The 48412-nt window shown below is 41.8% G+C and carries 48 protein-coding genes (1 of these 48 running past the window's edge); 30 read left to right on the top strand and 18 right to left on the bottom strand.

What is annotated here, in order from left to right:
* The 8 genes from PY092_RS15870 to PY092_RS15905 all read left to right on the top strand — a co-directional run.
* Positions 1-1417: the 3' portion of a DUF1800 domain-containing protein gene (locus PY092_RS15870; protein WP_275616791.1), read on the top strand. Its footprint begins 80 nt before the window's first position; only the last 1417 of its 1497 coding nucleotides appear in the window; the start codon falls outside the window, past its left edge; its stop codon occupies positions 1415-1417.
* 10 nt (positions 1418-1427) lie between these two features.
* Complete coding sequence (locus tag PY092_RS15875; RefSeq protein ID WP_275616792.1) at positions 1428-3146, top strand: DUF1501 domain-containing protein; 1719 nt, start codon at positions 1428-1430, stop codon at positions 3144-3146.
* 143 nt (positions 3147-3289) lie between these two features.
* On the top strand, positions 3290-5389 hold the full coding sequence (metG, locus tag PY092_RS15880) for a methionine--tRNA ligase (protein ID WP_275616793.1): 2100 nt from the start codon (positions 3290-3292) through the stop codon (positions 5387-5389).
* Between the two features lie 107 nt (positions 5390-5496).
* The gene (locus PY092_RS15885) at positions 5497-7629 is read left to right on the top strand and encodes a Tex family protein (protein ID WP_275616794.1); all 2133 of its coding nucleotides are present in this window, start codon (positions 5497-5499) and stop codon (positions 7627-7629) included.
* A complete protein-coding gene (locus PY092_RS15890) occupies positions 7630-8532 on the top strand; it encodes a histone deacetylase family protein (RefSeq protein ID WP_275616795.1) in 903 nt (300 codons plus the stop codon).
* A 30-nt stretch (positions 8533-8562) separates the two neighbouring features.
* Entirely contained in the window at positions 8563-9405 is an 843-nt protein-coding gene (locus tag PY092_RS15895; RefSeq protein WP_275616796.1) for a phosphatase PAP2 family protein, read from the top strand.
* Between the two features lie 81 nt (positions 9406-9486).
* On the top strand, positions 9487-9648 hold the full coding sequence (locus tag PY092_RS15900; RefSeq protein WP_275616797.1) for a hypothetical protein: 162 nt from the start codon (positions 9487-9489) through the stop codon (positions 9646-9648).
* A gap of 63 nt (positions 9649-9711) precedes the next feature.
* Positions 9712-11265 carry a M20/M25/M40 family metallo-hydrolase gene (locus tag PY092_RS15905; RefSeq protein ID WP_275616798.1) on the top strand — a complete coding sequence of 518 codons (1554 nt, stop codon included), beginning with the start codon at positions 9712-9714 and terminating at the stop codon, positions 11263-11265.
* A gap of 77 nt (positions 11266-11342) precedes the next feature.
* Here the strand turns inward: PY092_RS15905 and PY092_RS15910 are convergent, their stop codons facing one another.
* Together PY092_RS15910 and PY092_RS15915 are read right to left on the bottom strand one after the other, a co-directional pair.
* Positions 11343-11744: a hypothetical protein gene (locus PY092_RS15910; protein ID WP_275616799.1), complete on the bottom strand. Its 402-nt coding sequence runs from the start codon at positions 11742-11744 to the stop codon at positions 11343-11345.
* Positions 11745-11886: 142 nt separating this feature from the next.
* Positions 11887-12219, bottom strand: coding sequence for a single-stranded DNA-binding protein (locus PY092_RS15915; protein ID WP_275616800.1), 333 nt, complete (start codon positions 12217-12219; stop codon positions 11887-11889).
* A gap of 199 nt (positions 12220-12418) precedes the next feature.
* Here PY092_RS15915 and PY092_RS15920 point away from each other — a divergent pair, with 199 nt between their 5' ends.
* The 4 genes from PY092_RS15920 to PY092_RS15935 all read left to right on the top strand — a co-directional run bounded on the left by PY092_RS15920 (position 12419) and on the right by PY092_RS15935 (position 14621).
* Positions 12419-12661, top strand: coding sequence for a hypothetical protein (locus tag PY092_RS15920; RefSeq protein WP_275616801.1), 243 nt, complete (start codon positions 12419-12421; stop codon positions 12659-12661).
* Between the two features lie 230 nt (positions 12662-12891).
* Positions 12892-13386, top strand: a complete 495-nt coding sequence (locus tag PY092_RS15925) for a Dps family protein (RefSeq protein ID WP_275616802.1) — start codon at positions 12892-12894, stop codon at positions 13384-13386.
* Positions 13387-13519: 133 nt separating this feature from the next.
* Complete coding sequence (locus PY092_RS15930) at positions 13520-13909, top strand: hypothetical protein (protein WP_275616803.1); 390 nt, start codon at positions 13520-13522, stop codon at positions 13907-13909.
* A gap of 109 nt (positions 13910-14018) precedes the next feature.
* Entirely contained in the window at positions 14019-14621 is a 603-nt protein-coding gene (locus PY092_RS15935; protein ID WP_275616804.1) for a GNAT family N-acetyltransferase, read from the top strand.
* On the opposite strand, the gene PY092_RS15940 is transcribed toward PY092_RS15935, so the two are convergent.
* Positions 14618-15754: a glycerate kinase gene (locus tag PY092_RS15940; RefSeq protein ID WP_275616805.1), complete on the bottom strand. Its 1137-nt coding sequence runs from the start codon at positions 15752-15754 to the stop codon at positions 14618-14620. The two genes, PY092_RS15935 and PY092_RS15940, sit on opposite strands and share 4 nt — an antisense overlap.
* A gap of 123 nt (positions 15755-15877) precedes the next feature.
* Here PY092_RS15940 and PY092_RS15945 point away from each other — a divergent pair, with 123 nt between their 5' ends.
* The 4 genes from PY092_RS15945 to PY092_RS15960 are packed head-to-tail and all read left to right on the top strand — an operon-like array spanning position 15878 to position 18059.
* The gene (locus PY092_RS15945; protein WP_275616806.1) at positions 15878-16576 is read left to right on the top strand and encodes an SIMPL domain-containing protein; all 699 of its coding nucleotides are present in this window, start codon (positions 15878-15880) and stop codon (positions 16574-16576) included.
* A gap of 34 nt (positions 16577-16610) precedes the next feature.
* The gene (locus PY092_RS15950; protein ID WP_275616807.1) at positions 16611-17105 is read left to right on the top strand and encodes a DUF6265 family protein; all 495 of its coding nucleotides are present in this window, start codon (positions 16611-16613) and stop codon (positions 17103-17105) included.
* Between the two features lie 18 nt (positions 17106-17123).
* Positions 17124-17696 carry a pentapeptide repeat-containing protein gene (locus tag PY092_RS15955; RefSeq protein ID WP_275616808.1) on the top strand — a complete coding sequence of 191 codons (573 nt, stop codon included), beginning with the start codon at positions 17124-17126 and terminating at the stop codon, positions 17694-17696.
* Between the two features lie 9 nt (positions 17697-17705).
* The gene (locus tag PY092_RS15960; RefSeq protein WP_275616809.1) at positions 17706-18059 is read left to right on the top strand and encodes a hypothetical protein; all 354 of its coding nucleotides are present in this window, start codon (positions 17706-17708) and stop codon (positions 18057-18059) included.
* Position 18060: 1 nt separating this feature from the next.
* Here the strand turns inward: PY092_RS15960 and PY092_RS15965 are convergent, their stop codons facing one another.
* Positions 18061-18531 carry a CBS domain-containing protein gene (locus PY092_RS15965; protein ID WP_275616810.1) on the bottom strand — a complete coding sequence of 157 codons (471 nt, stop codon included), beginning with the start codon at positions 18529-18531 and terminating at the stop codon, positions 18061-18063.
* A gap of 122 nt (positions 18532-18653) precedes the next feature.
* Between PY092_RS15965 and PY092_RS15970 the strand changes: the two genes are divergently transcribed.
* The 3 genes from PY092_RS15970 to PY092_RS15980 all read left to right on the top strand — a co-directional run bounded on the left by PY092_RS15970 (position 18654) and on the right by PY092_RS15980 (position 22519).
* Positions 18654-20924, top strand: coding sequence for a M28 family peptidase (locus tag PY092_RS15970; protein ID WP_275616811.1), 2271 nt, complete (start codon positions 18654-18656; stop codon positions 20922-20924).
* Positions 20917-21726 (top strand): SDR family oxidoreductase, encoded by an 810-nt coding sequence (locus PY092_RS15975; protein ID WP_275616812.1) that lies wholly within the window; start codon positions 20917-20919, stop codon positions 21724-21726. Before PY092_RS15970 ends, PY092_RS15975 begins: the two co-directional genes overlap by 8 nt.
* Positions 21727-21808: 82 nt before the next feature.
* Positions 21809-22519 (top strand): hypothetical protein, encoded by a 711-nt coding sequence (locus tag PY092_RS15980; RefSeq protein WP_275616813.1) that lies wholly within the window; start codon positions 21809-21811, stop codon positions 22517-22519.
* 6 nt (positions 22520-22525) lie between these two features.
* Here the strand turns inward: PY092_RS15980 and PY092_RS15985 are convergent, their stop codons facing one another.
* Both PY092_RS15985 and PY092_RS15990 read right to left on the bottom strand, forming a co-directional pair.
* A complete protein-coding gene (locus PY092_RS15985; RefSeq protein WP_275616814.1) occupies positions 22526-23026 on the bottom strand; it encodes a nuclear transport factor 2 family protein in 501 nt (166 codons plus the stop codon).
* Positions 23016-23513 (bottom strand): hypothetical protein, encoded by a 498-nt coding sequence (locus tag PY092_RS15990; protein ID WP_275616815.1) that lies wholly within the window; start codon positions 23511-23513, stop codon positions 23016-23018. Before PY092_RS15990 ends, PY092_RS15985 begins: the two co-directional genes overlap by 11 nt.
* A 64-nt stretch (positions 23514-23577) precedes the next feature.
* On the opposite strand from PY092_RS15990, the gene PY092_RS15995 reads away from it, so the two are divergent.
* The gene (locus PY092_RS15995; RefSeq protein ID WP_275616816.1) at positions 23578-24519 is read left to right on the top strand and encodes an NAD-dependent epimerase/dehydratase family protein; all 942 of its coding nucleotides are present in this window, start codon (positions 23578-23580) and stop codon (positions 24517-24519) included.
* 4 nt (positions 24520-24523) lie between these two features.
* Here PY092_RS15995 and PY092_RS16000 read toward each other — a convergent pair whose 3' ends face one another.
* A complete protein-coding gene (locus PY092_RS16000; protein ID WP_275616817.1) occupies positions 24524-24853 on the bottom strand; it encodes a hypothetical protein in 330 nt (109 codons plus the stop codon).
* A 189-nt stretch (positions 24854-25042) separates the two neighbouring features.
* Between PY092_RS16000 and PY092_RS16005 the strand changes: the two genes are divergently transcribed.
* Positions 25043-25618 (top strand): Crp/Fnr family transcriptional regulator, encoded by a 576-nt coding sequence (locus PY092_RS16005; protein WP_275616818.1) that lies wholly within the window; start codon positions 25043-25045, stop codon positions 25616-25618.
* 231 nt (positions 25619-25849) lie between these two features.
* Here the strand turns inward: PY092_RS16005 and PY092_RS16010 are convergent, their stop codons facing one another.
* A complete protein-coding gene (locus PY092_RS16010) occupies positions 25850-26182 on the bottom strand; it encodes a hypothetical protein (RefSeq protein WP_275616819.1) in 333 nt (110 codons plus the stop codon).
* Entirely contained in the window at positions 26179-26916 is a 738-nt protein-coding gene (locus PY092_RS16015; RefSeq protein WP_275616820.1) for a DUF3108 domain-containing protein, read from the bottom strand. Before PY092_RS16015 ends, PY092_RS16010 begins: the two co-directional genes overlap by 4 nt.
* Positions 26917-27327: 411 nt before the next feature.
* Here PY092_RS16015 and PY092_RS16020 point away from each other — a divergent pair, with 411 nt between their 5' ends.
* Genes PY092_RS16020 through PY092_RS16030 form a run of 3 tightly spaced genes read left to right on the top strand, consistent with a single transcriptional unit; the run spans position 27328 to position 29535 of the window.
* Complete coding sequence (locus PY092_RS16020) at positions 27328-27762, top strand: MarR family winged helix-turn-helix transcriptional regulator (protein ID WP_275616821.1); 435 nt, start codon at positions 27328-27330, stop codon at positions 27760-27762.
* 1 nt (position 27763) lies between these two features.
* A complete protein-coding gene (locus tag PY092_RS16025; protein ID WP_275616822.1) occupies positions 27764-28834 on the top strand; it encodes a serine hydrolase domain-containing protein in 1071 nt (356 codons plus the stop codon).
* Between the two features lie 20 nt (positions 28835-28854).
* Positions 28855-29535 carry a DUF6624 domain-containing protein gene (locus PY092_RS16030; RefSeq protein WP_275616823.1) on the top strand — a complete coding sequence of 227 codons (681 nt, stop codon included), beginning with the start codon at positions 28855-28857 and terminating at the stop codon, positions 29533-29535.
* A gap of 61 nt (positions 29536-29596) precedes the next feature.
* Here the strand turns inward: PY092_RS16030 and PY092_RS16035 are convergent, their stop codons facing one another.
* A complete protein-coding gene (locus tag PY092_RS16035) occupies positions 29597-30298 on the bottom strand; it encodes a LytR/AlgR family response regulator transcription factor (protein ID WP_275616824.1) in 702 nt (233 codons plus the stop codon).
* Positions 30299-31309: a sensor histidine kinase gene (locus PY092_RS16040; protein WP_275616825.1), complete on the bottom strand. Its 1011-nt coding sequence runs from the start codon at positions 31307-31309 to the stop codon at positions 30299-30301.
* Positions 31310-31470: 161 nt separating this feature from the next.
* Here PY092_RS16040 and PY092_RS16045 point away from each other — a divergent pair, with 161 nt between their 5' ends.
* On the top strand, positions 31471-33309 hold the full coding sequence (locus PY092_RS16045) for a S41 family peptidase (RefSeq protein WP_275616826.1): 1839 nt from the start codon (positions 31471-31473) through the stop codon (positions 33307-33309).
* Positions 33310-33432: 123 nt separating this feature from the next.
* On the opposite strand, the gene PY092_RS16050 is transcribed toward PY092_RS16045, so the two are convergent.
* Complete coding sequence (locus PY092_RS16050) at positions 33433-34419, bottom strand: helix-turn-helix domain-containing protein (RefSeq protein WP_275616827.1); 987 nt, start codon at positions 34417-34419, stop codon at positions 33433-33435.
* A gap of 124 nt (positions 34420-34543) precedes the next feature.
* Between PY092_RS16050 and PY092_RS16055 the strand changes: the two genes are divergently transcribed.
* The 5 genes from PY092_RS16055 to PY092_RS16075 all read left to right on the top strand — a co-directional run bounded on the left by PY092_RS16055 (position 34544) and on the right by PY092_RS16075 (position 42877).
* On the top strand, positions 34544-36961 hold the full coding sequence (locus PY092_RS16055) for a TonB-dependent receptor (protein WP_275616828.1): 2418 nt from the start codon (positions 34544-34546) through the stop codon (positions 36959-36961).
* Positions 36962-36981: 20 nt separating this feature from the next.
* On the top strand, positions 36982-38436 hold the full coding sequence (locus PY092_RS16060; RefSeq protein WP_275616829.1) for a hypothetical protein: 1455 nt from the start codon (positions 36982-36984) through the stop codon (positions 38434-38436).
* A 222-nt stretch (positions 38437-38658) separates the two neighbouring features.
* Complete coding sequence (locus tag PY092_RS16065; RefSeq protein ID WP_275616830.1) at positions 38659-40167, top strand: ankyrin repeat domain-containing protein; 1509 nt, start codon at positions 38659-38661, stop codon at positions 40165-40167.
* 10 nt (positions 40168-40177) lie between these two features.
* On the top strand, positions 40178-40675 hold the full coding sequence (locus tag PY092_RS16070; RefSeq protein ID WP_275616831.1) for a DUF2271 domain-containing protein: 498 nt from the start codon (positions 40178-40180) through the stop codon (positions 40673-40675).
* Positions 40676-40681: 6 nt separating this feature from the next.
* Positions 40682-42877 carry a PepSY domain-containing protein gene (locus PY092_RS16075; RefSeq protein WP_275616832.1) on the top strand — a complete coding sequence of 732 codons (2196 nt, stop codon included), beginning with the start codon at positions 40682-40684 and terminating at the stop codon, positions 42875-42877.
* Between the two features lie 805 nt (positions 42878-43682).
* Here PY092_RS16075 and PY092_RS16080 read toward each other — a convergent pair.
* The 6 genes from PY092_RS16080 to PY092_RS16105 all read right to left on the bottom strand — a co-directional run.
* A complete protein-coding gene (locus tag PY092_RS16080; protein WP_275616833.1) occupies positions 43683-44582 on the bottom strand; it encodes a DUF5777 family beta-barrel protein in 900 nt (299 codons plus the stop codon).
* A gap of 5 nt (positions 44583-44587) precedes the next feature.
* Positions 44588-45130 (bottom strand): YceI family protein, encoded by a 543-nt coding sequence (locus tag PY092_RS16085; protein WP_275616834.1) that lies wholly within the window; start codon positions 45128-45130, stop codon positions 44588-44590.
* Between the two features lie 5 nt (positions 45131-45135).
* On the bottom strand, positions 45136-45552 hold the full coding sequence (locus tag PY092_RS16090) for an OB-fold protein (RefSeq protein WP_275616835.1): 417 nt from the start codon (positions 45550-45552) through the stop codon (positions 45136-45138).
* A 15-nt stretch (positions 45553-45567) separates the two neighbouring features.
* A complete protein-coding gene (locus tag PY092_RS16095) occupies positions 45568-45930 on the bottom strand; it encodes a cytochrome c (protein WP_275616836.1) in 363 nt (120 codons plus the stop codon).
* Between the two features lie 53 nt (positions 45931-45983).
* Entirely contained in the window at positions 45984-46859 is an 876-nt protein-coding gene (locus tag PY092_RS16100) for a cytochrome P460 family protein (RefSeq protein WP_275616837.1), read from the bottom strand.
* Between the two features lie 164 nt (positions 46860-47023).
* Positions 47024-48412: hypothetical protein (locus tag PY092_RS16105; protein WP_275616838.1), on the bottom strand; the 1389-nt coding region annotated here is incomplete at its 5' end.

The raw sequence follows: 48412 nt of genomic DNA on the forward strand, positions 1-48412 counted from the left end.
GTACCGAAGGCTTGGTTTTAGTGCCTCAGTACAAACCATAAATGCTGCAGTTGGTCAAACTGCAGATAACTTAGTTGACAACCTAATAAATCAAGCGCTTGCTGCCCCAACTATTCCAGCCCCTGAATGGGCGGATTGGAACGATGCCGACTATCCTGCAGATGATGATCTGGCCAGACAACTACGCATGGCACATATAGAGGATTTTACAGCCACCTATGGAAACGCCATTGTTGACAATGAGTTGCTGGACCGGATGAGCTTTTTCTGGAGCAACCATTTTGTGACCCAATTGGACACCTACAACTGTCCCGGCTTTCTGTATTATTACATCAATTGCTTGCAACGTAATGCCCTGGGCAATTTTAAAACCTTTACCAGTGAAATAGGTCTTACCAGTGCAATGCTCTACTATTTGGACGGTGTTCGCAACCGTGGGGACAATCCAAACGAGAACTATGCTCGTGAACTTTATGAGCTCTTTACCTTGGGTGAAGGAAACAACTATACCGAAGAAGACATTATTGAAACCTCGAAAGCGATTTCAGGGTACACAGAAAGAGGAGAAGAAGGGTGTACCCATGTAACCTTTGACCCGACAGAATTCAATACCGAGAACAAAACCATATTCGGTCAGACTGGAAATTGGGGGTATGATGATGTGATTGACATCCTTTTCAGTGAAAGATCCGACGAAATAGGATGGTTCATCTGCAAAAAATTATACGAGTTCTTCGTCCATCCCGATTCCACCAGTGAAGATGGGGGAATAGCTCCTCAAATCATTGATGCCATGGCCCAGACTTTTATCAGCAATGGGTTCGAGATAGCTCCAGTACTCCGTCAACTGTTTAAAAGTCAGCACTTTTTTGATGAAACCGCGATTGGGGTCATTATTAAAAGTCCAGCCGACCTTTATTTCAATCTATTGAAAGAAACTGGTTTTACCTATGATGATGGAACGATTTTGAACATGATCGATTCCTGTGCCCTGATAGGTCAGGAATTTTTTCAACCGCCCGAAGTGGAAGGATGGCAACGAAACCGAACATGGATCAACACCAACTTTATCATTGGTCGATGGTTGACCGTAGAATTCTACTTGCAGCGGTTTTATGAGGACAACCCCGAACAATTCAGGGATTTAGGTCTGGAACTTTCTGGCAATGCTGGACTTACAAGCAACAACCCTGACGAAGTGGCCAGACCCATCATCGAAAAATTTGTACCCAAGGGTTTGCTGACCGATGCCGACTACGAAAGAGCATACCTCGCTTTCAGGAGCGATGTTGACGTTAATTATTATGAAGGGGGCAATACACCTTCATGGACTTTACTTGGATGGGAGACTGGACCATCACAAGTGTATCTTCTATTGCGCCATTTGTCCCGCGAACCCGAATTTCAACTCAAATAACCCCATCATCATGTGCGATAATCACCATACCCACGATAAATCCCCTCACAAAGGCCTAGAACACGATGGCCACGATTTGGAACACAAAAAATGGAGTCGACGCTCCTTTGTCCAAGCTTTGGGCATTGCAGGATCTGGTTCCATGTTTTTGGGAAGCCACATGATTTCGGCTTCCTCTCCATCACCGCTAACAGCCGCAGTGGCTGCTGCCGAAACCGACAATATTTTAATCCTGATTCGATTATCGGGAGGAAACGATGGCCTCAGCACTGTGATCCCCATTCAACAATATGATACGTATGCCAATGCAAGGCCCAACATCTATATCCCGGAAAGTAAGGTCCTAAAGCTTACCGATGATTTTGGGGTGCCCACCTACATGAGTGCCCTGGAACCGCTTTGGGGAGACGGACAGTTCAAAGCCGTGCACGGCGTAGGTTACGAAAACCAGAGTCTGTCTCATTTCACAGGTTCCGATATTTTTGCCAATACAGATTTGACCACAACTGGATTCTCTGGAGAGAACACTGGTTGGATGGGAAGACATTTTGAAGAACTTTACCCCGATTACCTCATACATCCACCTGCAGCACCTGCAGCCATTCAAATCGGGAACTTGGCCAATATGATCTTTCAAGGAGAAGAAACCAATTATGCCTTTGTGACCAATAATGTGGACCAATTGGAGCAAATTGCTGAAACTGGTGCCTTTTACGATATCGAAAATGCTCCGTTCGATGATTGTATGTATGGTGATCAATTGCGATTTTTACGTGGAGTGGCCAATACCACTTACGAATATGCAGGCATCATTCACGATGCCTATATGGCAGGACAGAATCAAGTGGAATATCAAGACAATGGCTTTGCCAGACAATTGGCACTCTTGGCCCGTTTGATCAAAGGAAACTTGGGAACAAAAGTCTATATGATCTCTTTGGGAGGATTCGATACTCACGGTAATCAACCTATTGTACACGAACGTTTGATGTCCAATCTATCTGTCGCCATCAATAACTTTTACGAAGACCTCACTTTTACCGAACAGGATGACAAAGTGTTGAGCATGACCTTCTCCGAATTTGGTCGGAGAATCTTTGAAAATGGTTCCAACGGCACCGACCACGGCAAGGCCGCCCCTACCCTGTTCTTTGGATCAGGATTGAGCGGAAGTGCATTTGTGGGCGACCACCCTTCCTTGGACGAACCCAACAACCGAGGAAACTTGGAATACACCATGGACTTCAGAAACCTTTATGGAACCGTATTGGCCGAATGGCTTTGCGTTCCAAGGGAATCCGTGGAACAGCATTTATTGGGCCACCCGTATCAAGCCATCGATTTGGGCTTTAACTGTAGTGGGGAAACATTTGATGAAATCGCATCGGACAACACCCCTCCAACCCTACCGGAAACACCACCAAGTGAAGACCCCAATAATCCAAACATTGATATTTTGGATGGAATAGAACATGCGGCAGTTTACCCTGTTGAATCACCAAGAAATCCACATATCCATTTGGAAATGCCCGTAGCCGCCCATGTGGATATTGAACTCTTCAATATTTTGGGACAACGCGTGGGAACCCTGTTCAACGAAATGATGTTGGAAGGCGAGGTTGACATCAACATACGCGAGCGCATGCGTGATAGCTTATCCACTGGAAAATATATCTATCGCATCTCCGTGGGAGACAAAAAGATGAGCAAATCAATAATGCTGACCTAAAGAAAATAGTACACTTTTTAATTCATTTTTCGGAACCCTTCGACAATGTACCCCTTACCCCAAATCGGGTCGCATTTTCGAGGGTTTCGTTTTTTATGTGTATCCCGTTAAAATCAGTATTTTTGGGGCCTAATTAGATTTAAATGGCTCAAAATACATCCCCTTCCCGATATACCATTACCGCAGCACTGCCCTATACCAACGGCCCTATCCACATTGGGCACTTGGCTGGCGTATACGTCCCTGCGGACATATACTCTCGATATTTACGCCTAAAGGGCAACGATGTGGCCTTTGTCTGCGGTAGCGATGAGCACGGTGTGGCCATCTCCATGAAGGCCAAGAAAGAAGGTGTTACACCAAAAGAAATTATAGACAAATACCACAGTATCATCAAAAAGTCATTTGTTGATTTTGGTGTTTCTTTTGACAATTACTCTAGAACTTCAGCGAAGGTTCACCATGACACTGCTTCGGAGTTTTTCAAAAAAATGTATGCGCAAGGGGATTTTATCGAGGAAGAAACCGAACAATTGTACGATGATGAGGCCAAACAGTTTTTGGCGGACCGATTCGTTATCGGAACATGCCCCAAATGTGGTCACGAAGAAGCCTATGGCGACCAATGTGAGAATTGTGGATCATCATTGAATGCTACTGATCTCATTAATCCAAAATCCACCATAACAGGGACCGTCCCCTCTTTAAAAAAGACCAAACACTGGTTCTTGCCATTAGATCGTTACGAGGGGTTCTTGAAAAAATGGATTCTCGAAGAACACAAATCCGACTGGAAACCCAATGTGTACGGACAATGTAAATCGTGGATAGATGAGGGATTAAAACCTCGCGCCGTGACCCGCGATTTGGATTGGGGCATTCCTGTTCCCGTTGAAGGTGGCGAAGGAAAAGTACTTTATGTTTGGTTCGATGCGCCCATTGGCTACATATCCTCCACCAAGGAGTGGGCCGAACAAAAAGGCAAGGAGTGGGAACCCTATTGGAAGGACAAGGATACCAAATTGGTACACTTTATAGGTAAGGACAACATTGTATTTCACTGTATCATTTTCCCAAGCATGCTAAAAGCCCATGGAGACTTTATACTACCGGAAAATGTTCCTGCCAACGAATTCCTTAATTTGGAAGGCAATAAACTGTCCACTTCCAAAAACTGGGCGGTATGGTTGCACGAATACTTGGAAGAATTCCCGGATATGCAGGATGTTCTCCGCTATGCCTTGACTGCCAATGCGCCAGAAACCAAGGACAACGATTTTACCTGGAAGGATTTTCAAGCAAGGAACAACAACGAACTAGTCGCCATTTTCGGGAACTTTGTGAACCGTGTAGCTGTTTTAACGCATAAATACTATGGTGGAGAGATCCCAGCACCCGCCGAACTAACCACTGTTGACAAAGAAGCCTTGGAAGCCTTGAAGGAATTTCCAGATACCCTTTCCAAATCGTTGGAGCGGTACCGTTTCCGCGAAGCGAGTCAACAATTGATGAATTTGGCGCGATTGGGGAACAAATACTTGGCAGACCAAGAGCCGTGGAAACTTATTAAAACAGATGAAGAGCGCGTAAAGACCATTATGTACGTAGCGCTTCAGATTGCGACGGGATTGGCGATTTTAAGTGAGCCCTTTTTACCGTTTACTTCGGAGAAGTTGAAAAAGATTCTTCGCGTTGCTCAGAATGACAAAGACGGTGTCAGGTCGAGCGCAGTCGAGACCAATTGGGATGGAGTTGCCAATGCCGAAGCTTTGCTTCCAGCAGGACACACCATAAACAAAAGCGAATTGCTCTTCAGGAAAATTGAGGACAAAGAGATTCAACAACAACTGGATAAATTGGAAGCCACCAAAAAAGCAAATGCCCAAATGGACAAAGAAGTTGCTCCTTTGAAAGAAACCATAACTTTTGATGATTTTGCCAAACTCGACCTTCGTGTTGGAACCATCATCGAAGCCGAAAAAATGCCCAAGGCCAATAAGCTTTTGATTTTGAAAGTGGATACAGGTCTAGATACGAGAACCATTGTATCCGGTATTGCCAATAGCTTTAAACCAGAAGATATTGTGGGCAAAAAAGTAACCGTTGTTGCCAATTTGGCCCCGAGAAAACTACGTGGTGTGGAAAGCCAGGGCATGATCTTAATGACGGAGGACAAAGACGGTAAACTCGTTTTTGTCAACCCGGATGAGGAAAACGTTGGCAACGGGGAAACCATAAATTAATTTATATCCAAAGAAATTGTCAGGTCGAGCGCAGTCGAGACCCACATTAAAAACTTGGACGGAAAGACTTCTCGACTGCGCTCGAAGTGACAAATACTAAAAACATCATGCAACTTGTTCCCTATATCGTTCGCCACACCAATCTTTCAGAGAAAAGTGTGGAAAACACCGTGAATCTTTTGAATCAAGATTGTACCGTTCCTTTTATTTCCAGATACCGAAAGGAGCTGACAGGTAATCTGGACGAGGTTCAAATTAGTTCCATCGTGGAATTCAAGAACCAGTTCGAGGCGTTGGAAAAGCGAAAAACGGCCATCATCAAAGCTGTTAAGGAACAGGATGCACTTACCCCAGAACTCGAAGCCAAATTTCTGAACTGTACCGACCTGACCAGTTTGGAAGACCTTTACCTTCCGTTTAAGAAAAGTAAAAAGACCAAAGCCGAAACCGCTCGTAAAAATGGACTGGAACCTTTGGCCAAGATCGTTATGGCACAACGGAGTGATGAAATTGAATACATTGCCTCCCAATACCTCAACAAGGATGTCATCAACGAAGATGATGCCCTCGAAGGAGCCCGCCATATCATTTCCGAATGGATCAACGAGCGTACAGATATCCGTAATCAATTACGAGGTCAGTTGGAACGACACGCCTTGATCACCACCAAGGTCGTCAAAACCAAAAAAGACGACGAGAAAGCCCAAAAATTTCGCGACTATTTTGATTGGAGTGAACCCTTGAATCGATGCCCTTCACATCGTTTTTTGGCTATTATGCGAGCGGAAAAGGAAGGTTTTATACGGGTAAAGGTCGAAATCGATGATGAACGTGCCCTCCAAAACATGGAACGCCGCATGATCAAATCCAATAATGCCTGTGCAGAACAAATAGAACTGGCCATTGCAGATGCCTACAAAAGACTCTTATTCCCTTCGTTATCCAAGGAAATTCTGAATGCTGCCAAGGAAAAAGCAGATGCAGCTGCCATTCAGGTTTTTTCTAAAAATTTAAAGCAATTGTTGCTCGGTGCTCCTCTTGGCGAAAAACGAATTTTGGCAATAGATCCTGGTTTTAGGACGGGCTGTAAAGTGGTTTGTTTGGACGAGCAGGGAGATCTAAAACATAACGAAACCATTTATCCCCATCCACCACAACGTGATAGTTCTGGTGCCATCAAAAAGATTAGCTCTTTAGTCGATGCTTATAAAATCGAGGCCATTGCCATAGGCAACGGAACGGCATCGCGGGAAACAGAGCAATTGGTTAAGCGTGTCCCTTTTAAAAAGGATATCGATGTTTTTGTAGTGAGTGAAGCAGGGGCATCCATTTACTCAGCTTCCAAAATTGCACGGGAGGAATTCCCCAATTATGATGTAACGGTTCGGGGGGCTGTATCCATCGGTCGTCGTTTGGCGGACCCTTTGGCGGAATTGGTAAAAATCGATGCCAAGTCCATTGGAGTTGGGCAATACCAGCACGATGTGGACCAGACCCAATTAAAAACCTCTTTGGATACCGTAGTGGAAAGTTGCGTGAACTCTGTCGGCGTCAACATCAATACGGCTAGTGTGCCACTATTAAGCTATGTTTCGGGAATCGGACCCAAACTTGCAGAAAATATTGTGGCCCACCGAAACGAAAACGGTGCGTTCAAAAACAGGGAAGAAATTAAAAATGTGCCTCGCTTGGGTGGAAAGGCATTTGAACAAAGTGCAGGTTTTTTGCGTATCAAAAATGGAAACAATCCTTTGGATGATTCTGCGGTGCATCCAGAACGTTATGGTTTGGTCTCTAAAATAGCCAAGGACCAAGGCGTTTCACTCAATGAAATTATTGGGAACAAGTCGGCCTTGCAAGGTATCAACTTAAAAACCTATTGTACTGAATCCATAGGAATGCCCACTTTGGAGGACATTGTAAAGGAATTGGAAAAACCGGGGTTGGACCTTCGGGAAAAGGCCAAAGTATTTACCTTTAATCAAAACATCAAGGAAATTACCGATTTGCATCAAGGTCAATTGTTGCCAGGTATTGTCAACAACATTACCAATTTTGGCTGCTTTGTGGACATTGGAATCAAAGAGAGCGGACTAGTGCACATTTCCAATCTATCGGATACTTTTGTAAAGGATGTCAACGAACACGTTAGCCTTCATCAACAGGTAGTGGTAAAAGTATTGGACGTGGATGTTGCCCGAAAGCGGATACAGTTGGCATTGCATAAACAAGGTGCCTAAATGCTAAAAATAGCCTATCACCCCATTTACAAACATCCATTGCCCGAAGGGCATCGGTTCCCAATGATCAAATATGAGTTGTTGCCACAACAATTGCTTTATGAAGGCACCTGTACCGAGGATAACTTTTTTGAGCCTTCCTTGCCGGAAGACCATCATATTTTAGCCGTCCACGATGAGACTTATTATAGGAATTTGGTCAATCTGGAGCTATCCAAAAGAGAAGCACGAAAGATAGGCTTCCCCTTAAGTGATGAGCTTGTCCAGCGGGAACGCATCATAGCCGACGGGACCATCAAAGGTTGCCATTTTGCCCTTGAAAGTGGCATTGCCATGAACATTGCAGGTGGAACGCACCACGCCTATTCAGATAGAGGCGAAGCTTTTTGTATGCTCAACGACCAAGCCATTGGTGCTCGGTATCTTTTGAACCATAAATTGGCCGAAAAAATACTGATTGTGGATTTGGACGTTCATCAAGGCAATGGGACCGCTGAAATCTTCCAGACCGACCATTCTGTTTTTACCTTTTCCATGCACGGCAAGGGCAATTATCCCTTTAAAAAGGAAGCTTCTGATTTGGACATTCCTTTGGAAAAGGGCACCACGGATGAAGAATACCTGTCCAACTTAAAAAAGACGTTGCCCGAATTGCTAGAGCGAGTTCGGCCGGATTTTATTTTCTATCTCAGTGGGGTGGATGTGCTTGAAACCGATAAATTGGGCACACTATCCTTGACATTGGATGGTTGTAAGGAGCGTGACCGTTTTGTACTTCAAACTTGCAATGATGCCAAAATCCCTGTTCAATGCAGTATGGGAGGGGGCTATTCGCCTGAAATCAGAATTATAGTGGAGGCCCATGCCAACACTTTTCGCTTGGCACAAGATATTTATGCCTAATTTTGCCGACTACTTTTGTTTTACAACCTCATGAAATTTTTTAGATACCTCGCCTTTATCCTATTGACCTCTTCCATGATAGGTCAAGAATTACAACCGAAAAAAGAGAAAAACCTTTGGAACAACTTTACCTACGATGTGGGGAATATGTTCGGGGGAGTGGGATATTCCTATTCACGCCCGTTCCACTGGAAAGGAAACGATTGGGCCAATTTCGGCTATTTAACAGGAGGTACCTTGCTTCTTTTTACCATAGATGATGAACTCAATAGATGGAAAAATGGGTTTCAGCAAGATGTTCCTGACGTTATTTTAGACTATGGCCACGAATACGGTAGCCCTGAAAACAATTATATGCTGACCGGAGGTGTTTACCTCGCGGGACTGTTTACCAAAAATGAAAAGCTGAGACGAACCGGTGTGCTTTTGATTTCTTCGGCCACAGCGGGCGGGTTTATACAACAAGTAAGTAAGCGTATTATTGGTAGGGCACGACCAAAGAGCGGTGCTGGTTCAGCAACCTTTGACCCCTTGCATGTAGATCGTGTTTATGACTACGACTCATTTCCATCAGGCCATGCCATGTTGGCATTTAGCAACGCCTATGCGATTGCCAAACAATTTAGAAACCCGTGGATCAAGGGCGGTCTTTACACTGTCGGTATGATTCCGGGGCTTGTTCGGGTAATGGACGACTTTCATTGGTTTTCCGATGTGGCCTTTAGTACGGTGCTCAGCATCTTCATTGTGGAATCCATCGACAAATACCTTGATTCCAAGTACGATGAAAAGTACAATGACCAAAAGCCCAAAAATGTAAGTTGGAATCTTTCCTTTGGCCCCAACACCTTGGGGGTTTCCCTTCATTTTTAGCAAATTGGAATCACAAATGTGTTAAATTTTATTTAGATTTATTTAAAATAATTATTTTCGCTCCCTATTTCGCTTCTATCCATGGGAAAGAAAAAAGACAAAAAGAAACTCAAAAAAGCAAAGCTTAGAGAATTACCGCCAACCGGCAAGGTAAAATCCAATTGCTGTAAAAAATATAAGAAAAGTGAAAGCAAACGCTGTAAAAAATGCCCTTGCTTTGACCTTCTTAAGAGAGTTGCTTAAATAGCTCCTTACCCAAGCATGGTTCCTTAATTTGTACTATTTTTAGGGCAAACTAATTCAACCATGATCAGAAAAACCTCTCTTTTAATTACCCTTTTCCTGATTTCCAGTGTCTCTTTGCTGGCACAGGACAAGGATGCAGTGATTGAAGCAATCATTGAAGAAGCCAACGAAAATTCTCAACTTGAAACACTCGGCCATCAACTAATGGATGGTATTGGTCCCCGATTGGTGGGTACCCCACAGATGAAAAACGCTCACAACTGGGCCGTTGCCAAGTACGAAAGCTGGGGGATTCCAGCCCGCAACGAACAGTGGGGCGAATGGAAAGGTTGGGAACGCGGAATCAGCCATATTGATATGGTGCATCCAAGAATACAGAGCCTAAGGGGAACCCAATTGGCGTGGAGTCCCAGCACTTCAAAAAAAGGTGTTACCGCAGAGTTGGTAATTTTACCGACCGTATCCGACTCTTTGGAATTTGTGAACTGGTTACCCAACGTTAAAGGTAAACTCGTTATGATTTCCATGCCACAACCCACGGGAAGACCCGATTATAATTGGGAAGAGTTTGCCACGGAAAAGTCCTTTGAAAAAATGAAAAAGGAGCGTGACGAGCAGAATGATGCTTGGAACCAAAACATACGGAATACCGGATTGAACAGACGTAGCCTTCCCATTGCCCTGGAAGAAGCTGGTGCAGTTGGAATAGTAGCTTCTTATTGGTCCAGAGGATTTGGGGTAAACAAAATATTCGGTGCCTATACCAAGGAAATCCCAACCGTGGATTTGGAATTGGAAGACTATGGAATGTTGTATCGATTGGTGGAATCAGGGCAAAAGCCAGAACTTCGCATTGTAGCTGAATCCAAAGAAATGGGTAAAGTACCAACATTCAACACCATTGCCGAAATAAAAGGTTCCGAAAAGCCTGATGAATATGTGATTCTATCCGCTCATTTTGATTCTTGGGATGGAGGAACAGGCGCCACAGACAACGGTACAGGAACTTTGGTCATGATGGAGGCCATGCGTATTTTGAAAAAAGCCTATCCCAATCCAAAACGTACCATTCTTGTGGGACATTGGGGCAGTGAGGAACAAGGATTGAACGGATCCAGAGCCTTTGTTGAGGACAACCCAGAAATCGTTAATGGCGTACAAGCTGTTTTCAACCAAGATAATGGAACCGGTAGAGTGGTTCGTATTTCCGGTGGCGGGTTTTTGGATTCCTACGATTATCTCGGGAAATGGCTGCACGAAGTGCCAAGGGAGATCACTAGTGAAATTGAAACTACTTTTCCTGGAACTCCGGCAAGTGGAGGTTCTGATTATGCCTCTTTCCAAGCGGCTGGTGCCCCTGCTTTCAGTTTGAGTTCGTTGAGCTGGTCCTATTGGAACTATACTTGGCATACCAATAGGGACACATACGACAAAATTGTTTTTGATGATGTTCGAAACAACGCTATTCTAACAGCTATCTTGGCCTACATGGCTAGTGAACATCCTGAAAAAACATCCAGAGAAAAAGCTGTGCTGCCCATAAGCAACAGAACAGGCGAACAATTGGAATGGCCCACACCGCGTTCTCCAGAACGTGATGGTGGTCAGAATTAAAAAAGTTTATCATTAAAATTAAAAAAAGCGCCCCGTTTTTTTGGGGTGCTTTTTAATTAACCAACTAAAAGGCGCATTTAAAAAATTCGTGGGGAAGCCACTTGAACTATTCCATCAGTCGCTTCCTGAGCAAAAATCTCAGTGTTTTTGTACGTAAAATAGAAACTAGCTTGCTGATAATAATAGTCACTGTGGGTACAGCTATTATTACATTCTTCGGCATGCTTGGAATAAGCTACCCTTTTTGCTTCCATATAGACCTTGTACGCTGTGCTTTGCTGTTTTTTTAATTCTTTTTCATAGCGTACTTGATCGTACCAAAAGTCTTTTTCATCCTCCAAATTGGAAAAGATTGAAGATTGTTCGCGATGGGCATCCTTTCGAGCTAGTTCTTCATAAAAAGGCAGGTTATCCTGTGCCGAAGCTGTGGCCACCAAAGCCAAAGTAAATAGAACCGCAAGCTGAGCTTTTAATCTCATGTGTGTGAGTTTTAATAAATACTTCGTTCATGTACTAAAGTTCTGGCGTTTGGTTAAGTAACAACCCAAAATACATTTACCCTAATCCAAAAAACAAAAAAGGGGACAATACCCCTCTTTTGTCGTTATTGACCACATCAACTTACTTGCCAAGCATCAACAATTCGTTGCATTTAATCTCAGTAATGTATTTTTTTTCTCCTTCTTTGGTCTCATAGGAACGGTTCATGAGTTTGCCCTCAATCATAACCTCTTTGCCTTTGGAGAGGAAATCCTCGGTTATTTCCGCCAATTTGCCCCAAGCCACGATATTATGCCACTGCGTATCCGTTACCTTTTCTCCTTTAGCGTTTTTGTATGATTCATTGGTGGCTATGGAAAACTTGGCCAGTTTGGTGCCATTTTCCAACATAATGATTTCTGGGTCATTCCCTAGATTACCGATTAATTGAACTTTGTTTCTGAGTGAATTCATAATAGTAAGATTTAAGTTTAAACATTCAGACATCGAACTCTCATTGTCCGACAGGGCAAACTTAGAGGCATCTAAAAACCATATTCGGTTTGTAATTATTTGTTTTCGTTTGTAAACGTATGTAATCAATTACAACCGATTAAAAGTGACTTATTGGATAATCCTGTGTCCCATTGGGTAACCAAAAACCCTCAACCTAATGCACATCAGAACCATCCACAAGTACAAAGTCATCAAAAGATTCAGTTTCTGTAAAAAAATGTACGATATAGCCGAAACCATATATATTCAGGAACAAGACCTTACCCATGAAGATCCTCAAAAAGTATTTGGTCGGGAGAAGGAATATTTGACCGATATCTCATCCGAAGTTTATGATTCTCTTTGCCAAGGGTTCATTGTTAGAGATAATGGCACTCCATCATATCAAAACAAATCATAATAGGCGTTAAATTGATATAAACACTTGATTTAAAACAATATATACATATCTTATTTATGTGTTTCATGATGCTGATTTCTACCAAAATCATGGCTACACAGGTATAAATCATGTCGATTTACCCTTTTGGATAGCTTAAAAAGCTATAGCATCAAAAATTACATCGTTAGCATCAAGCCTCTGCAGCAGTGACTTGTACATTTACACTGAACAAATCAAAAATCTATTATATGGAAGCTATTAAAGCAAAAGATAAAACATTCAAAAAGTTAGGATTCACTTACTTGGAAACTGCTGAAATCGTGGTCAGTTTGAACACACTTTTGGCCAATTATCAAGTATTCTACAATAAACTGAGAAACTTTCACTGGAACATTGAAGGGCCGGATTTTTTCGAATTACACGAAGAGTTTGAAAACGAATACAACACGGTAAAAGAAAACATCGATATTGTAGCAGAACGTATTCGAGTATTCGGTGTGAAAAACAATTTCACACTGAAAAAAACCATGGAACTCTCTAAAATCGAAGAGAAGGATAAGAACCTTTCCGCCCTCGAAATGGTAAGAGAGGTACTTCATGACTACGAAATCTTGCACGATAGTATGTTGGATGCCATAAATGCATCCCTCGAAACCGGCGACGTTGTCACGGAGAACATGCTGACCGAATTTATGACCGAGTTGGAGAAAAGGCACTGGATGTTCACTTCTTACTTAAAGTAAGAATCAAGCAATCCATCCAGAAAACCGATGTATTAACCATTAAAATAAAACTATGAAAAAGCTATTCACTATATTATCATTAGCAACTTTAACAGCATTTGCCGGATATGGGCAAATCCAAAACTCCGGGGTCATGAAAGCCACCACACAGCTCAAGACTTTTAGCGTATCCGTGAACGGAGTGGAAAAAGAGTATAGCGTAAAAGTGATGGAACACAGAAAATACGGTATGAAGCTGGATAACAATGACAAGGGTATGGTAAACCAAGACAGAAAGCCCTCCTCTGCATACGTTACAAAGCTGGTAGCTATTGATAGTGATTCCGATACGGATTATGACGACTATATGGTGCTAAAATATGAAGGTACCGAAAACAATGATTTTGAAATTGTACAGACCGACAAAGGGTTTGATATCAACGTAGATGATAAATCCATGCATTACAATGTTTTGGAGAACAATTATCTCGTGAACAAGAAGAGTAAAGACTTCTTTATTATCGAGGAATTTGAATCGAAATAGTTGATATAATTTCGTTTTTTGATTGATGATGAAGCCAGGGATTTTCCCTGGCTTTTTCTTTGTTTGAATCGAAGGATTAAAACTTATATTTGAACTTTAAATTCAACCTATGGATTCTTGGTTACGTCCCATACAATTGGAAGGCGAATTGGTAAAGCTCGTCCCCCTGCAGAAATCGCAAAAAGTGGACTTGGTGTTTGCCGCATCGGACGGAAAACTTTGGGAACTTTGGTATACCTCCGTTCCTTCTCCAAAAGCCATGGATTCCTATTTGGACATTGCCCTATCCCAACAAGCATCAGGGAAAGCATTGCCCTTTGCCATCATCAACAAAAAGACCAACACTATTGTGGGTACCACCCGCTTTTTGAATGTGGACGCAAAAAACAAACGTGTGGAAATCGGTGCGACCTGGTATGCCAAAAAAGTACAGCGAACAGGTATAAATACGGAATGCAAATACCTTTTGCTAAAGTATGCTTTTGAAAACCTAAACTGCATAGCTGTGGAGTTCCGAACCCATTTTCACAATCACCCTTCCAGAAACGCCATTCTCCGCTTGGGCGCAAAACAAGACGGTATTTTAAGGAACCACCGTGTTGATGAATCCGGAAACCTTCGGGATACCGTGGTATTTTCCATATTGAACAGTGAATGGAAAACCGTTAAAACCTCTCTGGAATATAAAATGAGTAAAAGTTACCTAAGCTAGGTTTTGCCCAACTTCAGCAAATTTGCAAAATTATAACTGGCAAGTTCAAGATTCTCTACCGTCTTTGCCTTAGCCTCGTCCAAGTTTCCTATTTGATTGAGAATGGAAACGGCATAATCCAATCCCATTTGTCGCATTTCTTCAATGGATACATCAATGGAACCACAAAATGCCGCAATGGGGACATGGTGCTTTTTTGCTGATCGTACTACCCCATTGATGGTTTTTCCCGAAAACGTCTGGCCATCCAACTGTCCTTCCCCCGTTATGACCCAATCGGCACCTTCCAAAACTTCATCAAAATTGGCAAGCTCCATCACTAAGTCCACCCCAGAGGCCAGTTCCGCATTTAAAAAAACTACAGCGCCGCCACCTACTCCACCAGCTGCTCCGGCTCCACCAATGTTCTGCACATCAATATCAAAAGTGGATTTTAGGATTCCTGCAAAGCTTTCCAAACCCTTGTCCAAAAACGTTATATCTTCTCCTGATGCCCCTTTTTGTGCCCCATAAATTTTGGCCGCACCATTCTCCCCGTAAAAAGGATTGTTCACATCGCAGGCCACCTGGATTTTAATATCGACCAACTTAGGATTCACTTGGTCTCTTCGTATTTCCACTACCTTGCCCAAATTTTTTCCGATGGGCTCCAGCTCAATCCCATCAGCGTCCAAGAACGAATAGCCCAAGGCCTTGGCCATGCCCATACCCCCGTCATTGGTAGCACTGCCCCCAATGCCCAGCACAATACTGTTTGCACCTTTTTCGAGAGCGTCCAAAATCATTTCGCCAGTTCCCAAAGTAGTGGTGTCCATACAGTTCATCTCAGACTTTTTGAGCAATTTATAGCCCGAAGCCTCGGACATTTCTATAAAAGCAGTTTGGTTATCCTCTGAAAGCAAGTATTGCGTAGTAATATCCCGAAAAAGAGGATCTTTCACGGTCACAGAAACTTTTGACGCATTTAGATAATCCGCTACCACTTCGATGGTGCCATCACCTCCATCTGCCAAAGGTCGATGTATAATTTCCGAGTCCGGAAAAACTTTTTTGATACCTCGGGCAACGGTTTCACAAAATTCGCGTCCTGTAAGGGAGCCTTTATATTTATCGGGTGCCAAAATAAATTTCATCCCTACAATGTACTCAAGTTAATCGAGTTAACCCAGACAATTCGATCAACACAGGTATTAAATGCAATGCGGCACAGGTTTTGAACATAAGGTGGAAGTATTTACCTTTAATAAAATTACATCATGAGAAAAGCAATCTTATTTATAGCAACAGTTTTATTTACTATGACAATCTCTGCCCAATCCAAAAACTTTTTGGACACCCCTTATCTGGAAACCCAAGCACAGGTGGACACCATGGTCACTCCTGATAAGATTTACCTGAACATCATTATTCAAGAAAAGGACACCAAAGGTCGTGTTTCCGTGGAAGAGCAAGAAAATCAAATGGCGCAGCGTTTCAAGGCTTTGGGCATTGACATAGAGAAGCAACTGGTCATCAAGGATGCCAGTAGCAACTTCAAAAAATACTTTTTGCGCCAAAAAGAAGTGCTCAAGAGCAAACAGTACTCTCTTTTGGTCTATTCAGGAAAAGAATTGGGAGATGTGATGATGGCCTTGGAACAATTGGACATCGCCAACACCAGTATCGAGAAAACGGAATACTCCAAAATGGATGAACTGGAATTGGAACTTAAGACAAGGGCCGTTAAAAAAGCCATGCAAAAAGCTGAAGCACTCACAAAACCACTGGGTCAAAAAGTGGGCATGGCCATCCATATTGCAGACAATTCGCAATATTATCCTAGATACAACCAAGCACCTAGAATGGAAATGAAAGCTGTTTCCGCAGATATGGGCCAGGCACAACCCTTGGACATCGATTTTGAAAAAATAAAGGTGGAGACCAATGTCAATGTAAAATTCGCCTTATCCAATTAATGGAAAGGCATTCATCAATCATATAAAATCAATTATGAGGTCAATCGCAATTATTTTAATGTTCAGCGCGGGACTTGTTTCCGCGCAAGAAACCCTGCAACTTCCAGAAGGTCAATCATCTCCCAAGGCAAATTTGAAAGATGTTTCCTGGGTAGAAGGCCATTGGACGGGAGAAGCTTTTGGTGGCATTGCCGAAGAAATCTGGAGTGCACCATTGGGCAATTCCATGATGTTCGTCTTTCGAATGGTCAATGATGATAAAGTATCCTTCTACGAATCGGGACACATCCAGCAATTGGATGATTCCATCATACTCCAACTCAAGCATTTTGATGGCAACATGAGAGGCTGGGAAGAAAAAAACGAGACCATCGATTTTAAACTGGTAAAATTGGAACCGAACAAGGTATATTTTGAAGGACTTACCATGGAAAAAATAAGTGACGACCAAATGAATGTTTGGGTCCTGATCGAAGATCAGGGCAAAACGAATGAAGTTCTATTTGCCTATAAAAAAGCCAACAAGTAATCATTCAACCGAGGAGCAATGACCACATCGTTTTGGGAAGATAAAGAATTCACAAAAAAGGATTATACACAAAATGCGTTGCCCAAGGGCAATTATGAAAATTGCCATTTTGTGGACTGTTTGTTCCCTGAGGGCTTTTTGGACAACCAAAATTTTGTGGAATGTACGTTCGAAGGCTGTGACCTTACCAACACCAATATTGCCCACACGACTTTTAACGATGTGACTTTTGATAATTGTAAAATGGTGGGGCTCCAGTTCGAAACCTGTAATCATCTTTTGTTGTCCCTCAATTTCATGGGATGCAATCTTTCGGTGGCATCTTTTCATGGCATGGATTTGCCCCGCACCAGTTTTGAAGGCTGTAAATTCCATCAAACTGACTTTTCCGAGGCGGATTTAAAACAATCCAAGTTCCCTAACTGTGATTTTGAAAACGCCATTTTCGACAATACCAATTTGGAACAAGCCGATTTCACTTCCGCGGTACATTTCAATATAGATCCATCCATCAACCAAGTTAAAAAAGCCCGTTTCAGTAAGGATGGATTGATCGGTTTACTAAAAAAGTATGATATTGTGGTGACCTAATCTTATCCTATGCCTGAAAGAAAATGCTTGGTATGCGGTGAAAGGCTACTGGGCCGTATCGATCAAAAGTACTGTTCTGACCATTGTAGGAACGCCTACAACAATCTATTGAACCGAGACAGCAAAAACTTGGTGCGCAATATCAATAACAAGCTCCGGAAAAACTACAGAATACTGGACAGCTTTCCGCTACGCGACGGAAAAACAAAGACCACCAAAATGCGGTTGCTGGACAAAGGCTTTGATTTTGAATACATCACTAACCTTTACACCACCAAAAAGGGCAGCACTTATTTTTTCGTTTATGATCTTGGGTATTTACCGCTCGACAACGACTATTTTATGATCGTGAAAAGAGAATAGGTTATTTCCAGCTTTGCGCGTTCAGTTTCAGTGCGGCCACAACAATATCCTTTCGGCTGATCTGACCGACCAAAATATCGTTCTTCATTACGGGCAACCTACGCCTATTGTGCCTGTCAAAAACACCTGCTGCATCAAAAATGGACATGTCGTGCGGAATGGTTTCCACATTTTTGGTCATAAACCGCTCCACTTCCTTGTCCAAAATGGGTTGGTTGAAATATCTACTCTCCGAGATTTGTTTCATACAATCCGCTTCTGAAATAATCCCTACCAAAAAACCACTGTTGTCCACAACAGGCCCACCGGAGATATGGTGCTTGGCAAAAGTCTCCATCACTTCCAAAATGGACTGGTCTGGAGAAAATGTAATCAATCTCTTGGTCATATAATCCTCCACCAAAATCGGGGCATTGTATTTCTTCTTAGCCTCCTCTTTGCTTCGAACGCCTTGAAAACTTTTGATTGCCATAAGGTTAAATTTTAAAGTTGAATAATAAATATAGACTTTTTTAGCGAATAACCTAATTTTAACTACCAAAATATAAGAACCTTTCATAATTTCATACATTTAAGATTCAACAATGCTACGCCATGAAATTTTCCCGAACCCTTGCCCTAATACTGCTTTTTCTTGCAGTGTATTGGAGTTTTAAATCCCTAATGCCTTCATACAAAGCCAATGAAGATGTTGTCCTGGAAGCCTTTTCCACTGACAGGGCTTTGGAGCACGTAAAACAATTGTCCAAAGAACCCCATGCCGTCGGTTTCCCTGGGCATGAACGGGTCAAGGATTACATCATCTCCGAACTAAATACTATGGGATTGGAAACCACCATCCAAGAAGGATATACCGCTGGCGATTGGGGCAACCTGAGCAAGGCCACCAATATTTTGGCCAGAATCCGGGGAAGCGGGAATGGCAAAGCACTCCTTTTGCTTTCCCATTACGATAGCAGTCCACACTCTTCCTACGGTGCCAGCGATGCAGGAAGTGGTGTTGCCACAATTTTGGAAGGTATTCGCGCATTCTTGAGCGAGAACAAAACCCCAAAAAATGATATTATCATACTCATAACGGATGCAGAGGAACTTGGCCTCAACGGAGCCGACCTTTTTGTGAACAAGCACCCGTGGGCAAAGGATGTGGGTCTTGTCCTTAATTTTGAGGCACGTGGAAGTGGTGGCCCTAGTTATATGCTTATTGAAACCAATCGGGGCAACGGCACATTGATCAAAGAATTCACCAAGGCCAATCCCGAATTCCCTGTTGCCAATTCGCTGGCATACAGTATATACAAAATGCTCCCGAACGATACTGATTTAACTGTTTTCAGGGAAGATGGTGACATCGAGGGCTTCAACTTTGCTTTTATTGATGATCATTTTGATTACCACACAGCTTTGGACAATTATGAAAGATTGGATCGAAATACCTTGGCACACCAAGGCAGCTACTTAATGCCACTGCTCACTTATTTCAGTGATGCTGATTTGGACAACTTAAAAAGCTTGAATGACCATGTGTATTTTAATATGCCGTTCTTTAGGTTTATATCCTATCCATTTGAATGGATTTGGCCCATGTTTGGGCTCGCTGTTCTCGCATTTGTACTGTTACTAATTACAGGGTTCAAAAAAGGCAAGCTCAACGTCAAGGATATTTTCAAAGGATTTGTCCCTGTTTTGGTTAGCTTGATCATTAACGGACTCGTAGGCTATTTTTGTTGGACCATCATCACTTGGTGGTACCCGGGCTTTAAGGATATACTGCATGGATTCACTTACAATGGTCACACATATATTGCGGTATATGTGATGTTTTCCCTGTTCATCTGCTTTTACATCTATCATAAATTCCGGAAAACCAGTACGCCCAATCTATTGGTGGCCCCCATTTTCATTTGGTTGATCATTTGCGGATTGGTGGCCCAATACTTAAAAGGAGCCAGCTTTTTCATAGTACCCTTGTTCGGTTTGTTGGCGGGGCTTTTGGTCACCATCAACCAAGAGAAACCAAATCCGTTTTTGATGGTGTTTTTGGCATTACCGGCCGTATTGATCTATTCCCCTTTCATTAAAATGTTTCCTGTTGGCCTTGGGTTGAAAATGATGGTGGCCGCAACAGTCTTTACCACTTTGTTGTTTTTCTTGGCACTTCCATTTTTTGGTCAATTGAAAAGCAAAGGTAGGTTGGCATACCTGTTTTTGCTCCTCTTCTTCGCATTCGGAATTTCAAGTCATATCCAATCCGATTTCAATGAGGAAAGGCCAAAACCAAGTAGTCTTCTCTATGTCTACAATGCCGATGAAGACTCCTCCCAGTGGGCCACTTATGACCATGAACTCATTGGCTGGAACAGCCAGTTTTTGGGAGATGGTAAAAGAAAGCCCAAAGCAGAGACGATTTCAAGTAAATACCGTACGAATTTGAGCTATGTGGCCGATGCGCCCAAAAAAGACATTCCCATGCCCTACGTTGATACCGTTATGGACACCATCATCGGTCCAAACAGGGTGATTGAACTTTGCATTACCCCCAAAAGGAACGTAAACCGCCTTGAGGTATTCGCAAACCCCATGGAATTCAGCAAAGCCAAAGTGAATCGCATCGAATTATCGTCCCACTTCTTGGAGAACCGAAGCAGTAAGTTGGTAACACACTATATCTCCAATAATGATTTCACGGAACTGCAATTGGAATTCCCAAAAGACTCCGTTCTGGAACTGACATTGTACGAGGCCTCCAACGACCTTATGACCCATCCTGATTTCAGCATTCCTGAACGGCCAAAAAAAAGCATCCCCACCCCTTTTGTGCTAAATGATGCTATATTGACCATAAAAACGTTACGGTTTGAGTGAAAGCATAGGCATTTTGGGCTGTGGTTGGCTGGGATTTCCCTTGGCCAAAAAATTAATTGAAGATGGGTATACTGTTCATGGGACCACTACATCGTCAGATAAATTGGAGGTTTTAGAAAATGAAGGGATTACTGCTTTCGAGGTCAATTTATCTGAAAAGGGAATCCAAGGAAATATCGAAGGGTTCCTTTCCAATATCGACACCTTGATCATCAATGTGCCACCAAAACTAAGGGGCAAGCATACCGAAAGTTTTGTGGAAAAGATGAAATTCCTAATCGAAGAAATCAGAAAAAGTCATGTTTCCAACGTCATTTTTGTGAGCAGTACCGCCGTTTACGGAAACGCTGAAGGAGAGGTTTCCGAGGAGTCCCCTACCCGACCCACAACAGAATCAGGCAAACAATTGGTAGAATGCGAAGCCATGTTTCGGAATGAAGCAAATTTCAAAACAACCATCATCAGGTTTGGAGGCTTGATAGGTCCAGACCGCCATCCAGTGACTACCCTTTCGGGCAGGGAGCATCTATGTGGGGGAAGCAATCCCATCAACCTGATACATCTTCACGACTGCATCCATTTGATACAAACCATTTTGGAACATGGGTATTGGGGAGAAATCTTTAACGGGGTATATCCACATCATCCTAAAAAACAGGTCTACTATTTTGAAGAAGCCCAGAAAAGAGGGCTGCCTGCCCCAACATACAAAATGGAACCATCGGACAAAAAGGGCAAGGTAGTTTTAAGCAAGAATTACCTGGAAAAAGCACATGTTTTTACCACCTCCATAATTTCTTGAAAAACCCTATCATTACTTATCGAATTCTTAACAGCTAGGTTGGGATTATTTTGTTAGATTTGGCGCACTAAATTGAAGATCAATGAAAAAGACTGTACTCTTATTGCTCCTATTGGTGGGCTTTAGTGGTATTTCCCAAACCAACGACGCTCTTGTGAAACATTACAAGGCCTATTACAATGAAATGCGCATGCAAGGCGATGTGACCGGTGTGATCGGCGCCTTGACCCATTTGAACGTATTATCCCCTTCCAAAGAACGCAGGGATACTCTAGCCTTTGTCTATATGAACAATGGTCAGCACATGCAAGCCTTGAACACCATAGGTGTGGAAAAAAACGCTGATGATTCCGACCTTGCTGTACAGATAAAGGCTTTTTCGTTGAAATCCTTGAACCAGCCCAAAAGAGCTTTGGAGCATTTTGAAGAGCTGAACACAAGAAAACCCTCGCCTTACTTGGCCTATGAAATGGCCGATCTTAAGATTCAAACAGGCGATATGGATGGCGCTTCAACCAACATTGAATACGGTATCGCGAACGCCACCGATGATATGAAATATGCTTTTTACGAAAGACAACAACCTTACGAAGTTCCTCTGAAGGCCGCTTTTTACCATTTAAAAGGATTGGTGTCCTTCAACAAAGACAAGGAAAACATTGATGCCGCCATTCTTTCCATTGATGAAGCGCTTAAAATCGCACCCAACTTCAACCTGGCTAGTTTGAGCAAACAAGCTTTGGAATCCCGTAAGGCACAAGCCAATACAACAACGGAAGGAGAAGAAAACTAGAGTTGATCATTGCTTCTTTTTTAGCTCTTGAAGCAATTGATCATCCTTTTCTCCCTTGATTTCGATAAGTTCGGACACCTTTTCGTTCGGCACTGCAATTGAAAGTACATAATGGGCAATTTTCCATTGCCCATTTATTTTTTTGAGCACTCCAGAACCGCGACATATCTTCATTTGGGTGTCCAATAGTTCATCAAACCAAGCAAAAGTAGCATCTTCGTTGACATAGATGTTACGCTGCACGGCGGTAAAACTCCATGCTTTTCCCTGATCGAAATAGGGCTTGGAGAACGCCCTGAATTCATCGTTCTGCCAGTTTTCCATGGCATCGGTCCCTATGAACACACCGTCCTTGGTCATTTTCCCGAAGTAAGCTTCGAAATCGGCATTGGTAGCATCCAAGTGCCACCCGTCCAGAACATTGTTGATCTTATCCTTTTCTGTATGCTGGGCAAAGATGGTCATTGAGGCCATGAAAAGTCCCAAAGCAAAAATTTTATGTTTCATCCAAAATCAATTTTTTGTCCAACTGACTATTCATGATCACATTCAATTGATTACGCATATCGTTGTAGGCTTCCAACACTTTGACCGTTGGCTCCGTGGTCGGCTGGTTTTCCAAGATACTTGCCTTTACTTTATATAAAAAAGTTCGCATTACCGATTGCCTACTCTTAACTTGGAAGGTGTCAAATGGTTCTGGATACTTTCCATTGGCCATGTTCTTTTCCTTTTCAATAAGGTCATCAATGGCCAAGGCCAGATCTTCGTTGTTCGTTGCTTTGTACAGCACATCCACACTGGCGTTCAAGTCCTTGAATTGCTGCCAGTTCTCTACAATGGCCGTAGCATCTGGGTTTATATTGGACTTCTCGGGCATTTTTTGGTAGTTGAACTCCAATGCCTCAGTATCTACCTCAACTGTGGTCTTCTCGGTCTTTTTACATCCGCCCAAAACCGATATTATCATAAGAATGCCTAACAATTTTCGCATAAGCGAATGTACAAATTTTAATAAAGGGTATCTTTGCCACGAAACTAAATTAACTTCTATTTTAATGCACAAACCCATATTGATCATAGGCGCATGTGGCCAAATTGGAACTGAACTCACGCTTGAACTACGAAGTAAATACGGAGCTGAAAATGTAATTGCCAGCGATATTCGTGAAGGTAATGAAGCTTTGATGCAATCGGGCCCTTTTGAGCTTTTGGACGCGACCAACTATGCGGCAATCGAAGATGTGGTAATGCATTACGAAATTGATGAAGTGTATTTAATGGCGGCCATGCTGAGCGCCACTGCGGAGAAATTCCCGATGCGTGCGTGGAACCTTAACATGAATTCCCTGTTCAACGTGCTCAATTTGGCGAAGGAAAAGAAAATATCCAAAGTGTTTTGGCCTTCGAGCATAGCGGTTTTTGGCCCCAACACACCAAAAAATGATACGCCGCAGAGTACTATTATGGAACCCAGTACAGTGTATGGCATAAGCAAACAATCCGGGGAAAGATGGTGCGAGTACTACCATAAAAAATATGGTGTCGATGTAAGAAGTGTTCGGTATCCCGGGCTGATAAGCTGGAAAACCATGCCGGGCGGCGGTACTACCGATTATGCTGTCGAGATTTATCACGAAGCCCTCAAAAAAGGTGAGTATGAATGCTTTTTGGATAGCGACACCGAACTCCCGATGATGTACATGGACGATGCCATAAGAGCCACCATCAGTTTAATGGACAGCCCTTCAGAAAAAATAAAGGTGCGGTCTTCCTACAATTTGGCGGGCATGAACTTTACCCCCAAACAAATGGCCGAGAGCATTGCCAAGCACATTCCCGGATTTGAAATAAGCTACACTCCCGATTTCAGGCAGGAAATTGCCGACTCTTGGCCCAGCAGTATCGATGATGCCCCTGCACGAAAAGAATGGGGCTGGGAACCAAGGTTTGATTTGGACCAAACGACCCAGGAAATGCTCAAAAATTTAAAGGGATAGGGATTTATTCGTCCTCATCATCACCATCTTCTTCGGAGTCTGAAAAGTCTTCGTCGTCCTCGGGGATTTTTTCGTAATCCTCGGAATCAAAACCGTCTTCTCCCTCATCTTCATCGAAGTTTGCCATGGTGCGTTCCAGTTTGGAACTGATTTTCACAAGGTATTTGGTATCATCCGTGGATACTTCCACTGCTTCTATGGATTCCCCTTTTAGGTTCTTGAAGTTGATCACATCGTCGTCTCCGTATCCATCGGGGTATTTTTCCACCAAAAGTTTAAGCACCTCCGAGGTGAGTTTTTTATAGTCAACTATTACACGTTTGAGGTTATCCATGATGTTGTTGGTTACTTCTTGTTCTAAGTTAGAATAAAATTTGTATTGAAAAATTATAAAAAAAATCTTGGGTTGTCAAAATTGGGGTGATTTTATCGACCAAAAATGATGTTAACTTGACATTCAAAAAATAGATATGATTTAAAGTTGGAGAAAGTATTATTTTTGATGTTATTGTAATATTCCGAAATGAAAAGTGAAATTGTCCAACTTTTGGATGGAGTTTTGGTCCTTAACGAGGAAAAGGGCCGCATTGTTACGGAATGTATTCCAATCAGAAGCTTTGCCAAAGGACACATTCTGCTGCGAGAAGGACAGGTTTCAGATGAATCCTACTTCAATATTAAGGGGCTGGTACGAAAATACTATCTCGTGGATGGAGAAGAAAGAACAACACAGTTTTATATCGAGGAAGATGCTATTTCTTCCTTACGAAGCTATACCCATAGAACCCCTGCCAATCACTATTTGGAATGCTTGGAAGATACAAGGTTAGCCATTTTAACACGAGAAAAAGAAAAGGAACTAATAAACCGAGTACCTGGATTTGAATCCCTTTGCCGTGTTTCCGCCGAAGAAGAACTCGGGACACAAGAAGACAAATTGGCCCAGTTTATGATTTCCAGCCCGGAAAAAAGATATTTGGACCTTATGGAAAATCGACCAGAACTGCTCCAACGTGTCCCCCAATACCATTTAGCAAGTTATTTGGGCGTGAAGCCAGAATCGTTGAGCAGAATCCGCAAACGTATTTCGAATAGATAGTTCCATTTCACAAATTATTCCACAGTTTTAAATTGTGTGCTCCACCAAATTCTTTGAACAAGAACCCACAATACCTTTATACGTGTTTTGTAACCTCGAAAAGTTTATCCTATTTACTTTTTTCATTTGCCCATTATTAAAAATTTAGGCGGCAAATGTAAATTGGTCAACCAGCTATTCCATTGACTTTGGTTAAGAACTACTTATCGGCCAATTACCTTTTGGATAAAATCATCGAAGCTCTTTAAAATTCTTCTGTTCTGAAGCCCATTTCCATTCTGATTTCCCAAAATCACCTGGGTCACCGATTACCTTCATGGTGGTTTCATCAATTATTTTAATGGTAATGGAACCTTGTAATTGGTCTTTGCCCACTGGCATATCGGACCAGGTCAAATAGATCTCAGATCCCTTGATTGTCCCATGTCCAACATGGCACCATTTTTCACCCAAGGAAAACTCCGAGGAGTGCTTGTTCATCCCCAGCCAAAAGACTTGATTGTTTCTTACTTCTATCCAAAATGGATTATCGACGCTTGAAATCCACAACCCTGATTTAATCATTGTTTGCCCGATATTGTCTGTTCTTTTTTTTTGACCTGTTCCATTACCATTTTGCGTCCCGGCATTTCCATTTCCTGTTTCAACAAAGATCTTGTTGCTTTATCAATGTACAAAGTGGAGATCACTTGGTTATCGGAAATATCGTCAGTAACGTAGACCTTCCAAACATCGTGCTCTTTGTTATTGATCAAGAGCATATCGCTTTCAACATTCTTAATGGTGGCCTCCAACAAGCCTGTTTTGGCCTTTGGATTGAAATCAAAAATTGAGATTGTCTGCTTGTAGTGATTCTTCAATGGCAGCCATCGTATCAATTGTGGGTAACTGTTACTGTCAAAAAAAGCAGCGCTATCAGTTTCATCCAACAATATTTTTTCATTCGATGTCTTGTCCAGATAATAACCGGTTATCCGCTTTCCAAAGTTTATTGCCATATCCCTGTTTTGGTTGTATGAGGAATGGTAGATCGGTTCAAGGTCCTTACTCCTTACTATCGTACTGTCCACCCATTGAGAGGTTGTACTGGGCATGTCCACTTTGGTTATGAAAAGAGTGTTCTCTTGCATTTTTTTGATTTCCGTGGTAACCAACCCAATCTCTATTTTGGTCGTATCCTGTAACATGAACCATTTCATTTGATAAGATTCCGGTCGGATCAACTCACTGTGGAACGTATTATTTTCGGGTGTCAAGCTTTGTCCGTATGATTTGGCTGTCCCCAGTATAAGACACATGATCAAAAAGGAGATTGAATTTAGACGATTGATTCTTTTTTTTACGTTAAAAAATTTCATGATGATATATATTAAATAGGTATTATTCTTTTTTGAAAACATTCGGGAACCCTTGATTGTTAAGTTGTCATTCATTTCTAAAAAACAAAATCTCAAAAGAGTTCAAAAGTGTCAAGTTTATTTATCGAGCTCCGCTTTTAGAAGTCGTAATGTTTTAATATTTGTTACAGAAATATTGATCTAAGTAGGTATAAAATTGTTCGACAAAACGGAACGCATTAAAAATACAGCCCCCATTATATGTAGAATATTGACCTTGGTTAAGAAACATCCGCCCAAGACATACTCTAATATTGTACCCATGTTTCATTTTATTGATATATCAATTATATTTGTATCAAATACCTATTCATGAAAATCCCTGCAAAAACGGTTTTCTATACCATTGAACGCACTATTAAAACGTATAGAAAGTTCTCCAAAAAGCATTTCTTGAAAGTAGTCGATGATATTACGGTTGATCAAAAATTGGTTCTACAGTACTTGAACGACCACCCTGAGCTAAGTCAAAATGAAATAGCCGAATTGGTTTTTAAAGACAATGCATCCTTAACACGAATGATTGACCTTATGGTACGTAAAGGTTTCCTGAAAAGGTCGATCAACCCTGATGATCGAAGAAGGTTCAACATTGAACTAACACCCAAAGGGAAAGAAATACTGGAAAAACTGGCACCGGTAATCATAACAAACAGAAAAAAGGCATTTGCCGGAATAAGCCAAGAAGAACTTATGCAACTGGACACAACACTCAACAAAATAATATCCAACTTAAACAACGATTAACATGAGAAAAACGATATGGATCATCTGCTGCTTGACCTACATCTTGGTAAGCTGTGAGAGTAAAGCACAAACATATCCTGATGAAACTTGGTCAAGAGCCGAAAACCCCGAAGCAATGGGTTGGCCGGATGTTGAAAGGTCGAATTTCACGAGATATATTATTGACAGTACCAACATAACAGGTTTGGTGCTGGTCCACAAAGGGGAAATCGTATTTGAATATGGAGACATCAATGAAAACAGTTATATCGCATCCTGCAGAAAAAGTGTACTAGCCCTATTGTATGGAAAATATGTGGACAATGGCACCATTGATCTGGACAAGACATTGGAGGGCCTCAACATTACCGATGTGACCGAACTTCTGCCCATAGAGAAAAAAGCAACCGTAAAGGATTTGATCTCCGCACGTTCCGGGGTCTATTTAAGGGGTTCCAATGGCGGTGATTTCCGAAGGTTCGCCCCAGACCGAGGCTCTGTTGAGCCAGGAAGCCATTGGCTCTACAATAATTGGGATTTCAATGTGGCCGGACACATCTTTGAGCAAGAAACCAAAAAAAACATCTACGACGAAATCGAATCCCAACTTGCCACACCCTTACAAATGCAAGATTGGGACAGATCCCTTCAAGAAAAAAGCGGAAATAGTGATCTATCCAAGTTTCCCGCATACCACATGTGGTTTTCCACTAGGGACATGGCACGCATTGGACTGCTAATGCTCCGCAACGGGAAATGGAAAAACACGCAAGTAATCCCTAAGGACTGGGTTCAAGAGGTAATAAAACAACGTACCTCTTATGCCGAAGCACAAAAAAGCGTGCCAGTACTCAAGGAAGATGGACTTGATTTGGGGTATGGCTATATGTGGTGGCTCATAGAAAACACCAACGACCCCAAACTTAAGAATGCTTATTCGGCACAAGGTGCCATGGGCCAAAACATCACAGTTTATCCAAATATCGATGTTGTTCTGGCTTTTAAAACCAATAGCGTTTACAGGAGAAGAAATTCCATTCAAACCCAAATGAAGCTAGTCAGAAAAGCGGTTGAAATATTCGATGCCCAATAAAAATGCTTTACAAATCCATTATGAAGAGATCAAGAATAGGAATTTTCTTAGCTGTAATTGTACTAGTGGCCTGTGGCAGAAAAAGCGAACCTAAACCGCAGGCCCAATCAGTAAAGCCGCAAACAACTGATTTAGTGGCAATATTGGACACGATTTGGCAAACCGAACAAATTCCCATCAGGAAGCGGGATTCGGCATTTCATGCATATGGCGACCAATCTGAAATGTATAAAAAATATCAGGCCATCTATAAAAAGAACCATCTGGTCAACGAACAAAAAATAGCTGAAATTTTGAAGGACGGATGGCCAAGCTTGAAAGAGATTGGGGAGCAGGGCAACTTAACCATTTGCAATGTGTTGCAACACAGTAGTCCTGAAACACGTTTGAATTACCTTCCTTTAATGCGCCAAGCCACGAAAAACAAAGAGTTGAGCCCTTGGCTACTGGCAAGAACGGAAGACAGAATCGCAACCGATCGCGGGCAGCTTCAAATTTACGGAGGACAGATCAAATACTATCCCGAAACGGACTCCTTCGATGTTTGGCCCATCATTGACCCGGAAAACGTTGACAAAAGACGTGCTGAGATCGGATTGGAACCAATGGCCGAGTATTTAAAAAACAGAAGGTTCCCCTTAGAATGGAATCTGGAAAATCAAATAAAGAGGACCGCGGAATTTAAAAGCAAAGAATATTGAATCCTATCGAACTATTAAGAAACATTTACTGATTGGCAACTCTCTTACCTAACACTAGATCTCAAAATCCATTGTCCTGAATGAATTGCTTGAGCCTGTCCCGGTAGTTACTGCCCACAGGGATTTCAACATTATTGATCAATACGCATTTACCATTGTACTGGCTGATCTTATCCAACGGAACAATATAGGATTTGTGAATCCTCATAAAATTGTAAGCACTTAAACTAACTTCTATGGACTTTAAGGTCTTAAGGGCCAAACAGTGGTTATTCCCTGTGACAATTTTAGCATAATCCCTCAAACCTTGGATATAATCAATGTCATTGATCTGTATTTTTATGTACTCCTCTCCGTCCTTCACAAAAAAAGATGGAGTGAGCTTTTCCACGTTGTCCGCCTGACTTAACTTTTCAAAGCGGTCCAATGCTTTTGTAAACCGGTCAAAGGCAATGGGCTTCATCAGGTAATCCACAACTTCAAGATCAAAACTTTCCACAGCATATTCACTATAAGAAGTGGTCATTATAAACTTAGTGGAGCCTTTTGACAGTTTGACCAACTCTATTCCAGAGATGTCTGGCATTGCGATGTCAGTAAAAGCAATGTCCACTTGATGACCCCCTTTTAAATAATTGAATGCTTCGACGGAATCGGTAAATGTCCCGACCAATTCAAAATTGGGGAAACGTTCCAGGTAGTGACCGATGACATCTATGGCCAAAGGTTCATCATCAATTATAATGGTTTTAAATGCAGCCATCTAGTCTAACGTTATTTTAAGTTTGGCGGTGTAGGAATCGGAGTCGCTACGCAAGGCCAAACTTGCATTTCCTTTATACAACAGGTCCAAACGCTGCTTTAAATTGTCCAGTCCTTTTCCCGTTCTGTTATTTTCTTGAAAATGTTGTTTCCGAGCTATACTGTTTTTTACTGAAAACAGAAGCTCATTGCCATCAAGATTGTACTGAATGCTCACATAAGCCTCTTTGGAATTGGTATAAAAACCATGTTTGAAAGCATTTTCCACCAAAGGAATCATAAGAAATGGCTCTATGAATCGATCGGTCATCAGGGTTTTGTTCCCATTGAACTCAATGGCGGAATCTTTGCCAAATCGCAATTTCTCAATAGCTATATACTTTTCGATAAAATCCAACTCTTTACCAATGGGCACCTTGCCCAACTCTGCATCATCGGTCAAATAGCGCATCATTCCGGACAGTTTTAAGATATATGCAGAAACATCTTCCCTCTTTTTCAGGGATAAGCTGTACAGGGAATTAAAAGCATTGTACAGAAAGTGTGGATGCATCTGATTTCTGAGCAATTGTGCTTTGGCTGTCTTCAGTTCATCCCTCAACTTTTTGTAGTTGTTGAGGTCATCCAATTTATTTATAAAGTACAATAGCAGATAAAACAGTAATGTCCGTCCCAAAAAACCAGTAAAATAACCGAAGGTATCGTCAAAAAAAATGATGTCATCGGTTCTAAAATCCTTTAATAGTGCCAATCCCAAAAGAACCAAACCAGAGATTAGTACATACCCCACCTTTTTCCAAAGGGAATCCAAATGGAACACATAAAAATAAAGGAGATAAGCAATGCAAATGGCGATAAAATTTTCCATGGCATCGCTGGTGATAAAAAACAGCCAATTATCGGGCAAAAGGTCAAAAGCCCTTTTGGAAAGGTGCAAGGCCATGACCAATATAAACCCAAAATTGAAAACTGACTTTATGCTGTTTATTGTGGTTTCGGATAGCTGCTTCATAAGATTATTGCTACATATCTTCAAAGTAAATATAGGTAAATACGATTCAGAAAAGTCGAGTATGGGCCAAGGGCTGTCCGTGGACAACCATGTTTGGTCGATAACTTTTTTATGGGAGGTCAGGGTCTGATACGTTTGCTGAAATTTTTAAGCTCAACAAAATGAAATCCTATTTATCACTGCTTGTCCTATTTCTGTACGCTTCCTTTGGAATTGGACAAACCATAAGTTTGGAAAAAGCCTCTCCATTCACAGCTGTAAAATGGACAGACAGGAACCAACCTATGGTACAATTCGACGATGAATGGTTTGCTTTGATAAAGTTGGACAATCATACCACCAAAGAGCTGTTGGATTTTTGCAAAAAGGAGTTCGGTGATAAATGGCAAAAACGCTTTTCGGAGGATCTGGTCGAAGTTTTGACCAAAATGGGCACTCCCCCCAGTCAGAAAGCAACACTTGTCCTTGAAAAAGACTCAAACCAAATCCAAGTTACAGGAACCTATTCTTTGGAGAACAGGCAAAAGGTTTATCTGCACAATCAACAGCATGGAAAAAAGAAGGTGTTCAAAAGAATTACCTCCTCCCAAGCCATTGAGGATATCGATCAGTTTTACGACATTCTTCAGACAGAATCCTCCTATATCCACTTAACGGACCATGATTTCAAAACTGCCATTGATTCCCTGAAAGCTATGATCATTTTAAAATCCATGGATAGTGTGGACATCAATTACCTCACACACGAATTGGCCAAAATAATGGCTGAAATCGGAGATCGCCATTCCAGTGTGAAAAATGAATGGTTTGAAAAGAAGAACCTTTCAACTTATAATTTACAACTACCTTTTTCCTTAGCTTCGGTCAACGGCAAAGTAGTTGCTTTACGATCTTTGGACGTTGATGGAAATTATGACTATTTGCATAAGGACTTCCCCTTTGTGAAGTCAATCAACGGAATTCCCATGGATGTGTTCATCGATTCCATGGCATACAGATCTAAAAAGGCCCCAGAACAAGCTAAGCTGTCAAGGGGGATTTTGGAAGTACAGCAGCTTGGAAGCCTCTATTTTAAAAACAATTTGGAACTCCCGTCCAAAATTAAAATTGTGTTTACCAATGGTAAAGCCGAGATTTCGGAAACAGTGTCTTTGGTCAACAAGCGGCTGGGCTATGAATCAAGAATAGAGCGCAACATTCTTTACCACCGGAGGGAAATATCAAAAGGCAACTTTCAAAACATTTTCAAAGTACTCAAGGGGAATATTGGCTACATATCACTCCCACAAATGTTCAGTTTTGATAATGTACATGGATTGGAAGCATATATTGATTCTGTCTTGGCCAATTCACGGAACACCAAGGCCCTTATTGTTGACCTTCGATTCAATCCTGGCGGGACCAGGGATTTGTTACAAAAATTTGCGGGGCACATTATTCCTGAATCCCATTCCCCTTGGGTCGCCAATGTGGCTTACTTGAGAACGGACAAAAAGGAAGCTGTTCATGGTTCAATGTCTGCCCGATTTCTATATACTTACAATTCCAATCACTTCGATGATCTGGATAGAAAGGCAATAGATAAGTTTTCCAAGAGCTTTGCGACAGAAAAGGAATTCGACATTTCAAAATTCAGCCACCCCCATTATATGGTTTTGAAAGGTGGAGCATCGCATTACCAGCATCCAGTTTATATGCTCGCGAACGAACATAGCTTTAGTGCCGCTTCGGTGTTCATCAGTGCTTTTAAAGGTTTACCCAATGTGAAAATAGTTGGGGTTACCACGGATGGCTCCAGTGGAAACTCAAAAAGGGTTCATTTGAACAATTCAAGCATACGGCTCAGAGTTTCCACCATGCTTTCATTTCAAAGGAATGGCAAAACCTTGGATGGGAATGGGACAAGACCTGATTTATACTTTACCAAGGAAGTTGAACAAGTTTTACGGGGAACAGATGTTCAATTACAAAAGCTGACGGAAGCAATCAATAAAATGTGAACTCGGTTTATTTCAAAATGTTCACGATTTGTCCTGTGTCAATTCAAACATATAAGATGACCCTATACAAATCAGTGGATTCATCTAAAGTACCTCCCTTTTACCACAAGAGATAAGTAGAAATCACTTTTTAAGTTCACTTGGCAAATAACCCAATGTCCGCTTAAAAGCCTTGGTAAAATGCTGTGGATTTGAATACCCTACTTCATGGGCGGCCTGCGCTATCGTCAAGCATTTCTTCACAATCAAATCACTGGCAGTTTCCATTCGTAGTTTGGTAATGTATTTAAAAATGGTGGTTCCATATACACGTTTGAAATCCCGCTTTAGCTTTGAACTATTGAACCCTGCCACCGCTGTAAGTTCTGGGATGCTCAATCCCTTGTTCAAATTGGTTTCAATATATCGCTCCACTATATGCAAACTGTCCAAATCAGATTTGGGCAAACCAATCGTTGAATCGAGGTTGTTTTTACCGTTGGCATCGAGCAAAAGATCCAACAAAATGGTGGTGATCTTCGATTGCAAGTAGGTCTTTTTTAATTGACCACTGAATGGACAGGCAATAATTTGTTCAATTGCCCGGCCCAATTCCGGTGTTATCGGTCGTGGTTGTTTCCAAAACACAAATGGTTTTTCCTGTTCAATAGCGCTATCAATCTTTCCCAAAATCTGTCCATACTTTTTACCTACCAACTTTTCAATCAAGCCCGAGGTAAAAAATATCTCCAAAGTTCGTCTTGGAGTCCCTGTATATTGGAGAAGACCATTGGTTAATGGTAAATAGAACATATTATATTGATGATCCTTTACCTTCAAGAGCGGTGTTTGTCTTTCAAAAGGAGTATACCTATAGCTACCCGTGATTTCAAAGTGCAGGACAAACATGGAAAAATCATTCGAAACCTCAATTTGATAACCTCTTGGAGCAATGATATTCTTATTTACCATAAATATCCCGTCCAATTGGGTTTCATTGATCGTGCCCGAAACATCTTTTGAATTGATTTCAATCCGATTCTCAATCAATTCACCAGTAAAAAAGTCTTTAGAGTATTTCTTTTGATAAATACTGTCCTCAAACAAATCGCTTTTTAAGACTGACTGCATTTCTTCCATTTGCGTACTTAAAACTTCCTTTTGCGGTACTACCGCATCCTCTCTTGTTCTAGATTTGCAAATCTAGTTTATTTAGATTAAATCTTAATAAAGATAATGATTATTAACTATAGGAATGGGCAAACACTTTCTCATCACTTTCTTCTTTATTTCCTTACTGTCACATGCTCAGAGCACCAAAGACAGTACTGTTTTCGGTAAAATAACCTCTGAAGATGGCAGCCCTCTGGCATACGCCACGGTAATGATCAAGGGAACAAAAATCGGCTCTTTGACCGACGAGCAGGGTAATTTCGAGATTAATGCCCCCTATGGAAAACATACCGTTACCGTCTCCTTTATTGGATATGCAACAACATCCAAAAACATTGAGACAAGCCCTGAAAACAAAAGAGTCGAACTAAATTTTGTCCTTCGGGAGAACGCCGAAAGCCTAGACGAGGTAACCGTTAATGGCAAGTCCAGGAAAACTGTGCTGGAAACAGAGGGATTTTCAGTAAATGCCGTGGAAACCAAGGAAGCCAGTTTAAGAAACATACAGGCCAACGAATTGTTGAATACCACTGTGGGGGTCAAAATCCGTCAAAATGGTGGGTTGGGTTCCAACGTTGAATATTCATTGAACGGATTGTCAGGGAGTGCGGTTCGCATCTTTATAGATGGAATTCCCATCTCAACCTACGGATCTTCGTTCAACCTGAACAGTATTCCCCCTTCCATGATCAAACAAATCGAGGTTTACAAAGGTGTCGTTCCCGGTCATCTTGCGGATGATGCTTTGGGAGGCGCCATCAACATCCAATTGCATCAAGAGGCTAGGACCAACTTCAATGCTTCCGTTTCCTATGGTTCATTTAATACATTTCAGGCCAGTGTAAACGGCACGTATCGCTTTGATGAGTCCGGTTTTACCGTAAAAGCTTCCCTTTTCCACAATTATTCCGATAATGATTACAAAGTTTCGGGCAGAAGTGTTGTCGTAACGGGAATTGGTGGTGTGCAGACCCCTATAACCGCTAGACGGTTCAACGATGCCTATAGATCCACAGGCGGTATGGCACAAGTTGGTTTTACCGATGTAACATGGGCCGATCAGTTTTTTGTTGGGGTTACTGGCTCCGACGATTATAAAGAAGTTCAGCATGGAGCATTCATGACCATTACCCCCTACAAGGACAGGTTTATGGAATCCGATGCCCTGTTGGCCAACCTCACTTATCAAAAAACCGACCTGTTCGCCAAAGGCCTAGATTTGAATGTACACGGTTTGTACGGAAAACGAAACAGAGCTGTAAACGATACAGTGGCTTGGGCCTATAGCTGGAACGGGGAAAGGGCCATTGATTTCAGGGGAGATGAATACGAGTATTCGTGGGGGTCACAGCAAGAAGGGGGCCCTACACTGGCCAAAATCAAACGAAACGTGGCATCCATTCGTTCCGGGCTGTCCTACTCCATCAACAACAATCACAAAATTTTATTGAACCATGTTTTCAGTAGTATCGATAGGGAAGATAGTGATGAACTACGTTCTGTCTTGGAGAACACATTCAAGGGAACCCGTGACTTGCGCAAGAACATTTTTTCTTTGACCTACGAGTTCGATGCTTTCAACAACAGATTGAAAACAAGTCTGTTTGGCAAACATTACCAACAAAAAACCACTAGCATCGATCCAGCCATAGAAACCGATGCGGAAGGAAACAATCAGGTTGTGGATGAAGTGGTGAGCAGCAACAAAGAATATGATGGGTATGGCTTTGCGCTATCCTATGCCCTTTTGCCCAACATCACGCTATTGACTTCGGCCGAAAAAGCGGTACGACTTCCGAACGAAACAGAAATATTCGGTAACGATGGGGATAACGTAGTGGCAAATTCAAGCATTGACCCTGAGCAGAGCAATAATTACAACCTTGGATTTCGTCTAGGGACCTTCTCGATCAAAAAACACGATTTTAGTGTTTCCACCAACTTCTTTACCAGGAATATCAAGGATAGGATCGGTTTGCCCATTGAAACATCCCTCAATGTGGACGACGAACTCATTCTATATGTGAATCAGGGGAGCGGGACCTCAAGAGGATTTGATGCACAATTCGATTATACCTACAACAACAATTTTGGGGTCAACTTCAATATTTCCCGTTTCGATTTGACCGTTGAAAACAGAGGCGTGGAAGTCGATGTCCCCAACACCCCATTTTTTACCATGAACGGAAGTGCCAGGTACTCGTTCAAGGATTTGATACAAAAGAATTCGAGACTGAACCTATTCTACACCATGTATTTTACGGGGGAGTTTTCCTATTTGGTACCGCAAGGGTCCAATACCGTAGGAGATGACTTTTTTAAAGTACCCGAGCAATTGGCCCAGGATATTGGGCTTAGTTATACGTTCCCCAATAAAAAATTCATTATGAGCTTTGACGTAAAAAACATATTTGACAAACCTGTGTACGATAACCTATCGGTACAAAAGCCGGGAAGGGCTTTCTACCTAAAATTAAACTATATAATCAATTCCATTTAATTACTTAAATATCATTTCAAATGAAACGCAACTTTTTGAATATTAAATCTTTGTTCGCCATAATACTAATGGTCGGCATGATGACCGCTTGTAGTAGCGATGATAACAGTGGAGGAACCACAATTGAAGACACTGATGGCGATGGTATTGCCAACGAAGACGACAATTGTCCTACAGAAGCAGGAACCGCTGAAAACAATGGATGTCCTGATGAAACCGAACCAGAAGAAGAGTCCAGATGGATCACTGTGGCCGCAGCCAGAATGGGAGACAACCCAGGCGACGGTAATGGTGGAACATTGATCTACGCCATAGACAGCGAAGATGCGAAAGACCCAACAGTATCCATCGAGCCTTTTGACAATGGGTTCATTGTGCCATCCAACAGAACAGCCAGATTGCAATCCTCTGAAGATGGAAACACTATCTTCAACATCAGCTACGCTGGGGACACTGGTGGTAACTATACCAAATATACGGTAGAAGGTGGTCAAACCTTTACACAAACGGGAACTGAAATCAGTATTGCTCCTTATGTAGGGTCGGCTCCTAGGTGGATCAAATTGTTCGATGGCGACAAAACTGGTTCGGCCGTATATGTTTCAACAGAACACGAAATTGATGACAATGGTACGCCAGAGGATGCGACAGACGACACATATATACGTACCGAAGCTACCATGGGTGTTTTGACTCTTGATTTGGTTGACTCCCAGATCCTGAATTTTCAAGAACATAGTGTGCCCTTAACGGCTGAAGAAGAAGCCAATGGATACTATATTTCAAGAATTGATATGCCTACCCTAAATGCAGCTGGTGATAAGCTTTATATTGGAGCACGCTTGAGCAAGGTCGATCCTGCTACAGCTGAAAGTGACAGTGATTATGAAATATTAGGTTCCAAGACCATTGTATTGGATTACCCATCCCTATTGAACCCATCAGTAATCACTTCCACTGTGGGGCATGGAAATACAAACGGCTATCGTAGTATCAATGCATTCCTTTACAACGGAAGCGTCTACCAAGCCAATCAAGGAGACCCAGAAGGCTCCCATATCCTTAAAATAGATGCCGACAACGAATACGATGACACTTACGCCTTTAATTTGGATGAAGCCTTAGGCGTGGAAGATGCCTACATCCTTGCATGGAGACCAGCTTCCAATGGAAAAGCTGTTTTGGCCTACCGTCATGCCGGCTCTGCAGAAGGAGTGGCAGGAGCCCAAGGATTTTTCGCTTTGGTTGATCTTGAGGCTCAAACAGCCCAACAAATCACAGAGATTCCTTACGATCCGGACTTTTACTTGTTCCAATACCAAGGTTTTGTAGTTGATGGAACAGAAATATATGTGACCGAAGCCCCTGTAGGGCAAAACGGAAATATTTACATTATAGATACCGAAACCGGTGAAGTTACCAAAGGTGCTGAGTTGGTAAACGTGGAAGGAAGCCATTTTATCGGTACTTTTTAATCTCTTTGATCAATTTTTGAAAGTAAAAATCCGTGGGAATATAATCCCCACGGATTTCTTCAGATAAAGCAATCTCATTCAAAAAATTGATTTGAGCCCAATTTCCAAACAATGTTCAAGAGCTGTTGAAACCTGATGGTTTGAAAACAAGGATTTTCTATCTTTGTAATAAGACTAATTCAAAATAAGAGAGCGCAGATTCACTCATAAAAAGCCAATAAAATGAAAACAAGAACTATAAAATCAGTTTTTCTCGGTATGATTACCGCACTTACCACCACTTTTGCCTCAGCACAAGCAGGTGGTTCCGAAAATCCATTTATGGACAGGGATTACTGGGCCTCACACCCCAGCATTGCGGATATAGATGCCAAGATTGCCGAAGGATATTCCATTACTGAAGCGAACAGAGGTGGTTTCGACCCTACGACATTCGCCATTTTTGGGGGAAATCCCGTAGCTACCATCGATCACCTTATCGAAAAGGGAAATGATGTCAATAAACGTACACACGATTCAAGGACTTACATTTTTTGGGCCGCATCACGAGGGGATTTGGATGTAATGAAACACTTGGTCAAAAAAGGGGCAAAAACGGATTTAAAAGATTCCCATGGATATTCTTTGACCCAATTTACTGCTGCAGGGGGACAAACCGATCCAAAAATCTATGACTTCCTAATTGAAAACGGAGCAGACCTGAAGAATGAAAAAGACCATGATGGTCGAAATGTGTTGTTGGTGGCGGCGCCAAGAGTTAAAAATCTGGATTTAATCGACTATTTTATAAGTAAAGGCCTCAGTCTCGATGCTACGGACGACCACGGAAACGGTATATTCAACATTGCCGCCCAAGGGGGGAACATTGATGTGCTCAAAGCCCTGGTTGCCAAAGGTGTTTCTATTGAAAAAAATGCCAAGACCAATGAAAATGCCATTCTTTTTGCCAGTAGAGGCGGACGAGGAAGCAGTAATGGCATCGAAGTTTTTGAATATTTGGAAGAGTTGGGACTCAATGCCAATATTACCTCTAAGGATGGCACCAACCCATTGCACAACGTTTCACGATCTTCCGACAATTTAGCTATCTACGATTATTTTATCGATAAGGGCGTGAATCCCAACGCAACTGACAAAGAAGGAAACACACCGCTATTGAACGCTGCCATGCGAAATAAATTGGAAGTAATTGAATATTTGGCCCAGAAAACTGACAATATCAACCATACGAACAAAGAAGGGCATTCTGTCTTGACACTTGCCATTCAGAACAACAGTGGAGAAGTAGTGAATTATTTGATTTCCCAAGGAGCCAAAACGGATGTATTGGACAAAAATGGAAACAATTTGGCCTACTATCTTTTTGCCACTCGCGGCAATCCACGCGATTTTGATGAAAAAGTCGAGGCATTGCGCAAAGCAGGTTTTGATTTTAAAAAACGTCAACCCGACGACAGCACCATCTGGCATTTGGCCATAGCCAAAAACAATTTGGAGCTCCTTAAAAAAGTTGAAAGTTTTGGAGCGAATATCAATGCAAAAGATGACCAAGGAAATACGGTTTTGCACTATGCCGCCATGAAATCCAGTAATACCGATACCTTGAAGTATTTAATTGCCAATGGTGCCGATACCAAAGCCACTACTGAATTTGGTGAAACCGCATACGATTTGGCCCAAGAAAATGAACTATTGGGTCAAAACAATATGAGTTTAGCCTTTCTTAATTAATCAAATACCTATGAAAAGAACAATAAACAGATTGCTATCCCTTTTTGCACTTACCTTTATTTTTTTAAGTTCATCTTCCTTCGTGCAAATGCCATCAACGGTATCATACAAGTGCATGATACAAATGGCCAACTATTCAGGCGAAAAAGCTTATGTAGTGGTCTCTCTAATGGATGCCCAAGGAAAGTATATAAAAACTTTGTACGTACAGGGGGACGATCCAGAATGGTTCCCAGACTTAAAGGAATGGTGGGCTTTCAGCCATGGGACCAATGAAAACATAGATGCCATAACAGGTGCGACCGTGGGCAATGGAGAAAGAAACATCATCTCTTTGGCCGTGGATTCATCGCAAGTTGACAGTGGTTACAAAATACGATTTGAATCCGCAGTTGAAAACCAAGAATATTACACTGTGGATGCTGAGATAGACCTCAACTCATCAACCATTAGAAATAAGGTTGACGGAAAGGGGTATATCCGTTATATACGAATGGTGCCAAATTAATGATATATGGTTCTTTCGGTATGGCGCTATAGCCATTTGATTCTGGCTATTGTATCTTCCTTGTTTCTATTGGTTGCATCGCTAACAGGGGTTATTTTGGCGGTAGAACCCATATCGAACAAAGTACGCCCGTACAGTGTTGATCGTGCGGACGAACTTACATTGACCGAGACACTAACGAACTTGAATTCCGAATACGATGAAATCCTTTCGATTTCTCGCGATCGTAACGGTTTCGTTAGTGTCTCGGCCATTATTGATGGCAATAACGAACAATTTTACGTTAGCCCATTCACGGGGGAAAGATTGGGAGCACTTATCGAAAAAGCCCCGATTTTTCAGTTCAACACCAATTTACACCGTTCATTGTTCCTCAAGACACCTGGTCGTTTGCTCATCGGACTGGTATCCCTATTGTTGTTCCTGATCGCAATATCGGGCATTGTTCTTATTGCTAAAAGACAGGGGGGCATCAAATACTTTTTTGCGCCAGTGGTGCGCGAAAATTTTTCACAGTTCAACCACGTGGTCTATTCCCGTATTACCTTGTTGCCCATTATTATCCTATCGCTATCGGGTGTTTACCTGTCCCTGCTCCGCTTCGAACTAATTCCTGAAGAACAAATGGTTCACGAAGTGGATTATGAATCGTTGACGGACACACCGAACACACCTCTCCAAAACTTTGCCCTCCTTAGCAACACCAAATTGGGAGAACTAAGGGAATTGGAATATCCATTTTCCGAATTTGTGGAAGATTACTATACCATCTGCCTTAAGGATAGGGAGGTTTTAATGAACCAATTCAATGGGGAGGTCATTACCGAAAAGAAATACCCGTTCATGACCATTGCCTCCTCTTGGGCAACAGTGCTGCACACGGGAGAAGGCAGCATTGTTTGGAGTGCTATTTTGGGGCTTGGAAGTCTTTCCATTCCTTTTTTAATGCTCACGGGCTTTATCATCTACTTTAAAAGGCCCAAAATCCGGATCAAGAACAAACATGCCAAAAATGATTGCGACCATATCATACTGGTCGGAACGGAGGGAGGCACCACATTGCAATATGCCCAAGAGTTCCACAAACAACTACTGAAAACCGGAATAAAGAGTTTCCTGGGCTTGATGAACGACTACAGCGAGTACAAAAAAATGACCCAGCTCACGATTTTTACCGCCACCTATGGGCAAGGAGAAGCTCCCATAAGCGCCAATCGGTTTATGGAATTGGCAAAAGAAACGCTCCAAACCCAGCCATTCACTTTTTCGGTTATTGGATTTGGGTCAACAGCCTATCCCAACTATTGCAAGTTTGCCTACGAAACATACGAAACATTAAAAGGCCTTTCAAATGCAAAAGGTTTAGGAGAGGTGCACACCGTGAACGACCAATCTTTTGAAGCCTTTTCGAATTGGGCCAACCGTTGGGCACAGACGATGGGGTTGACACTTCAGCTTGAAAAACCCAAGATTTCCCTCGCCAAAAACCAGGTTTCGGATTTTGAGGTCATCCATAGGTCGGACCTTGAAGAGGAAAACACCTTTCTGCTTACACTAAAAGATGTGAAGGGCAAAAGAGCTGTTTCGGGCGACCTCTTATCCATAACCCCAAAAGAGGATGGGCGTGAGCGCCTCTACTCTATTGGCAAACTTGGAAGGAACACATTGGCAATCAGTGTTAAAAAATACCCCAATGGAATTTGCTCAAATCTTTTGGGACAACTTGATAAAGGTCAGGTTTTGAGTGCAGCAGTAGCAAAAAACAGACATTTCCATCCACCCAAAAACACAAAGGATGTTGTGCTCATAGCAACGGGCACGGGTATTGGTCCTTTTTTGGGGATGATAGCCACCAATACCCCCAAACGGAAAATGCACTTGTATTGGGGCGGTAGAACACCCCAATCATTCAAGCTTTACCAACCTTACATAGATGAGGCACAGGCCAAAAAAAAGCTACAGAGCTTCACGCCTGCTTATTCCCGTGTCCAAACCAAAAAAGTCTATGTGCAACATTTGATAAAAAAAGATGGGGACAAAGTTGCCGAGATTTTAAACAAAGGGGGGGCTGTAATGATTTGCGGATCTATTGCTATGCAACGTGAAATCATGAACGAACTTCAAACCATTTGCAAATCTTACTTGGCAAAGGATTTGAGCTACTACCAGAACAAAGGTCAGATCAAAATGGATTGTTATTGACACCTATTGATTCTGAATCCAAAAAGTAGCCCCTCCAAGAATCGAACTATTCTCCCAGACCTCCTTTTTAATCAATCTCCACCCCCCTTTAAACTATAAAATCCAACCTTAATACCATTAAATTGACTTGATTTAAACTAGTTAAAACCCGGATTCATTATATTATCGCCACTGAGTCCAATAGCTGTTTTTTGAATTGGTTTAGCGATAATTTATTTTTAAATAGGCCACCTTTTGTAAAACCATGTTTCATTTTCCAAAGCTTGAATCAATTCTCTAATATTGAAAAACGACAGTATTTCAGTTTGATGGCCAATATCAGTGGTTCAAAGACCCCTATTCTTTTGAACCACTTCATTTTCTTACTAATCAGAGAAAATATGAATTTGATCAATAATCCTTCTTGAAGCACTCTTGATCAGATCATTCTGATTCATCCTTTTTATTTGGCATTCCGATCGTATGCTTGCACAGCGCTCATTACTGGAATTGAGAAATGTATAGGTTATTTCAAATGAACCGGAATCATAATCCAATCTTCGAATCCTAAGTTCAATGTTAAATTTTGTTCCGAACATTAAAGGCTTCGCAATTTGAATATGGCTTCTTTGTTCATGAAAACAAACCTTCATGCTATTGAGCTTTTGCCTTGAAAATCCCAAATCGTTCAGAAAATTATAAATATGCCGCAAGGAAAATGCATAGTACGAATGAGTCTCCATTACCATATGATCATTCACATCACTTCCAGAAACTTTATATTCAATTGTACACATGGGTGCTTCCTTTTTTATAGGCTAAAGCATCATTCTCTGGATTGATTCTTCCTTTTTCGTCCTCCCGTTTGAAAAGCCCTGGAAATATTAAACCCAAAATGTATGTCCCCATCAAAGAACCCACCTGTGGTCTCTGTGATAAACCCTTTTTCTATCATGGTAATGGAATTGGAAAGAATCAACTGAAACACATGCCCTCCAGTTTCAATGTCCACGCCAAATGCCAAAGAATTTTTGGTGTCAAGGGACTCCAAGGGGTTAAAGGTGTAATAGTATTCCGCATTTAGAGTAACCCTATTGCTGAGTTTTATTCTGTTTCCAAACCCGAGTGCAAAAATATCGTGTGGGTCATTGTTGATCCTAACCGTGTTGTTGTGTATGTAGGTAGGACTTAGTTGAACAGAAACCCCAGGGGACAGTTTGCTGCCGATCAATACTTGTGAAGTATAGTACAAACGATCATTGAAATCCGGTTTATCGTTAGGGTCATAATCCTTGATGGTCTTGTAGGCAGTACTTCCAAATAAGGAAATTGTGGCGGGAAATGAGTTTTTCCCGGTACTCTGACGAATCAGTTTATACTTGAAAAAGCCATCGTAAGTTTTTTCAAAGCTGCTTCTGCCAATTCCCAACATAAAATTATCTGTGAGTGCATGTTCAAAGGCAAACCTGATATTGGATTGATCAAGTCCGAATAACTCATCTATCCCCAAATTCAACCTTCCAAAACGGTGGGATATGATAAATTCCAAAGTGCCTTTTTTTCTATTTTCCACGGAATGTCCGTTCAAAACACGGGTTCCCTTAAAAGTGGAAGAAACATGATTCTTGGTTTTCGGGGCTTCATCTTCCAAAATCCCCAAAAGGTCTTGGGCATTGGATACAGAACCCAAACTCAATAATGCTAAAAATATGATTGTTTTTTTCATTTGAATTAATTGTATGGTTGATGAATGAGTTCGAAGGATACTTTTATGGTCTTGGCTATATTATTGGCCACAATGGAAGGTATCTTGATCTTATAATCCTTGACTTCCACAAGGAAACTCCCTTTAAGGGCAATGCCATCATCCATTTTTTTAATTTCGGCCGTGGTCTCAATGGGCTTGGAAATACCCCGGATGGTAAGCTCACCTTCGATGTTCACGGTTTTATTGTCCTCCGTTAAATCCCCTAATTCCTGTATCTTCCCTCTAAATATGGCTTTGGGATATTTATGGGATTCCATATAGTTCTCGTTAAAATGTTCCTGCATCAATGATTTTTCAAAAATGAAGGATTGAATAAGCAGTGACACTGCTATCTCTCCATTGGATATATCAACAATGCTTAGGACTTGGTTGTTATCCGCCTCTATATCCTCCACTGGAGAATGGGAAAAAAAAGAAATATGGCCCTGTTTGGTAATGAATTTTTCTTGCCCTTGGGCAATGCCCACAAACAAGACCAACAATAGTGTAAGCTTTAACGTTTTCATATTTTCTAATTGACTAAAACACAGTTTATGAGTATAACATCCATAAGGTAGCCGGTACAAATACCCTTTACCATTATTTCCTGGCCCTCACGTAACGAGACCATTTTTTTATTTTCCTTCTCCGACAAATGACAAATGATGCCTCCCATGGAATCCCCATTGTTCAATGTAATTGTACCATTACCATTAGCGGTCCCAAGTTTTTGTATTTTGCCTGTTACTTGAATAATCTGTTCCAGGTATTTTGTATTTGCGCTTATTTCATCACTCTCAAAATCCTCCAATAAGGTTTGGGAAAACAATACAAGGTCCGGATCGGATTCCGCCACATTCACATGGGGCTTGTTGTACATTCTTAATGCTATATAGCCGCCAAGTACAATAAGTACGGCTACAAGAACCAATATGATTTTATTTTTCATAGCTCTATCATTTCATTAATTATTGGGCGCCCCGTTGTCCACCCAACAACTGATCAATTCGATTTCATCGTTGGTCAATGTCCCTCCAATCGGCATGGTCCTGTTCACTACTTGGGTCTTGACAATACCCGCATTGGTGCTCACTCCTTGGTAAGTCCTTAAATCGGGAAATTGTGTCCCACTATGACAACTCAGGCAATTATTGGCTATAATAATTTTGATGTCATCCATGTAAGAGGCCATGCACGGTTCTTCCTCCATGCCTACCATGTCATCTATGATCTCATCTTCTTCTACATTGGTTTCACATGAGGAGAAGAAGATTATGAGTATGCCGGTACATAGCATACCAATACCTATCCTTATTTTGATTTTCATGCTTTCATGATTTAATGGGACAAAAACATCCCGATTTTATTTCAATTTGATTTCTATGGAAAAATGGAAGGTGTGGTAAAGACGTAGTCCCTATTTTTTACTGGTAAGTGACATTCTATACAGCTTTGGGTAAACGACTCATCTTTACCAAAAGGTTTTAATTCCGTGCCTAGCCATCTTGCCCATCCCCAACCGTGGGTGGCCTCGTACTTTTTTGAGTCCTTGAACATAAACTCGGCGTGTACGAAGGATGACGGGACTATAGCAGCTTCCCAATTCTCATCGCTACGCTGTTCCCAGATTACTTTCCCCAAAATAGCACCATCCGGCCACGGGTTTATTTCATTGTCATCTATGGCCTTGATGGCGATATCGTTTCCTAAAATGACCCTGAGTGAATTATGATCGACTCGAAAGGAACTACTGACCACTTTCCATTCCCTATAATCTTCGGGAAAGGGAATCCCGTTGGGTGCTTTTTTTATCTTTTTTTCTTTTTCCTTATTTTTTTCCCAATCCTTATATTCCTTTTCATAGCGTTCTTTGTCATCCGAATCAGCTGAATGAGCGGCAATGTTATCAAGGCCCTGTATATAAGTTTCCAATTCCTCTTTTTGGTTATCCGTCAATTTTGCACTGGGATGCACAAATAGATAATCCTCCGGGGGCATAATATTTTTCTTTACCTTGGTCAACATATTGAACAGGATGGTCACCTGTTCTTTTTCCGAATATTTGTCCCACTCCGAAAAGTTTATTTTCTCCCTTCCTTTCTCTATGTCCTCTTTGACCATGCCCGCCACAAAGGGAAGTTTATGAAACCATTGTATTTGAGTTTCATTGGAATGACAGTCATAGCATGAGTTTCTTACTATATTCTTGACATTTTGGGGAGTATCGCCAAAATCACTGGTTATTGGCGGGTTCATAGCTATGTTCCTAAACTGTGAAATAAGAATCAATAATCCAATAAGAAATGTAAGAAGTAAAATATATATTGATTTTCTTTTGTTCATTTTTACAAACTTTGATGTATAAACCCGCACTTTAAATAACCAACCAACAAACTTATCTGTCTATGATGTATTAATTTCTAAGGGGCCATTGGCGTGTCCACATTAGCTATCGGCCATACCCCTGGCGCAGGGAAACTCACGCCTTTGTTGTCGCCTCGTACAGCATCTTGTCCGAAGTAATAAAGTGGCCATCCTTTGTAGGTCAACTGGGTTCTTCCGTACACATCTATAGTCCCAAAATCTTCACTGTCCAGAATACTGGGTATCTTGTCCAGAGTGATCTCGGCAATGGGCCACACCTCATTGTTGGAGAAATCTTCGGCAGTAAAATTGTTCTGCCCGTTGGTGTCGTTGGCAAACGTGTAGAGGGTCCTGCCATCGATATCCACAATATAGCTGGTCTCACCATCGCCGACCGTATAGGTGCTTGTATAGTTATTGCCATCGTGCCCCACCAATTGCTCCCTTGCATACATAAGGGAATAATCTGGCTTGGCAACATACCAAATGTTGTTCACATCGTCACCGTTGGTATCGCCAGGAGCATTGTCGCTCATATAGTAGTATAATGGCCATCCTTTGTAAGTGGTCTGTTTGTCGCCATCCTCTCTGGTGATCTCACCAAAGTCGGAAGCGGAAAGTCCTTCGTCCAAAATCAAATCTTCGACATGGAAAACAGGCCAAATATCAATACAGCCACCTGCTTCGCCGCAGGCAGATTGCCCATCCTGATCTTTGGAAAAAAAGTAAAGGGAGTTACCTTCGGTATCAGTCAAAATTTTGCCGTGTGCATCATTATCTGCGAGTTTTACCGTTGATTCCTCTTCAGCTTCCTGAGCCATAGGAGTATCCACATTAGCTATCGGCCATACCCCTGGCGCAGGGAAACTTACGCCTTTGTTGTCGCCTCGTACAGCATCTTGTCCGAAGTAATAAAGTGGCCATCCTTTATAGGTCAACTGGGTTCTTCCGTACACATCTATAGTCCCAAAATCTTCACTGTCCAGAATACTGGGTATCTTGTCCAGAGTGATCTCGGCAATGGGCCACACCTCATTGTTGGAGAAATCTTCGGCAGTAAAATTGTTCTGCCCGTTGGTGTCGTTGGCAAACGTGTAGAGGGTCCTGCCATCGATATCCACAATATAGCTGGTCTCACCATCGCCGACCGTATAGGTGCTTGTATAGTTATTGCCATCGTGCCCCACCAATTGCTCCCTTGCATACATAAGGGAATAATCTGGCTTGGCAACATACCAAATGTTGTTCACATCGTCACCGTTGGTATCGCCAGGAGCATTGTCGCTCATATAGTAGTATAATGGCCATCCTTTGTAAGTGGTCTGTTTGTCGCCATCCTCTCTGGTGATCTCACCAAAGTCGGAAGCGGAAAGTCCTTCGTCCAAAATCAAATCTTCGACATGGAAAACAGGCCAAATATCAATACAGCCACCTGCTTCGCCGCA

The sequence above is a fragment of the Flagellimonas yonaguniensis genome, from assembly GCF_029193885.1.
GTDB classification, from domain to species: domain Bacteria; phylum Bacteroidota; class Bacteroidia; order Flavobacteriales; family Flavobacteriaceae; genus Flagellimonas; species Flagellimonas yonaguniensis.

Excerpts from the sequence above, each read along its gene's own strand:
- PY092_RS16040 (WP_275616825.1), bottom strand. The coding sequence starts at position 31,309 with ATGAAGCAGCTATCCGAAACCACAATAAACAGCATAAAGTCAGTTTTC.
- PY092_RS15940 (WP_275616805.1), bottom strand. The coding sequence starts at position 15,754 with ATGAAATTTATTTTGGCACCCGATAAATATAAAGGCTCCCTTACAGGA.
- PY092_RS16080 (WP_275616833.1), bottom strand. The coding sequence starts at position 44,582 with ATGAAAAAAACAATCATATTTTTAGCATTATTGAGTTTGGGTTCTGTA.
- PY092_RS16075 (WP_275616832.1), top strand. The coding sequence starts at position 40,682 with ATGGTTCTTTCGGTATGGCGCTATAGCCATTTGATTCTGGCTATTGTA.
- PY092_RS15990 (WP_275616815.1), bottom strand. The coding sequence starts at position 23,513 with ATGCGAAAATTGTTAGGCATTCTTATGATAATATCGGTTTTGGGCGGA.
- PY092_RS15905 (WP_275616798.1), top strand. The coding sequence starts at position 9,712 with ATGATCAGAAAAACCTCTCTTTTAATTACCCTTTTCCTGATTTCCAGT.
- PY092_RS15980 (WP_275616813.1), top strand. The coding sequence starts at position 21,809 with ATGAAAAAGACTGTACTCTTATTGCTCCTATTGGTGGGCTTTAGTGGT.
- PY092_RS16005 (WP_275616818.1), top strand. The coding sequence starts at position 25,043 with ATGAAAAGTGAAATTGTCCAACTTTTGGATGGAGTTTTGGTCCTTAAC.
- PY092_RS16000 (WP_275616817.1), bottom strand. The coding sequence starts at position 24,853 with ATGGATAACCTCAAACGTGTAATAGTTGACTATAAAAAACTCACCTCG.
- PY092_RS15950 (WP_275616807.1), top strand. The coding sequence starts at position 16,611 with ATGAGGTCAATCGCAATTATTTTAATGTTCAGCGCGGGACTTGTTTCC.
- PY092_RS15985 (WP_275616814.1), bottom strand. The coding sequence starts at position 23,026 with ATGAAACATAAAATTTTTGCTTTGGGACTTTTCATGGCCTCAATGACC.
- PY092_RS15890 (WP_275616795.1), top strand. The coding sequence starts at position 7,630 with ATGCTAAAAATAGCCTATCACCCCATTTACAAACATCCATTGCCCGAA.
- PY092_RS16085 (WP_275616834.1), bottom strand. The coding sequence starts at position 45,130 with ATGAAAACGTTAAAGCTTACACTATTGTTGGTCTTGTTTGTGGGCATT.
- PY092_RS16100 (WP_275616837.1), bottom strand. The coding sequence starts at position 46,859 with ATGAACCCGCCAATAACCAGTGATTTTGGCGATACTCCCCAAAATGTC.
- PY092_RS15910 (WP_275616799.1), bottom strand. The coding sequence starts at position 11,744 with ATGAGATTAAAAGCTCAGCTTGCGGTTCTATTTACTTTGGCTTTGGTG.
- PY092_RS16065 (WP_275616830.1), top strand. The coding sequence starts at position 38,659 with ATGAAAACAAGAACTATAAAATCAGTTTTTCTCGGTATGATTACCGCA.
- PY092_RS15960 (WP_275616809.1), top strand. The coding sequence starts at position 17,706 with ATGCCTGAAAGAAAATGCTTGGTATGCGGTGAAAGGCTACTGGGCCGT.
- PY092_RS16035 (WP_275616824.1), bottom strand. The coding sequence starts at position 30,298 with ATGGCTGCATTTAAAACCATTATAATTGATGATGAACCTTTGGCCATA.
- PY092_RS15965 (WP_275616810.1), bottom strand. The coding sequence starts at position 18,531 with ATGGCAATCAAAAGTTTTCAAGGCGTTCGAAGCAAAGAGGAGGCTAAG.
- PY092_RS15895 (WP_275616796.1), top strand. The coding sequence starts at position 8,563 with ATGAAATTTTTTAGATACCTCGCCTTTATCCTATTGACCTCTTCCATG.
- PY092_RS15970 (WP_275616811.1), top strand. The coding sequence starts at position 18,654 with ATGAAATTTTCCCGAACCCTTGCCCTAATACTGCTTTTTCTTGCAGTG.
- PY092_RS16050 (WP_275616827.1), bottom strand. The coding sequence starts at position 34,419 with ATGCAGTCAGTCTTAAAAAGCGATTTGTTTGAGGACAGTATTTATCAA.
- PY092_RS15995 (WP_275616816.1), top strand. The coding sequence starts at position 23,578 with ATGCACAAACCCATATTGATCATAGGCGCATGTGGCCAAATTGGAACT.
- PY092_RS16030 (WP_275616823.1), top strand. The coding sequence starts at position 28,855 with ATGAAGAGATCAAGAATAGGAATTTTCTTAGCTGTAATTGTACTAGTG.
- metG (WP_275616793.1), top strand. The coding sequence starts at position 3,290 with ATGGCTCAAAATACATCCCCTTCCCGATATACCATTACCGCAGCACTG.
- PY092_RS15925 (WP_275616802.1), top strand. The coding sequence starts at position 12,892 with ATGGAAGCTATTAAAGCAAAAGATAAAACATTCAAAAAGTTAGGATTC.
- PY092_RS16060 (WP_275616829.1), top strand. The coding sequence starts at position 36,982 with ATGAAACGCAACTTTTTGAATATTAAATCTTTGTTCGCCATAATACTA.
- PY092_RS16055 (WP_275616828.1), top strand. The coding sequence starts at position 34,544 with ATGGGCAAACACTTTCTCATCACTTTCTTCTTTATTTCCTTACTGTCA.
- PY092_RS16020 (WP_275616821.1), top strand. The coding sequence starts at position 27,328 with ATGAAAATCCCTGCAAAAACGGTTTTCTATACCATTGAACGCACTATT.
- PY092_RS16090 (WP_275616835.1), bottom strand. The coding sequence starts at position 45,552 with ATGAAAAATAAAATCATATTGGTTCTTGTAGCCGTACTTATTGTACTT.
- PY092_RS15935 (WP_275616804.1), top strand. The coding sequence starts at position 14,019 with ATGGATTCTTGGTTACGTCCCATACAATTGGAAGGCGAATTGGTAAAG.
- PY092_RS16045 (WP_275616826.1), top strand. The coding sequence starts at position 31,471 with ATGAAATCCTATTTATCACTGCTTGTCCTATTTCTGTACGCTTCCTTT.
- PY092_RS15930 (WP_275616803.1), top strand. The coding sequence starts at position 13,520 with ATGAAAGCCACCACACAGCTCAAGACTTTTAGCGTATCCGTGAACGGA.
- PY092_RS16015 (WP_275616820.1), bottom strand. The coding sequence starts at position 26,916 with ATGTGTCTTATACTGGGGACAGCCAAATCATACGGACAAAGCTTGACA.
- PY092_RS15915 (WP_275616800.1), bottom strand. The coding sequence starts at position 12,219 with ATGAATTCACTCAGAAACAAAGTTCAATTAATCGGTAATCTAGGGAAT.
- PY092_RS15885 (WP_275616794.1), top strand. The coding sequence starts at position 5,497 with ATGCAACTTGTTCCCTATATCGTTCGCCACACCAATCTTTCAGAGAAA.
- PY092_RS15875 (WP_275616792.1), top strand. The coding sequence starts at position 1,428 with ATGTGCGATAATCACCATACCCACGATAAATCCCCTCACAAAGGCCTA.
- PY092_RS15920 (WP_275616801.1), top strand. The coding sequence starts at position 12,419 with ATGCACATCAGAACCATCCACAAGTACAAAGTCATCAAAAGATTCAGT.
- PY092_RS15945 (WP_275616806.1), top strand. The coding sequence starts at position 15,878 with ATGAGAAAAGCAATCTTATTTATAGCAACAGTTTTATTTACTATGACA.
- PY092_RS15900 (WP_275616797.1), top strand. The coding sequence starts at position 9,487 with ATGGGAAAGAAAAAAGACAAAAAGAAACTCAAAAAAGCAAAGCTTAGA.
- PY092_RS15955 (WP_275616808.1), top strand. The coding sequence starts at position 17,124 with ATGACCACATCGTTTTGGGAAGATAAAGAATTCACAAAAAAGGATTAT.
- PY092_RS16025 (WP_275616822.1), top strand. The coding sequence starts at position 27,764 with ATGAGAAAAACGATATGGATCATCTGCTGCTTGACCTACATCTTGGTA.
- PY092_RS16010 (WP_275616819.1), bottom strand. The coding sequence starts at position 26,182 with ATGATTAAATCAGGGTTGTGGATTTCAAGCGTCGATAATCCATTTTGG.
- PY092_RS16095 (WP_275616836.1), bottom strand. The coding sequence starts at position 45,930 with ATGAAAATCAAAATAAGGATAGGTATTGGTATGCTATGTACCGGCATA.
- PY092_RS16070 (WP_275616831.1), top strand. The coding sequence starts at position 40,178 with ATGAAAAGAACAATAAACAGATTGCTATCCCTTTTTGCACTTACCTTT.